This window comes from Brachybacterium sp. B718/18, from assembly GCF_055454375.1.
This window is the reverse complement of record NZ_JBVDDO010000004.1, coordinates 166990-222875: the sequence shown is the minus strand read 5'-3', so window position 1 is coordinate 222875 and position 55886 is coordinate 166990. Positions and strand designations below refer to the sequence as shown.

The 55886-nt window shown below is 72.8% G+C and carries 50 protein-coding genes (1 of these 50 running past the window's edge); 18 read left to right on the top strand and 32 right to left on the bottom strand.

Annotated features, from left to right (window positions below):
- The 4 genes from ACZCAH_RS08825 to ACZCAH_RS08810 form a co-directional block, all read right to left on the bottom strand.
- Positions 1 to 1693: the 5' portion of a PhoX family protein gene (locus ACZCAH_RS08825; RefSeq protein ID WP_464340709.1), read on the bottom strand. 371 nt of this gene lie to the left of the window's left edge; 1693 of the gene's 2064 nt are visible here — the first part of the coding sequence; the start codon lies at positions 1691 to 1693; its stop codon lies beyond the left edge, outside the window.
- Positions 1694 to 1933: 240 nt separating this feature from the next.
- Positions 1934 to 2347, bottom strand: coding sequence for a universal stress protein (locus ACZCAH_RS08820; RefSeq protein ID WP_464340708.1), 414 nt, complete (start codon positions 2345 to 2347; stop codon positions 1934 to 1936).
- 32 nt (positions 2348 to 2379) lie between these two features.
- Positions 2380 to 3834 carry an APC family permease gene (locus tag ACZCAH_RS08815; RefSeq protein ID WP_464340707.1) on the bottom strand — a complete coding sequence of 485 codons (1455 nt, stop codon included), beginning with the start codon at positions 3832 to 3834 and terminating at the stop codon, positions 2380 to 2382.
- A 106-nt stretch (positions 3835 to 3940) separates the two neighbouring features.
- On the bottom strand, positions 3941 to 5515 hold the full coding sequence (locus ACZCAH_RS08810; RefSeq protein WP_464340706.1) for an LssY C-terminal domain-containing protein: 1575 nt from the start codon (positions 5513 to 5515) through the stop codon (positions 3941 to 3943).
- Positions 5516 to 5752: 237 nt separating this feature from the next.
- Between ACZCAH_RS08810 and ACZCAH_RS08805 the strand changes: the two genes are divergently transcribed.
- On the top strand, positions 5753 to 6586 hold the full coding sequence (locus tag ACZCAH_RS08805) for an aldo/keto reductase (protein ID WP_464340705.1): 834 nt from the start codon (positions 5753 to 5755) through the stop codon (positions 6584 to 6586).
- 80 nt (positions 6587 to 6666) lie between these two features.
- Here the strand turns inward: ACZCAH_RS08805 and ACZCAH_RS08800 are convergent, their stop codons facing one another.
- The 4 genes from ACZCAH_RS08800 to ACZCAH_RS08785 form a co-directional block, all read right to left on the bottom strand.
- Positions 6667 to 7422: an iron ABC transporter ATP-binding protein gene (locus ACZCAH_RS08800; protein WP_464340704.1), complete on the bottom strand. Its 756-nt coding sequence runs from the start codon at positions 7420 to 7422 to the stop codon at positions 6667 to 6669.
- Positions 7419 to 8531, bottom strand: coding sequence for an iron chelate uptake ABC transporter family permease subunit (locus tag ACZCAH_RS08795; RefSeq protein ID WP_464340703.1), 1113 nt, complete (start codon positions 8529 to 8531; stop codon positions 7419 to 7421). Before ACZCAH_RS08795 ends, ACZCAH_RS08800 begins: the two co-directional genes overlap by 4 nt.
- Entirely contained in the window at positions 8524 to 9564 is a 1041-nt protein-coding gene (locus ACZCAH_RS08790; RefSeq protein WP_464340702.1) for an ABC transporter permease, read from the bottom strand. Before ACZCAH_RS08790 ends, ACZCAH_RS08795 begins: the two co-directional genes overlap by 8 nt.
- Positions 9565 to 9663: 99 nt before the next feature.
- The gene (locus tag ACZCAH_RS08785; protein ID WP_464340701.1) at positions 9664 to 10683 is read right to left on the bottom strand and encodes a siderophore ABC transporter substrate-binding protein; all 1020 of its coding nucleotides are present in this window, start codon (positions 10681 to 10683) and stop codon (positions 9664 to 9666) included.
- Positions 10684 to 10954: 271 nt separating this feature from the next.
- Between ACZCAH_RS08785 and ACZCAH_RS08780 the strand changes: the two genes are divergently transcribed.
- A complete protein-coding gene (locus ACZCAH_RS08780) occupies positions 10955 to 11953 on the top strand; it encodes a hypothetical protein (protein ID WP_464340700.1) in 999 nt (332 codons plus the stop codon).
- 66 nt (positions 11954 to 12019) lie between these two features.
- Here ACZCAH_RS08780 and ACZCAH_RS08775 read toward each other — a convergent pair whose 3' ends face one another.
- From ACZCAH_RS08775 to ACZCAH_RS08765, 3 genes are all read right to left on the bottom strand, one after another.
- Complete coding sequence (locus tag ACZCAH_RS08775) at positions 12020 to 12460, bottom strand: hypothetical protein (RefSeq protein ID WP_464340699.1); 441 nt, start codon at positions 12458 to 12460, stop codon at positions 12020 to 12022.
- Positions 12461 to 12544: 84 nt separating this feature from the next.
- A complete protein-coding gene (locus tag ACZCAH_RS08770; protein WP_464340698.1) occupies positions 12545 to 13357 on the bottom strand; it encodes a methyltransferase domain-containing protein in 813 nt (270 codons plus the stop codon).
- 147 nt (positions 13358 to 13504) lie between these two features.
- A complete protein-coding gene (locus tag ACZCAH_RS08765) occupies positions 13505 to 14545 on the bottom strand; it encodes an FUSC family protein (RefSeq protein ID WP_464340697.1) in 1041 nt (346 codons plus the stop codon).
- A gap of 239 nt (positions 14546 to 14784) precedes the next feature.
- Between ACZCAH_RS08765 and ACZCAH_RS08760 the strand changes: the two genes are divergently transcribed.
- From ACZCAH_RS08760 to ACZCAH_RS08745, 4 genes are all read left to right on the top strand, one after another.
- Positions 14785 to 16320: a purine-cytosine permease family protein gene (locus ACZCAH_RS08760; protein WP_464340696.1), complete on the top strand. Its 1536-nt coding sequence runs from the start codon at positions 14785 to 14787 to the stop codon at positions 16318 to 16320.
- Positions 16317 to 16892, top strand: a complete 576-nt coding sequence (locus tag ACZCAH_RS08755; protein ID WP_464340695.1) for a cysteine hydrolase family protein — start codon at positions 16317 to 16319, stop codon at positions 16890 to 16892. Before ACZCAH_RS08760 ends, ACZCAH_RS08755 begins: the two co-directional genes overlap by 4 nt.
- A gap of 88 nt (positions 16893 to 16980) precedes the next feature.
- Positions 16981 to 17544, top strand: a complete 564-nt coding sequence (locus ACZCAH_RS08750) for a DUF488 domain-containing protein (protein WP_464340694.1) — start codon at positions 16981 to 16983, stop codon at positions 17542 to 17544.
- Positions 17545 to 17611: 67 nt separating this feature from the next.
- Positions 17612 to 18421, top strand: coding sequence for an SDR family oxidoreductase (locus ACZCAH_RS08745; protein WP_464340784.1), 810 nt, complete (start codon positions 17612 to 17614; stop codon positions 18419 to 18421).
- 103 nt (positions 18422 to 18524) lie between these two features.
- On the opposite strand, the gene ACZCAH_RS08740 is transcribed toward ACZCAH_RS08745, so the two are convergent.
- Both ACZCAH_RS08740 and hutH read right to left on the bottom strand, forming a co-directional pair.
- Positions 18525 to 19508, bottom strand: coding sequence for a TerC family protein (locus ACZCAH_RS08740; RefSeq protein WP_464340693.1), 984 nt, complete (start codon positions 19506 to 19508; stop codon positions 18525 to 18527).
- 173 nt (positions 19509 to 19681) lie between these two features.
- Complete coding sequence (hutH, locus tag ACZCAH_RS08735; RefSeq protein WP_464340692.1) at positions 19682 to 21223, bottom strand: histidine ammonia-lyase; 1542 nt, start codon at positions 21221 to 21223, stop codon at positions 19682 to 19684.
- Between the two features lie 189 nt (positions 21224 to 21412).
- On the opposite strand from hutH, the gene ACZCAH_RS08730 reads away from it, so the two are divergent.
- On the top strand, positions 21413 to 21865 hold the full coding sequence (locus ACZCAH_RS08730) for a hypothetical protein (protein WP_464340691.1): 453 nt from the start codon (positions 21413 to 21415) through the stop codon (positions 21863 to 21865).
- Between the two features lie 58 nt (positions 21866 to 21923).
- On the opposite strand, the gene ACZCAH_RS08725 is transcribed toward ACZCAH_RS08730, so the two are convergent.
- From ACZCAH_RS08725 to ACZCAH_RS08705, 5 genes are all read right to left on the bottom strand, one after another.
- Positions 21924 to 23330 carry a YjiH family protein gene (locus ACZCAH_RS08725; protein ID WP_464340690.1) on the bottom strand — a complete coding sequence of 469 codons (1407 nt, stop codon included), beginning with the start codon at positions 23328 to 23330 and terminating at the stop codon, positions 21924 to 21926.
- A 149-nt stretch (positions 23331 to 23479) separates the two neighbouring features.
- Complete coding sequence (locus ACZCAH_RS08720; RefSeq protein WP_464340689.1) at positions 23480 to 24778, bottom strand: amidohydrolase family protein; 1299 nt, start codon at positions 24776 to 24778, stop codon at positions 23480 to 23482.
- Positions 24779 to 24789: 11 nt separating this feature from the next.
- The gene (gene hutU / locus ACZCAH_RS08715; RefSeq protein WP_464340688.1) at positions 24790 to 26472 is read right to left on the bottom strand and encodes a urocanate hydratase; all 1683 of its coding nucleotides are present in this window, start codon (positions 26470 to 26472) and stop codon (positions 24790 to 24792) included.
- Positions 26473 to 26777: 305 nt separating this feature from the next.
- The gene (locus ACZCAH_RS08710; protein WP_464340687.1) at positions 26778 to 27563 is read right to left on the bottom strand and encodes an IclR family transcriptional regulator; all 786 of its coding nucleotides are present in this window, start codon (positions 27561 to 27563) and stop codon (positions 26778 to 26780) included.
- A gap of 11 nt (positions 27564 to 27574) precedes the next feature.
- Positions 27575 to 28579 carry a formate/nitrite transporter family protein gene (locus ACZCAH_RS08705; protein ID WP_464340686.1) on the bottom strand — a complete coding sequence of 335 codons (1005 nt, stop codon included), beginning with the start codon at positions 28577 to 28579 and terminating at the stop codon, positions 27575 to 27577.
- A 231-nt stretch (positions 28580 to 28810) separates the two neighbouring features.
- Between ACZCAH_RS08705 and hutG the strand changes: the two genes are divergently transcribed.
- Complete coding sequence (hutG, locus tag ACZCAH_RS08700) at positions 28811 to 29914, top strand: formimidoylglutamase (protein WP_464340685.1); 1104 nt, start codon at positions 28811 to 28813, stop codon at positions 29912 to 29914.
- Positions 29915 to 29929: 15 nt separating this feature from the next.
- Here hutG and ACZCAH_RS08695 read toward each other — a convergent pair whose 3' ends face one another.
- From ACZCAH_RS08695 to ACZCAH_RS08685, 3 genes are read right to left on the bottom strand one after another with little or no spacing between them, the layout of a single operon-like run.
- Positions 29930 to 30361: a GNAT family N-acetyltransferase gene (locus tag ACZCAH_RS08695; protein WP_464340684.1), complete on the bottom strand. Its 432-nt coding sequence runs from the start codon at positions 30359 to 30361 to the stop codon at positions 29930 to 29932.
- Positions 30358 to 31296 (bottom strand): GNAT family N-acetyltransferase, encoded by a 939-nt coding sequence (locus tag ACZCAH_RS08690; RefSeq protein ID WP_464340783.1) that lies wholly within the window; start codon positions 31294 to 31296, stop codon positions 30358 to 30360. The genes ACZCAH_RS08695 and ACZCAH_RS08690 overlap by 4 nt, the downstream gene beginning before the upstream one ends.
- Before the next feature lie 14 nt (positions 31297 to 31310).
- Positions 31311 to 31571: a hypothetical protein gene (locus tag ACZCAH_RS08685; RefSeq protein ID WP_464340683.1), complete on the bottom strand. Its 261-nt coding sequence runs from the start codon at positions 31569 to 31571 to the stop codon at positions 31311 to 31313.
- Positions 31572 to 31666: 95 nt separating this feature from the next.
- Between ACZCAH_RS08685 and ACZCAH_RS08680 the strand changes: the two genes are divergently transcribed.
- Positions 31667 to 32821 (top strand): phosphotransferase family protein, encoded by a 1155-nt coding sequence (locus ACZCAH_RS08680; RefSeq protein WP_464340682.1) that lies wholly within the window; start codon positions 31667 to 31669, stop codon positions 32819 to 32821.
- Between the two features lie 84 nt (positions 32822 to 32905).
- On the top strand, positions 32906 to 33694 hold the full coding sequence (locus ACZCAH_RS08675) for a fructosamine kinase family protein (protein ID WP_464340681.1): 789 nt from the start codon (positions 32906 to 32908) through the stop codon (positions 33692 to 33694).
- Between the two features lie 157 nt (positions 33695 to 33851).
- Here the strand turns inward: ACZCAH_RS08675 and ACZCAH_RS08670 are convergent, their stop codons facing one another.
- The 10 genes from ACZCAH_RS08670 to ACZCAH_RS08625 all read right to left on the bottom strand — a co-directional run bounded on the left by ACZCAH_RS08670 (position 33852) and on the right by ACZCAH_RS08625 (position 43754).
- Entirely contained in the window at positions 33852 to 35297 is a 1446-nt protein-coding gene (locus ACZCAH_RS08670) for a hypothetical protein (RefSeq protein ID WP_464340680.1), read from the bottom strand.
- Between the two features lie 214 nt (positions 35298 to 35511).
- The gene (gene gdhA / locus ACZCAH_RS08665; protein WP_464340679.1) at positions 35512 to 36855 is read right to left on the bottom strand and encodes an NADP-specific glutamate dehydrogenase; all 1344 of its coding nucleotides are present in this window, start codon (positions 36853 to 36855) and stop codon (positions 35512 to 35514) included.
- Between the two features lie 141 nt (positions 36856 to 36996).
- Positions 36997 to 37206, bottom strand: a complete 210-nt coding sequence (locus ACZCAH_RS08660; RefSeq protein ID WP_464340678.1) for a helix-turn-helix transcriptional regulator — start codon at positions 37204 to 37206, stop codon at positions 36997 to 36999.
- A 10-nt stretch (positions 37207 to 37216) separates the two neighbouring features.
- Positions 37217 to 37606, bottom strand: coding sequence for a hypothetical protein (locus ACZCAH_RS08655; protein ID WP_464340677.1), 390 nt, complete (start codon positions 37604 to 37606; stop codon positions 37217 to 37219).
- Positions 37607 to 37742: 136 nt separating this feature from the next.
- Positions 37743 to 38534 (bottom strand): CPBP family intramembrane glutamic endopeptidase, encoded by a 792-nt coding sequence (locus ACZCAH_RS08650; protein ID WP_464340676.1) that lies wholly within the window; start codon positions 38532 to 38534, stop codon positions 37743 to 37745.
- Positions 38535 to 38832: 298 nt separating this feature from the next.
- Complete coding sequence (locus ACZCAH_RS08645; protein WP_464340675.1) at positions 38833 to 39552, bottom strand: glycerophosphodiester phosphodiesterase; 720 nt, start codon at positions 39550 to 39552, stop codon at positions 38833 to 38835.
- The gene (locus ACZCAH_RS08640; protein ID WP_464340674.1) at positions 39549 to 40370 is read right to left on the bottom strand and encodes a glycerophosphodiester phosphodiesterase; all 822 of its coding nucleotides are present in this window, start codon (positions 40368 to 40370) and stop codon (positions 39549 to 39551) included. Before ACZCAH_RS08640 ends, ACZCAH_RS08645 begins: the two co-directional genes overlap by 4 nt.
- Positions 40361 to 41764: an ABC transporter substrate-binding protein gene (locus ACZCAH_RS08635; protein WP_464340673.1), complete on the bottom strand. Its 1404-nt coding sequence runs from the start codon at positions 41762 to 41764 to the stop codon at positions 40361 to 40363. The genes ACZCAH_RS08640 and ACZCAH_RS08635 overlap by 10 nt, the downstream gene beginning before the upstream one ends.
- Before the next feature lie 32 nt (positions 41765 to 41796).
- Positions 41797 to 42744, bottom strand: coding sequence for a carbohydrate ABC transporter permease (locus tag ACZCAH_RS08630; RefSeq protein WP_464340672.1), 948 nt, complete (start codon positions 42742 to 42744; stop codon positions 41797 to 41799).
- Positions 42741 to 43754, bottom strand: coding sequence for a carbohydrate ABC transporter permease (locus tag ACZCAH_RS08625; RefSeq protein ID WP_464340671.1), 1014 nt, complete (start codon positions 43752 to 43754; stop codon positions 42741 to 42743). Before ACZCAH_RS08625 ends, ACZCAH_RS08630 begins: the two co-directional genes overlap by 4 nt.
- A gap of 606 nt (positions 43755 to 44360) precedes the next feature.
- Here ACZCAH_RS08625 and ACZCAH_RS08620 point away from each other — a divergent pair.
- Positions 44361 to 45410, top strand: a complete 1050-nt coding sequence (locus tag ACZCAH_RS08620) for a LacI family DNA-binding transcriptional regulator (RefSeq protein WP_464340670.1) — start codon at positions 44361 to 44363, stop codon at positions 45408 to 45410.
- A gap of 111 nt (positions 45411 to 45521) precedes the next feature.
- Entirely contained in the window at positions 45522 to 45980 is a 459-nt protein-coding gene (locus tag ACZCAH_RS08615; RefSeq protein ID WP_464340669.1) for a ferritin, read from the top strand.
- A 187-nt stretch (positions 45981 to 46167) separates the two neighbouring features.
- On the opposite strand, the gene ACZCAH_RS08610 is transcribed toward ACZCAH_RS08615, so the two are convergent.
- Complete coding sequence (locus ACZCAH_RS08610; protein WP_464340668.1) at positions 46168 to 47082, bottom strand: endonuclease domain-containing protein; 915 nt, start codon at positions 47080 to 47082, stop codon at positions 46168 to 46170.
- Between the two features lie 319 nt (positions 47083 to 47401).
- Between ACZCAH_RS08610 and ACZCAH_RS08605 the strand changes: the two genes are divergently transcribed.
- From ACZCAH_RS08605 to ACZCAH_RS08580, 6 genes are all read left to right on the top strand, one after another.
- A complete protein-coding gene (locus ACZCAH_RS08605) occupies positions 47402 to 47848 on the top strand; it encodes a VOC family protein (protein ID WP_464340667.1) in 447 nt (148 codons plus the stop codon).
- Positions 47849 to 47951: 103 nt separating this feature from the next.
- Positions 47952 to 49022, top strand: coding sequence for an LLM class flavin-dependent oxidoreductase (locus ACZCAH_RS08600; RefSeq protein ID WP_464340666.1), 1071 nt, complete (start codon positions 47952 to 47954; stop codon positions 49020 to 49022).
- Positions 49023 to 49144: 122 nt separating this feature from the next.
- Positions 49145 to 50062: an exodeoxyribonuclease III gene (locus ACZCAH_RS08595; protein ID WP_464340665.1), complete on the top strand. Its 918-nt coding sequence runs from the start codon at positions 49145 to 49147 to the stop codon at positions 50060 to 50062.
- Positions 50063 to 50271: 209 nt separating this feature from the next.
- Positions 50272 to 51264, top strand: coding sequence for a hypothetical protein (locus ACZCAH_RS08590; RefSeq protein ID WP_464340664.1), 993 nt, complete (start codon positions 50272 to 50274; stop codon positions 51262 to 51264).
- Complete coding sequence (locus ACZCAH_RS08585) at positions 51261 to 52106, top strand: hypothetical protein (protein WP_464340663.1); 846 nt, start codon at positions 51261 to 51263, stop codon at positions 52104 to 52106. Before ACZCAH_RS08590 ends, ACZCAH_RS08585 begins: the two co-directional genes overlap by 4 nt.
- Positions 52107 to 52176: 70 nt before the next feature.
- Positions 52177 to 55713, top strand: coding sequence for a S41 family peptidase (locus tag ACZCAH_RS08580; protein ID WP_464340662.1), 3537 nt, complete (start codon positions 52177 to 52179; stop codon positions 55711 to 55713).
- Positions 55714 to 55886: the final 173 nt, after the last annotated feature.

Genomic DNA, 55886 nt, shown 5'->3' with positions numbered 1-55886 from the left:
AGAAGTAGGTCTGATCGCCCTGCGCGGGGTCACCGGCCACCAGCAGCAGGTTCCATGCGAAGGCGGTGGAGGTCTGGTCGCCCTGCTCGTCGATCTCCACGATGTGGCCGTCGCGGTTCTGGGAGCGGGGGTTGGCCTCGTCGGGGGCGACCTTGCCGTCGGTGCCGCGATCGGAGTTGTTGGTGCAGGCCACGTACACGCGACGGCTGTGCAGCGAGGGCTCGACGTCCTCGCAGCGGTCCATCTTGGTGGGGCCGACTGCGTCCGCCGCGAGGCGGGTGTGCACGAGGACCTCCTCGACGGTGAAGCCGGGGACCTGGGACTCGCCGTCGACCACGAGCGGCAGCCACTCGCCGGTGCCGTCGAAGGCGCCGTCGGCGGGGACCTCGCCGGAGCCGTCGATCTCGGCGGCGGGCGAGTTGCCGGTGAACCTCGCGACGTAGAGGTCGCCGTTCTCCAGCAGGGTCAGGTTGTGCTCGCGGTCGCCCTCGACGTAGCGGTCGCGGGAGACGAACTTGTACAGGTAGTCGAACTTCTCGTCGTCGCCGGAGTAGGCGACCGCGCGGCCGTCCTCGGCGATGATGATGTTCGCGCCCTCGTGCTTGAAGCGGCCCAGCGAGGTGTGCTTCCGCGGGGTGGAGGTCGGGTCGAAGGGGTCGACCTCGACGATGTAGCCGAAGCGGTTGACCTCGTTCTCGTAGCCCTCGTTGCGGGCGTCGTAGCGGTCGTGCGCGTTCTCCCATCCGCGGGCGGTGGCGGCATCGCGCAGGCCGTAGCGCTTCTCGGCCTCGGAGGTGCCGGCGGAGCGGAAGTAGCCGTGGAAGTTCTCCTCGCCCGAGAGCAGGGTGCCCCAGGGGGTGAGCCCGCCGGCGCAGTTGCCGAGGGTGCCCAGGACCGTGCGGCCCTCGGGATCCTCGACGGTCTTGACCAGGTCGTCGCCCGCGGCGGGGCCGGTCAGCGCGAACTCGTCGTCCAGCAGCATGCGACGGTTCAGCTTCGCGCCCTGCACGTACCGGTAGGGGAAGTTCTTGTTCTTGCGCTCGAGCTCCACGACGGTGAGGCCGTGGGCGGCGCGGCCGATCTCGATCGCCTCTTCGGCGTCGGTGTCGGCCGGCAGCATGATGTTCTCGTTGGTGTACTCGTGGTTCACGAACATCACCGCGCGCTTGCCGGCGCTGCCCGGGATCTCCTGGATCTCGGTGTAGTCGTTGTTGTAGCCGAACTGGCGCTTCTGCGCCTCGGCGCTCTGGGCGTTCCAGTCGAAATCGGGCGCGTCGTCGAACAGGGGGTCGCCCCAGCGGATGATCGGGTGCCAGGCGAAGCCCCGGGGCACGGTGAACTCGTCGACGGCCGCGTCGACCGGCTCGATCGGCGTGAAGGTGAGCTTGGTGCCGTTCGGGGGACGGTGGCCCGCGCCGCCCTTGCCGTTGCCCTGCCCCTTGCCCTTCCCGTTCCCGGGATCGGCGAGCGCGCCCTGCGTACCGGCCAGGCCGATCGCGAGCGCAGCGGTGGAGCCGCCCAGCATGGTCCGACGGGACAGCGCGCGGGAGGCGATGTCGCGGAAGGTGGGGTTGTCGGAGTGGTTGCACTCGCCGAAGGCGCACTGGCTGGCGCACTTGAGCTGGCAGGTCACGGCGGAGCGCTTGCCGCGCACCGCGTCCTTCATGAGGAGGGGCAGATCGATCAGGGCCATGGGGGGAGTCCTTTGCTGGTGATCTCGTTCCTCGCGCGCCGAGGGAGCGCGAGACGATCTGACGATGCGCCAGCAAAGTGAGGTGCGCCCCTCCCTCAGGGGACGCGGAGGTGAACAGCGCAGGACCGCACGGCAACGGCGGGCGATCCGGGGCTCGCCCGCCGTCGGCGGATATCGGGGGGTCGTGCCTGGTGGGGCGGACGGAGCGGTCGACTGATGGGCCGTCGACCCCCGTCGGCGTCAGACCCGGGTGGGCGGCACGAAGGTGTCGGGCTTGACCAGCACGACCGGCACCGCGGACTCGATCGCGACCCGCTGCGAGGTGGAGCCGAGCAGGATCTTGCCGATCGGGGTGCGCTTGCGGATGCCGAGCACCACGAGATCGACCGGATCGTGCTCGATCGCGTCGAGGATGTCGTCGGCCGGGTCGTCGCGGCGCGGCACCGTGCGCAGCTCGTGCTCGAGGCCGGTCTCGGCCAGGCGCTCGGCGAGCGGACGCTGGTCGGTGACCCCGCGGGCCTTACGGGGGTCTGGGGCGCGCTCGGACGCGAGCACGAGCAGCGAGGCGTCGCGGCGCTCGCACTCGGCGACGGCGAAGGCCAGCGCGGCCTCGCTCGTGGCGCTGGGGACGTAGGCCAGCAGGACGGTGGACATGGCGGCTCCTGGGGGCTCGGGAGGGGACGGGGTCAGTCGCGACCGAGGTCGTCGGGGTGGCGGAAGCGGGTGCGGCGGGCCTTCACCGCGCTGTTGTAGAACCAGGTGATCACATACAGGATCAGCCCGACCACGAGCAGCCCGCCTGCGATCACGTAGTTCTGCACCGGCTGCGCGATCGGCGAGACCAGCGCGAAGGATGTGATCGCGCCGATCACCGGCAGCACCGTCGGGGTGCGGAAGTGGGGCACGTCGACCGTGTCCTTGCGCAGCACCAGCACCGAGATGTTCACCAGGCCGAAGACGGTCAGCAGCAGCAGCGCGGTGGTGCCGCCGAGCGCCCCGATCGTCTCCTCGGCGAGCACGTAGCGGACCGAGATCACCAGGGCGATGGCGAGGGCGGTCGAGAAGACGATGCCCGCCCACGGCGTGCGCTGCTTCTTCAGGACGCCGCGGAGGAAGCCCGGCAGGACGTCCTGCTTGGCCATGCCGTAGAGCAGGCGGGAGGCCATCATCATGTTGATCAGCACGGTGTTGGCGACGGCGAAGATCGAGATGAACGCGAAGATCGTGTCGATCGGGATACCGGGGGCGCCCTCCTTGACCACCTCGAGCAGCGGGGTGGTGGACCCGGTCAGCTGCCCGATCGGAACCACGGCGACCGCGAGGACGGAGATCAGCACGTAGATCACGCCGGTGACCGACAGGCCCGCGATGAGCGCGCGGGGGAAGTTCTTCACCGGGTCGACGGTCTCCTCGGCCATGTTCACCGAGTCCTCGAAGCCGACCATGGAGAAGAACGCGAGCGCGGTCGCGCCGATCACGGCCATGAAGATGCTCTTGTCGTCCTGGGTCTCGAAGAGCACCACGCGCGAGAAGTCCGCCTGGCCCTTGCCGACGGCGAAGAAGCCCACGATGATCACGAGCGCCAGACCGGTCATCTCGATGCAGGTCAGGACCACGTTCGCCTTGACCGACTCGGAGACGCCGCGCAAGTTGATCAGCGCCACGAGCCCGAGGAACACGAGCGCGATCGTCGTGGCGACGGCGCCCGCGGAGTCACCGAGCGACTCCTCGAGCCGGAACGCCTTCAGCACGTTCTCGGAGAGGAAGATCGCGCTGGTCGACGCCGACGTGATTCCCGAGGAGAGCACGGCGAAGGTGACCATGAAGGTGAGGAAGTGGATGCCGAAGGCCTTGTGCACGTAGAGCGCCGCCCCCGCGGCCTGCGGGTACTTGGTCACCATCTCCACATAGGAGAGGGCCGAGACCATGGCGACGGCGAAGGCGATGAGGATCGGCAGCCATCCGGCGCCGCCCACCTCGCCGGCGACCCGGCCGGTCAGCGAGTAGACGCCGGTGCCGAGGATGTCGCCGACGATGAACAGCAGCAGGAGCTTCGGGGTGATGGCCTTCTTGAGCTCGGGGTGGCCGTCCTGCCCGGCGGCGGGGCCGGGCGCCGCGGCGGTGTCTGGGGACGAGGTCATGGGAGTCCTCCCGGGATGCGAGGTCGATGCGAGTCCCCCGGGGGAGCGCGGAACCCCGAGACGAGGCGCCATCGCCCAGGGGACCCGGGAAGACCTGGCGCGAACTCTACTCCGTCGGCCCCGCGCCCCCGGTATCCCGGGCACCGGAGCCGCCCTGGTCGGCCCCCGGCTCGCGGCTGGGGAGCCGCAGGGTCTGCACCCACTGGCGCGAGGCGTCGGAGCTGATCGCGAGCACCCCGAGGGCGGAGGCGCCCGCGCCCACCAGCAGCGAATGGGCCACGTCGCCGAGGGTCGCGGAGGCGAGCAGCAGCCGGCCGACGGCGTCGGCCGTGAACAGGCTCATCAGCGCGATCCGCGCCCAACGGCTGCGGCGCAGCACCCCCACCATGAGCACGACCTGCACCACCGCGACGACGCTGAGCAGTATCAGGCCCTCCGGGGAGGGCAGAAGCAGCGAGACGTCCGGGATCCGGGCCAGCAGGTCCACGCCCGCGAGGCGGTCCACCCACTCGGCGGTGAGGATCCCCAGCTGCAGCAGCACCAGCATCCCGGTGAAGACCACGGTCGGCGGCGGGAGGTGGTGGTCGGCGGCGCGGGCGAGGACCTCGTGCACGTCGTCGACCGTGCCGTGCCACTGCGCGCTCAGCTCGTCGCCGATCTCCTGGGGGCCGCGACGTCGCGCCGCCGCGAGCGCGGACTGCGTCGCCGCCCGGGCGCGGGCCTTCATCACCGTGGTGCCCGTGGGCCGATGCCGCGGCAGCATCATCGCCGTCGCCCCGTCGGACCGCGCGGCGGCGCCCTCGACGTCGATCACCGGGAGGTGTCCGTCGGTGCGGAAGCGGTCGCCCTGCCCGTTGCGGTCGTGGTACGCAGTGGAGAACTCCTCGATGACCTCCACCTCGATCCGCGGGTCGGCGAAGCGGACGGTGTCGATGAGATAGTCGCGCTCCACGTCGATGTTCTCGTCGATGCGATGCGTGATCTGCAGGGTGAAGAAGGAGAAGCCGACGGCGCGGTCGTAGGTGCCGGCCGCGAGCCAGTCCGTGCGGTACCCGCCCGGCAGCACGAAGTCGGGCGGCATCCGCCAGAAGCGCACGTGGTGCCGCTTCTCGGTGGTGCCGCCCACCTCCTGCTGGTAGGTGAAGTCGTGGCGCCGACCCATCAGGTACAGGTCCGAGACGGGGGCCGACGGATAGGAGCGGCGCAGCAGCGTCGAGCGCACCATCTGCCAGGCCGAGGACAGGGTGCGCTCCTCCGCGAGCACCCAGCCGGCCCGCCGCATCGCGACGTGCACGTCCCGCTCCGCCCCGTCGAGCGCGATGTTGATCGGGTCCGAGAGCACACCCTCGGTGGTGCGGGTGCGGCCGAAGAAGTAGTCCGGCAGGTAGATCCAGGTCATCAGCTGGTGCAGCCGGGGCAGCGTGATGTAGGTGAGCAGCAGCCAGAAGAGCACCAGGTACAGCAGCCGCACCGGGGTGAGCGAGAAGCCCTCGATCAGGTAGAGCAGCGCGAGCCAGATGGAGACGACCACACCCGCGACGATGAACAGGGTGTCGAGCAGCCCGTAGAGCTCGAAGCGGCGGCGCTCCGCGGTGTGGCCGAGCGCGTGGTCGTACTCGGGCGGGGCGTCGGGCACCGGGCGGTCCAGGGGTGCGAGCCGCGCCGTCCGCGCCGGCGTCATCCGGCGCTCCGCTCGGGCTGGATGCGCATGGGGTCATCGTACGGTCGGGACCTGGCGGGCCTCCCAGGAGCCCGCTCCCACCGAGTGCTGCATCTAGACGGTCATGGCGGCACGGTGACGGTTCAAAAGCAGCACTCGATGCGCACGGCGGGCTGAAGGCGGCGGGCTGGGGGCGACAGGCGACGAGGCGCGTACGCTCGGGGGCGACCCTCACGCACCCCACCCCGGAAGGACCCCATGTCCCCCGTGACCTCCGTCCCCCTGAACGACGGCCGCTCCATCCCCCAGATCGGCTACGGCGTCTTCAAGGTCGACGCCGCGGTGACCGCCGACGTCACCGGCCAGGCGCTCGCCGCCGGCTATCGCCACATCGACACCGCGAAGATCTACGGCAACGAGGAGGGCGTGGGCCAGGCCCTGCGCGACTCCGGCGTGGCCCGCGACGAGGTCTTCGTGACCACCAAGCTGTGGGACGACGCCCATGCGCACGACGACGCGATCGCCGCGTGCGAGGCCTCCCTCGAGCGGCTCGGCCTCGAGCAGATCGACCTCTACCTGATCCACTGGGCCACCCCGTCCCAGGGCCAGTACGTCGAGGCGTGGAAGGCCCTGATCGAGCTGCGCGAGCGCGGCCTGGTCCGCTCGATCGGCGTCTCCAACTTCCCGCTCCCCCAGCTGGAGGAGATCATCGAGGCCACGGGCGTGGTCCCGGCCGTGCACCAGATCGAGCTGCACCCCTACTTCCCGCAGCTCGAGCTGCGCGAGGCCCATGCCCGCCACGGCATCGTCACCGAGTCCTGGGGCCCGCTCGGCCAGGGCAAGTCGGACCTGCTCGAGAACGCTGTGATCACTGAGATCGCTTCGGCGCACGAGGCGACCCCCGCCCAGGTGGTGCTCGCCTGGCACCTCTCCCACGGCATCGTGGCGCTGCCGAAGTCCGTCACGCCGAGCCGGATCGTGGAGAACCTCGCCGCGGCGGAGCTCGTGCTGAGCGCTGAAGAGGTCGCAGCGATCGACGCCCTCGACCGCGGCGAGGCCGGCCGCGGCGGCACGGATCCCGCCACCAAGTGACCCGCTGAGGGCCGGGGCGCCACACAGGGGGCTCCCCGGCCTCGCCCGGCCCTGGCCCGGCCCGGGCGCGGTGCCCGCCGTCAGTAGTAGACGGCGAGCGGGCCCGTCGGCCCCTCGATCACCTGCACCGGGGTGTCGAACACCCGCGAGAGCACCGCGCCGTCCATGATCTGCGCGACCGGGCCCGACTCGACGACGCCGCCGTCCTTCATCGCGACGATGTGGTCCGCGTAGTGGGCGGCGAAGTTGATGTCGTGCAGCACCACCACGATCGTGCGCCCCAGCTCGCGGGCGGCGTCGCGCAGGCGGCCCATCATCTGCACGCTGTGCTGCATGTCGAGGTTGTTCAGCGGCTCGTCGAGGAGCACGTACTCCGTGTCCTGAGCGAGCACCATCGCCACGTAGGCCCGCTGGCGCTGCCCGCCGGAGAGCTGGTCGAGGTAGCGGCCCTCGAGGTCGTGCAGGCCCAGGAAGTCGATCGCCTCGGAGATCTTCTGCTCGTCGAGGGCGGTCAGGCGCCCTTTGGAGTAGGGGAAGCGGCCGAAGCCCACGAGCTGGCGTACCGTGAGCCGGGTGATGAAGTGGTTCTCCTGGCGCAGCACGGAGAGGATCCGGGCGAGGTCTTTCGAAGCGGTCGAGGAGACGTCGTAGCCGGCGACCTCGATCGCGCCCTCGTCGATGCCGAGCAGGCGCCCCACCATGGTCAGCAGGGTCGACTTCCCGGCGCCGTTCGGGCCCACGAGCGCGGTCACGCCGCCCGCGGGGATCTCGAGGGTGACCGGGCCGATGACGACCGACTCCGAGTACTGCTTGCGCACGCTGTCGAGGGTGATCACAGGCGTCCCTTCCGCAGGACGACGGCGAGGAACACGGACCCGCCGACGAGCTCGATGATGATGGAGACCACGCCCTGGGCGTAGAACACGTGGTCCATGAGGAAGTAGGCGCCGGCCAGGATCACGAAGCCCAGCAGCACGCCGACGGGCAGCAGCCGACGGTGGTCGTGCGTGCCGGCCAGCTGGTAGGTGAGGGTCGCGACGAGGAAGCCGAAGAAGGTCATCGGGCCGACCAGCGCGGTCGAGACGGCCATCAGCAAGGAGACCAGCACGAGGGTGTAGATGGTCTGGCGGCCGTGGTCGACGCCGACGTTCAGGCACACGTCCCGGCCCAGCGCGATGACGTTCAGCCGCGGGGAGTTCAGCCAGATCAGCACGCCCGCGACGAGGCAGAGCGGGATCGCGTAGGGCAGGTACTCGACGCTGGCGTTGCTCACCGAGCCGAACAGCCGGGCGGAGAGGACGTCGAACTCGCTCGGGGTGAGCAGGCGCTGCATGAAGCTCGAGACCGAGCCGAGCCCGCCCCCGAGCACGATCCCGATCAGCAGCATCACCTGCATGTTCGCGTACTTCCCGCGGAGCAGCCAGCCGTAGAGCAGCAGGGACAGGACGACCATCGCGGCGACCTGGCCGAGGAACTGGCCGGTGCCCTGCAGCGCGACGACCCCGGCGACGCCGAGGAAGTACACGGCCGCGGTCTGGATCGCGGTGTACAGCGACTCGAAGCCCATGATCGACGGGGTGATGATGCGGTTGCCGGTCACGGTCTGGAAGGCGATCGTGGCGATGGCCTGGCAGAACGCGGCGATCGCCATGACCACGAGGGAGGTCGCGCGCATCTCGGCGATGAGCCAGAAGCCGCGGGAGCCGACGGGCATGGGGTTGTCCAGCGCGAGCAGGCCGAAGCCGGCGCCCGCCGCGGCCAGGGCGAGGGCGAGCACCACGAGCCGGTAGCGGCGCGCGGCCCGGCGGTCCGCGAAGGGCCCCGAGCTGCTGCGCGGTCGGGGCACGGGGGCGCCGAGGGGGCCGAGGTCCGCGGCGGTGTCGGTGGGCGCGGTCGAGACGACATCGGCCGCGACGGAGCTCGGGGCGAGGAGCCGCTCAGCCATGTCGGCGCTGCTTCAGCAGGAGGGCGATGAACACGGCCGCGCCGAGCACCCCGAGGATCAGGGACACGGGCACCTCGAACGGCATGATGATCGTGCGTCCCAGCAGGTCGCACACGGTGACGACGGCGATGCCGAGCAGGCACACCCAGGGCAGGTTCGAGCGCAGGTCGTCGCCGCGCATCATCGAGATGATGTTCGGCACGATCAGCCCGAGGAAGGGCAGGTTGCCGACGACGACCGTGACCACGCCGGTGGCGATCGCGACGAGGCCGGTGCCCAGGAGCATGACCCGCTGGTAGTTCACGCCCACGTTCGTGGCGATGTCCTCGCCGAGCCCGGCGACGGTGAGTCGGTCGGCGACGACGAACACGGCCACGCCCACAGCGGCGACGATCCACAGCACCTCGTACTGGCCGCGCAGCACCGAGGTGAAGGAGCCCGCGAACCACACGCCGAGGTTCTGCAGGGCGTCGAACTGGAGCGCGACGAAGGTGGAGATCGACCCGACGACCGCGCCGAGCATGATGCCGATGATCGGCACGATGAGCGAGGAGCGCAGGGTCACGCGGCGCAGGAAGAGGAAGAACACCATGGTGCCGACGAAGGCGAAGCAGATCGCCACGACCATCTTGGTGAGGATGCTGGCCTGCGGGTCGATGACCAGCACCAGGATCAGCCCCAGGCCCGCCCATTCGGTGGTGCCGGTGGTGGTCGGCTCGACGAAGCGGTTCTGCGTCATCAGCTGCATGATCAGGCCCGACATCGCCATCGCGGCTCCCGCGAGGACCAGCGCGAGGGTGCGGGGGATGCGGGTGATGGCGAACATCTGGCCGCCGTCCTCGGCGCCGAAGATGTCGTACACCCCGGTGAACAGGGAGGCGACGAGCAGCAGCGCGACCACGGCGATACCAATCAGGAGCTTGCCGTCGACGAGCCGCTCGCGCCCGCGGCGCACCGGCGGGGGGTCGGCCGACGGGGCGGGCGGGCGCGCCGGGGCGCCGGGGAGCGCGCCGGTCTGGTCAGATCTGGTCATGGGGCATCCGGGGCGTGCGGTCGGGGCGGGACGCCGCGACGGCGGCCGGGACCTTCGAGGTCCTGGCCGCCGTCTCGGCGTCGAGGTGCTCGTGCAGGATCAGGCCTTCTGCTCGAGCGCGTCGGCGAGGGCGTTGAAGTACTCGGTGTAGGTCTGGATCGACTCGTTGGTGTACGTGTCGGCCGGCATGTACACGATGTTGCCCTCGGTCACGGCGGTCACGGCGGCGAGCGCCTCGGAGGCCTCGAGGATCTCGGCGGCCGGCTCGTACGCGGGGTCGTCGGCGGAGATGGCGGCGTCGCGGTCCATGACCAGGATCCACGCGGGGTTCGCATCGGCGATGGCCTCGACGGAGATGTCGTCGCCCTGGTGGTCGTCACTGCTGCCCTCGACTTCGAGCGCCGGGGTGAGGCCGAGCGCGTCGAAGGCCCAGCCGAGCGTGCGGCCGCCGCCGGGGGCGATGAAGCCGATCTCGCCGCCGGAGACGTTCACGGCCATGACGGTGTCGGCGCTGTCGTAGGCCGCGGTGACGCGGGCCATCGCGGCGTCGAGGTCCGCGCCGAGCTGCTCGGCCTCCGCCTCCTTGCCGAAGACGGTGCCGAGCACGGAGACCTGGCGCTTGAGCTCGTCGGCGAAGGGCTGATCGTCGCGCGGGTCGAGCTCGAGGATCGTGGCGTCGGGGGCGAGGCGCACGAAGTCGTCGTGATAGTCGGCGAAGCGCTGGCCGTTGATGATCAGGGTCGGCTCGGCGGCGACCACGGCCTCGAGGTCGGGCTCGCGGTGGTTGCCGAGGTCGATGATCGACTCGTCGTCCTTGTAGCCGATGGTGGTGGGCATGAGCGCGCGGGCGGCGGCGGTGAGGGTGACGCCCCAGGCCTCGAGCGTCTCGAAGGTGCGGTTGTCGGTCGCGACCACGGAGGCGGGAGGGGTCTGCACGGTCTGTGCGCCGTTGTTGTCCTCCACCTCGACGGAGCCGGCCGTGGCGCCGCCCGCGTCGCTCGCGCCGGAGCCGTCGGCGGCCTGGGTGGAGTCGCCGCAGGCGGTGAGGAGCAGGCCGAAGGCGCCGGCCAGGGAGGCGGCACCGAGGGTGCGTCGGCTGAGCGGGGCAAGCGGGGACATGGAGACCTCTGTCGTCGTCGGGAAGGGGTGCTCCCCGGCGGCGGGGACGAGCTGAGGCTAGCCTCACCTGCCATCTTTTCGCCACTTCGGACTTGCCTTATTCCACGGAGTGGACGGTGACGCTCGTCTCACGGGGACCGGGCGGGTCCGGCCGACGGGGGTGCCGGGCGGCTCCGGCCCCCTCCTCCCCGCCGATCCCCGACGCGCCGCTAGGGTGGTCTCGCCACCCGGGGACCAGGGGCGGGTGTGCGCACGGCACCGAGGGGGACACATGACCGACGGCAATGGACCGCAGCTGCCCGACTTCTCCGGCGGTGGGGGCGACGGCGCCCCGAAGCTGCCGGACTTCTCCGGCGGCGCCGGGGACGGCCGGGGCGGAACCTCCGCAGGACCCGTCGGCGGCCACGGCGCCGGATCCGGCGGCACGGACCCGAGCCTGACCGGCCCTCGCGACCCCGGCTCCGGCCGCGGGAAGGGACCGCTGATCGCGGTGCTCGTCGGCGGCGGCGCCTTCCTCATGATCGTCCTGGCCGTCGGCGCGCTGATCCTCTCCCAGACCGTCCTCTCCCCCGATCCCGAGGAGACCCCCGTCGCCTCGGAGCCCGCAACCACCGAACCGGACCCGTCGGAGGACGCGAGCCCGTCGGAGGTCGTCCCCACCACGGAGTCCGAGCCGAGCGAGGACCCGTCGCTGACCACCATCGAGGTGCCCACCGTGGAGTGCACCTCCCCCGGGAACCGGCAGACCACCGAGCAGGTCGACGGGTCCGTGCGCGGCGGCGGCCTCGAGTTCGCGGTGCAGCCCGAGTGGAACACCGGCTCGAACTGGGGCCGCAGCGCGATGTACATGACCGACGTCCACTCGGCCGATCAGCCGGTCGAATCGGGCTGGTACTCCGTCGTCTCCGTCGGCGCCGTCTCCTGGCCCGAGGAGGAGGGCGGCTACCCCGGCGCGGAGGAGACAGCGCGGGCCATCTTCCAGTGCTCCAGCACCCGCGACGACGCGAAGGAGCTGTACGGCGAGCCGGTGCAGGCCGCGAACTACGTCGAGGAGTCCTTCGAGGTCGACGGCCACCCGGCCTTCATGGTCTCCGGGGACCTGCAGGTCTCGGAGCTCGCGCTGATGCGCACCACCGACGCCTGGCGGAACGTGGTCATCGTGGTCGACGCCCCGGGCGGCCCCGCGGTCTTCGAGGGCGGTGCCGCTCTCGGGCACGAGCAGCAGGTCGCGGATCTCGAGGCGATGATCGCGAGCCTCGCGGTCTCCTGAGCGGCGCGGGCGCCGACCGGGACCGACGGGCGATCCCGTCGGCCCCGGCGGTTCGGCGACGTCTGGTCAGTCCTCGGCGGCGGTCTTCGTGGACTTCGTGCCCTTCGCGCCGCCCTGGGAGACCAGGAGCGCCGCGGCGATCGCGAGCAGCCAGGTGTCCTTGGCGACGGCGGTGCCCTGCTGGGTGGGGCGCACGCCGTCGGACTCGGTCATGCCCGGGGTGCGCAGGTACATCGAGACCAGCGAGCCGGAGAAGCCGGCGAGCGCGAGGCCCGCGACCTTGCTGGGCACGAAGGGCAGCAGCAGCGAGGCGCCCACGGCGATCTCGCCGTAGCTGATGAACTTCGCGAACTGCTCGGGGGTGAGCTTGCCGAGGGCGGGGACGCCGTGGGCGGCCATGCCGCGGAGGTGCTCGGCGGTGCCGGCGTCCATGCCGAGCTTGCCGATGCCGGAGTTGAGGATGAAGGCGCCGGGGACGGCGCGGAGGATCGCGGTGCTGAGAGCCATGGGAGTCTCCTCGATATAGGTTGTTTCAGATTCAATCAGATTCTAGGGCTGGCAGCGGGGGCCTGTCGAGACCCCGCGCGGCGGTCAGACCCGGGCGAGGATCTCGCCGTGCAGGAGGCTGAACCAGGCGTCGGGATCCTCCGCCCACTCATGGGAAGCGGCGGCGATCTCCTCCCGCTCGGCGGGGTCCGCCCAGCCCTCGCGCTCGAGCTGCGCGGCGAGCGGCGCGCTGACGATCCGACCGGCCACGGTGCCGGCCCAGCTGCGCCGGTCCTCGGGGGTCGCGTACAACTGGGCGGAGGCGCTCGCGGTGACCGCGTCCACCGCGAAGCCGGCCTCGCGGGCCCAGGCCAGCAGGCGTCGGCCGGCGTCGGGCGTGCCGCCGTTGGCACGGGCGGCCCGCAGGTAGAGCGCGAGCCAGCGGTCGATCCGCGGCTCCTCAGGCCACCAGCGGAAGCCCTCGTAGTCGCTGTCGCGCGCGGCGACGAGTCCGCCCGGCCGGGTCACCCGGCGCGCCTCGCGCAGCGCGTCGACCGGGCGCGGGAGGTGCTGGAGCACCTGATGGGCGTGGACCACGTCGAAGGAGTCGTCGGCGAGATCCATCGCCTGGGCGTCGCCGACGAGGACCGTCACCTCGTCCAGCCCCTGCGCCGCGAGCTCGGTGCGGGTCAGCGCGGCCGCCTCCTCGCTCACCTCGAGCGCGGTGACCTGCCCGGGACCGACGATCCGGGCGAGTCCCGCGGTGATCGTGCCCGCGCCGCTGCCCACGTCTAGCAGGCGCATCCCCGCGCGGAGATGCGGCACCAGGTGGGCGGCGGAGTTCTCGGCGGTGCGGGCGCGATGGCTGGTGAGCACGGCCTCGCCGTAGCCGTGGGTGTAGCCGGGTGCGGCAGTCATGCCGCCGACGCTACGCCCCCGGCGGCCCCCGGTCGCCGCCGGTCCACGGCGCCCGGCCCCCGCAGTCGGCTCCACGGCACCCGAGGGAGCATGTTCGCGCCAACATGCTTCCTGTATCGCCGCTACCGTCCGGTCACCGGCCGGGGGTCACCGTCGCTCGCGGGCGTAGCGGCCGAGGACCAGCGCGAGGCCGACGACCACGCCGATCGCGGTCTCGAGCACCCGTGCCTGGAGCATGGGTCCGGCGGGCTGCGGGTGGCCCAGCTGCACCATCAGCAGCGCGAGCGGCGTGACGAACAGCAGCGCGATCGAGTAGTTGCGCAGGATGAACATCTCGGCGAGGAACTGCAGCAGCACCACCCACACCACGAGCTGCCACGGCTCGGCCGGGAAGGAGAGCAGGAAGGCGGTGACCACCACGCCGAGCATCGTGCCGATGAGGCGGTGCACGCCCTTCTCGACCCGCGCGCCGTGGCCGGGCGGGGCCAGGGGCGCGACGGCCGCGACCTGCGCCCAATAGGGGAACGGCAGGCCCGAGAGGAGGCCGATCGCGCCGGCCACCAGGGCGGCGACCACGTAGCGGGTGAACTCGGCGCCGAGCTCCCGCGCGGTCACGTCCTCGTGGTCACGATCCAGCACCACGTCCGGGTGCCGCTCCCCCGCCCAGTGCCCGAGCAGCCCCAGCAGCACGCACAGCGCGGCGGCGGACGCGGCGATCAGCCCCGCGAGCCAGAACGGGGCGGCGGACGGCGCGGCGGCGACCGCGGCGGTCGCGAAGACGGGGAAGACCGCCCCGCCCGGCGCCAGCCTGCGCGAGGCCACGAAGACCGCCGACCCGCCGGCGACCAGGGCGCCGACGAGGATCACGACCCAGGAGGAGAGCGCCTCGGGCAGGCTCGGCGCGAGCTGCGCGACGGCGGCACCGATCGTCACGCACCCGGTGAGCAGAGCGCCCGCGAGCAGCTGCCGGCGGAAGCGGTCCCGGGTCGGCTCGTACCGGGAGTAGATGCCGGTGAACGCCCCGAAGCCCGCGTACATCGCCCAGTCGACCCGGCCGGCGGCGAGCAGGATCGCGAGGGGGATCGCGAGACCCACGGCGATCCGGAAGGCGGGGATGTGGTCCACCCGGGCGGGGGCGATGCGGAGCAGGCCGCGGGCCCTCCCAACGAGGTCGGTCCGCGAGCTCATCGGGCTCCTTCCGGGCAGGTCCGGACCGGCCGGGAGGTCGTCCCGGCGGTCGGCGTCGAGGACCTGCCCGGCGGGACGCGCTCGCACGGGGCGTCGACCGGGGGCAGGGCCCTGCCAGCGTAGACCCGCGCCGACCCGCCCCGCCGCGAGCGAGCGGACACCCGAAGGCATCTGTGACATGGGAGACTGCCGCCAGCGCCCCCTCGCGGGCGGTCCTCTGCCCACCCCCGGAGCCTCGTATGTCGCCTTCTCCCGACTCTTCCTCCGCCTCTTCCGCGTCCGCCGGAGCGTCCGGCCCGACGGCCCCGTCGGCCCCCGGCCTCGTCGAGACCACCGGCATCGAGATCATCGAGGAGTCAGCGCGCACCGCCCGCCCGCGCGACCTCTTCTGGCCGTGGTTCGCCGCGAACGTGTCCGTGTTCGGGATGAGCTACGGCTCCTACCTGCTGGGCTTCGGGATCAGCTTCTGGCAGGCGACGATCGTGGCGATCCTCGGCATCATCATCAGCTTCGCGCTGTGCGGGCTGGTGGCGATCGCCGGCAAGCGCGGCTCCGCACCGACGATGGTGCTCTCCCGCGCGGCCTTCGGCGTGCACGGGCAGAAGGTGCCGGGCATCGTCTCGTGGCTGACCTCGATCGGCTGGGAGACCTCGCTCGCGATCTCCGCCGTGCTCGCTACCGCCACGGTCTTCGAGATCCTCGGGATCGGTGCCGGCGGCGCCGTCACGGTGATCGCCGCGCTCGCGATCGCGGCGCTGATCGTCGGCGCCTCCGTGCTCGGCTATCACACGATCATGAAGCTGCAGTCGATCCTGACCTGGGCGACCGGGGCGATGACCATCCTCTTCATGATCCTCACCATCCCCCACATCGACCTCGCGGCGGTGCTCTCGGCCCCGTCGGGCCCGCCGCAGGCGATGATCGGCGCGCTGGTGATGGTGATGACCGGCTTCGGCCTGGGCTGGATCAACATCTCGGCGGACTGGTCGCGGTACCAGAAGCGCACGGCGTCCGACGGCTCGATCGTCCTGTGGAACACCGTCGGCGGGGCGGCCGCCCCGGTGGTGCTGGTGATCTTCGGGCTGTTGCTCGCGGGTTCCGACGAGGACCTGAACGGCGCGATCGCGGGCGACCCGATCGGCGCGCTGATCTCGATCCTGCCGCTGTGGGCGCTGGTGCCCTTCTGGATCGTCGCCGTGCTGACCCTGGTCTCCGGCGCGGTGCTCGGCATCTACTCCTCGGGCCTGACCCTGATCAGCCTCGGCATCGACATCCCGCGCCCCGCCGCGGCCGCCGTGGACGGCGTGATCCTCACGGCGGGCACCATCTGGGTCGCCTTCTTCGCGCAGAACTTCATCGGCCCCTTCCAGAGCTTCCTCATCACCCTCGGCGTGCCGATCGCCGCCTGGGCCGGGATCCTCATCGCCGACGTGCTCTCCCGCCGTGCCGACTACGACGAGCAGGCGCTGTTCGATCCGACGGGCCGCTACGGCTCCGTCGACTGGATCTCGGTGGGCACCCTCGTGGTCGCCTCGGTGGTCGGCTGGGGCCTGGTGGTGAACTCCTTCGCGGACGACGCGCCGTGGAACAACTGGCAGGGCTACCTGCTCGAGCCGCTGGGCCTCGGCACCTTCGTCGAGGATCCGGCCGGCTCCTACTGGGACGGGAACTGGGCATACGCGAACGTGGGCGTGCTGCTCGCGCTCGTGCTCGGTTTCCTGGTGACGCTCGTGGCGCGGCGCGGCCGGATCCGCCGGCAGGAGGCGACCGCATGAGCGCCGCGGAGCCCGCGACCGACCGGGAGGCGTGGCTGCTGGTCGTGGACGCGCAGCGGATCTTCGCCGACCCCGCCTCGGACTGGGCGTCCCCCTTCTGGGAGGGGGCGTGGGAGCGGATCCGCGAGCTCGCCGCCGCGGTGGGGCCGGAGCGGACCCTGCTCACCCGCTGGCTGCCCACCGCGGACCGCTCGACCGCCTGGGGCGACTACTTCGCGGCCTGGCCCTTCGCCGACGTCCCCGCGACCGATCCGCTCTACGCGCTGGTGGACGGCGCCGCGGAGCTCTCCGCGCACCCCACGATCGACGAGCCGAGCTTCGGCAAGTGGGGGCCGCAGCTCGCCGGCGTGGTCGGCCACGCCCCGCAGCTGCTGGTCACCGGGGTCTCCACGGACTGCTGCGTCATCACGACGGTGCTCGCCGCGGCCGACGCCGGGGCGCACGTCACCGTGGTCGCCGATGCCTGTGCGGCCTCCGCCGCGGAGAACGCCACGGCCGCCCTCCACACCATGAGCCTGTTCCCGCCGCAGGTGGATCTGCGCAGCACCGCCGAGGTGCTCGCGGGTCCCTGAGCGCCGCGGGCCCTTCTCCCCGACTGAGAGGAACGACGATGACGAAGCACGAACCGGTCCAGGCGGTCGCTCTGGACGGCCCGCGGGCGTGACCGCGGAGGTGCCCTCTCCCGCGCTGCTCACCGTCGGTCATGGTCGACTGGAGCCGGAGGAGCTCGCCGATCTGCTGACGGGCGCGGGCATCCGGCAGCTGGTGGACGTGCGCCGGTTCCCGGGGTCCCGGACGAACGACGCCGCCGCCCGCGGCAAGGTCGAGGAGATCTGCCGCGGCGCCGGTATCGACTACCGCTGGGACGAGCGCCTGGGCGGGCGGCGACGGCTCACGGCGGAGGAGGACGCCGCCACCCGGGACCCCTGGTGGCGGGTCGCCCAGTTCCGCGCCTACGCCGCCTGGACCCGCAGCGAGGAGTTCCGGGCCGGGATCACGGAGCTGCGGGCCGACGTGGCGCGCGAGCGCACCGCGGTGATGTGCTCGGAGGCGGTCTGGTGGCGCTGCCATCGTCGCCTCATCGCCGACGTGATGCTGCTCGAGCACGGGGTCGAGGTGCTGGACCTGATGCACTCGGGGCAGCAGCGGCCGCACGAGCCGGGCGCCGGCGCCCGGCTGGACGAGGACGGCCACGTGGTCTGGGACCGGACCGACGAGGGCTGACCCGGCGCGGCCTGCCCGGGAAAAGACCTGGCCACGGGCCGCTGCCGGGATCTACCGTCGGCCCATGATGTCCCCCGCCGGCTTCGCCGTCTCCCCCGCCCCGCCCCGCGCCGCCCTGCTCACGGGAGTCGGCCGACGCCGCGGGATCGGCGCCGCGATCGCCCGCGGCCTCGCCGAGGACGGCTTCGACCTCGCCCTCTCCTTCCACGCCGACTACGACCGCCGCGTGCTCGGCGAGGATGCCGACGTGCAGCTGCTCGCCGATGAGCTGCGCGCCACCGGCCGACGCATCGAGCTGCTGCCCGGGGACCTCGCCGATCCCGCCGTGCCGGAGCACCTGGTCACGGCGGCCCGGGACGCCCTCGGCCCGCTCGGCGCGCTCGTGATGAGCCACTGCGAGTCGGTGGACTCCTCGATCCTGGACACGACGGTGGAGAGCTTCGACCGGCACTACGCGGTCAACGTGCGCGCGAGCTGGCTGCTGCTGAAGGCCTTCGCCGAGCAGGTCGCCGTCGAGTCCGAGGCCGGCGGCGCAGCCCCTGCCGGCGGCGCTGTGATTGCCCTGACCAGCGACCACACCGCCCACAACCTCCCCTACGGCGCGACCAAGGGCGCCCTGGACCGACTCGTGCTCGCCGGCACCCACGAGCTTGCGGACCGCGGGATCCGCACCAACGTCATCAATCCCGGCCCGATCGACACCGGCTGGATGGACGACCAGGTCCGCGCTGCCTGCGCCGCGCAGACCCCGGGCGGCGAGCTCGGCGAGCCCGGGACGGTCGCGGACCTGGTGCGCTTCCTCGTCTCCGAGCGGGGCGCCTGGATCCGCGGCCAGCTGCTGCTGTCCAACGGCGGCTTCGCGACACCGGCGGTCTGATCCGCGGTCCCGCGCTCTGACCCCGGCCCCTGCGCTCCCGCCCCGGACGCGGAACGGCCGACGGGCCCGCTCAGCGGGTCCCGTCGGCCGTTCGTGCGGTGGATCAGGCGGCGGTCTCGGCGCTGTCCTTCCGGTTCGACGCCACGAGCGAGGCGATGATCGCGACGCCCATCGCGACCACGATGAAGGTCAGCGAGAGCCAGATCGGCACCTCGGGGATCTTCTGCAGGGTGGAGAAGCCGGGGATGAAGCCGAGCGGCGCCTCGTGGATCGCGTGGATCAGCAGCTTCACGCCGATGAAGCCCAGGATCGCGGCGATGCCGTAATGCAGGTAGGCGAGGCGGTCGAGCATCCCGCCGAGCAGGAAGTACAGCTGGCGCAGACCCATGAGCGCGAAGATGTTCGCGGTGAAGACCAGGAACGGGTTGCGGGTGACGCCGAAGATCGCGGGGATCGAGTCGAGCGCGAACATGACGTCGGTGATGCCGAGGGTGATGAACACCAGCAGCATGGGGGTGAACATGGTGCGGCCGTTCACGACGGTGCGGAGCTTGTTGCCGTCGTAGTGGTCGGCCACCGGGATCACCTTGCGGACTATGCGCATGATCCACGAGTCCGACTCGTCGTCCTCGTCGGCGAAGGCCTGCTTCCATGCGGTGTAGAGCAGGAACAGGCCGAAGAGGTAGAAGATCCCGACGAAGTGCTCGATGATCACCGAGCCCGCGAGGATGAACAGTCCGCGCGCGACCAGCGCGATGATTATGCCCACCATCAGCGCTTCCTGCTGGTACCTCCGCGGCACCCCGAACTTCGCCATGATGATGATGAAGACGAAGAGGTTGTCGACGCTCAGCGAGTACTCGAGCAGCCAGCCGGTGAGGAACTCGGAGGACGGCTTCGCACCGCCCACGAAGAACAGCACCGCCGCGAAGACGAGCGCGAGGCCGACGTAGAAGCCGATCCACGCCGCGCACTCCTTCATGGACGGCACGTGGGGGCGCTTGAGGACGAGCAGGAGATCGGCGAGCAGGATCACGCAGAGCACGACCAGCGCGGCGATCTCGAAGCCGAGATGCAGTTCTCCCATGGGGACTTCTTTCAGAGGGCTCCGGGGCGGAGGGGGGACGGGACGGCCCCCGTGCGGACCATTGCCCCGGGGAACGACGTCTCAGGCTAACCCCGGGCCGCCCCTGCGCACCCGGCGAACGGCGGTGACCTCACGCTCATCGCCCCGGTCCGGCACGGGGCGGGAATCCCTCGTCAGGCGAGGGGCCCGGTGACCTCCTCGACGGCGGTGAGCACCGAGCCGTCGCGCAGTCGCGCCTCCGCCTCGGCGATGTCCGGGGCGAGGAAGCGGTCCGGACCGGGGCCGTCGACGGTGCGCCGCAGCACCGCGATCGCGGCGGCACCCGCGGCCGACGGGGTCAGCGGGGCGCGCAGGTCGATCGCGCGGGCGGCGGTCAGCAGCTCGATCGCGAGGACCCGGCGGAGATTCTCCACGCTGGTGCGGAGCTTGCGGGCGGCGTGCCAGCCCATCGAGACGTGGTCCTCCTGCATCGCGGAGGACGGGATCGAGTCCACGCTCGCGGGCACCGCGAGGCGCTTCATCTCCGAGACCAGGGCGGCCTGCGTGTACTGGGCGATCATGAAGCCGGAGTCCACGCCGGGGTCGTCGGCGAGGAAGGGCGGCAGGCCGTGGGAGCGGGCCTTGTCGAGCATCCGGTCGGTGCGACGCTCGGCGATCGAGGCGAGATCCGCGCTCGCGATCGCGAGGAAGTCCAGCACGTACGCGACGGGCGCCCCGTGGAAGTTGCCGTTGGAGGTGACCGTTCCGTCCTCGAGCACGACGGGGTTGTCGATCGCGCTCGCGAGCTCCCGGCCGGCGACGGTGCGGGCGTGCTCGATGGTGTCCCGCACGGCCCCGGCGACCTGCGGGGCGCAGCGCAGCGAGTAGGCGTCCTGGACGCGGGAGCCCTCGGCGGCGACGTCGGCGATGATCCCCGAACCCGCGAGCAGGGCGAGGATGTTCGCGGCCGAGGCCTCCTGGCCCGGATGGGGGCGCAGCGGGCCGTGCAGCTCCGAGCGGAACACCGTGTCCCGGCCGCGCAGGCCCTGCACCGACAGGGAGGTGGTGAGATCGCTGATCCGCACCAGCTCGTCGAGGTCGGCGAGCGCCATGAGCAGCATGCCGAGCATGCCGTCGGTCCCGTTGATGAGCGCGAGGCCCTCCTTCTCCTCGAGGAGCACCGGCTCGATCCCGGCCTCGGCGAGCAGCTCGGGCACCGGACGCTCGGTGCCGTCGCGGTCGCGGGCGCGCCCCTCCCCCATGAGCACGAGCGCGCAGTGGGAAAGCGGGGCGAGGTCCCCCGAGCAGCCGAGCGAGCCGTACTCGTGGACGATCGGGGTGATGCCGGCATCGAGCAGAGCGAGCATCGTCTCGACGACGACGGGGCGCACGCCGGTGCGCCCGGAAGCGAGGGTGCGGGCGCGTAGCAGCATCAGGGCGCGCACCACCTCCGTCTCGACCTCGGGCCCCGCCCCGGCGGCGTGGGAGCGGATCAGCGAGCGCTGCAGGGCGTGGCGCATCGACGGCGGGATCGACGTGTCGGCGAGCGCACCGAAGCCGGTGGAGACGCCGTAGACGGGGGTGTCCCCCGCGGCGAGGGCGTCGATGTGGGCGCGGACCGCGGCGACCTGCTTCCGCGCGGCGGGGTCGAGCTCGACGCGCGCCCCGCGACGGGCGACGGCGAGCACGTCCGCGGCGGTGATCCCGGCGGTGGAGAGCGTGACGGTGTGGGTCATGGCTCCGAGGCTAGGTCGCCCCGGCCGCCGCCCGCAGGGCAGGCGGCGGGGCGGTGTCCGGTATCCCGGGCAGGAACGCGCGGGCGGCAGGACGGGGAGTTCTCCCCATGCCGAGGGCGTACACGACCGGCCGGCGGCGGCGAGACTGGCGGGACCGTGATCCGTCGTCGGACGCCCAGGGGGCCTGCCATGTCACCATCGCTGCGATCGCTCGAGCGTCTGCCCGCCCGGCGCGCCGTCCTGCTCGGCGCCGCGCTGGTGCTCGCCGGCTGCGCACGCCGCGGCACCCTGCTCGACGAGGGTACGACGGAGGTCGAGCTCGAGGTGGGGCAGACCCTGCAGGTCGATCTCGGCTGGTGGTCGCCCGGCGTCGGCGACGACTGGGGCGTCGTCTCCCAGACCGCGCCGGAGGTCGCGGACGCCGAGGTCGTCATGGGCAGCGACGTCGTCGGGGAACGTCCGCGCCGGGACGGCCCCGGCTCCGGGGGCGAATCCCACTACGCCGTGGAGATCACCGCCCTCGCTCCGGGCACCACGACGATCCGCTCGCTGCTCTGCTGGCGCGACGGGATCGCGGAGGGCTGCGAGCAGGCGCCGCACCGGCCCATCGACCCGGTCGAGATCACCGTGACGGTGCGCTGAGCCCGGGTCGCGGGCCGGCCCGGTGGAGCTCCGGCCCGACCGCGCCACGGGTCGGTGACTAGAGCAGCAGGTGCGCGAGCGGGGCGGTGATCAGGATCGTGAGCACGACGCGCACGAACCACAGCACCACCAGCTGTCCCACGTGCACCGGGATCCGCGTGGCGAGAACCGAGGGCACCAGCGCGGAGAAGAACACGATCTGCGAGACCGCGGTGACGCCCACGGTGAAGCGCAGCACCTCCGACTCGTGCCCGGCGACCACGGTGGCCGGCAGGAACATCTCGGCGATGCCCACGGCGACCGCCTTGCCGGCGAGCGCCGGATCGGGCAGCTGCACCAGCCAGGCGAAGGGCACGAACAGCCAGCCGATCAGGTCGAACACCGGAGTGTAGGTGGCCAGGAGGAGCCCGGCGAGGCCCACCGAGAGGATCGAGGGGACGATCGCGGCGGCCATCAGCACGCCGTCCTTGAAGGTGTCCCAGCTGCCGCGCACCACGCCGGGGGCGCCCGACAGGGCGCGCATCGCCTCGTCCCAGGCCTGCCGGATCCGGTTGCCGCTCGAGTCGGGCTCGGGCTGGTGCTCAGCGTCCTCGAAGGGCGCGTCGGAGATGCGGCTGAGCGGGGGGATCCGCACCGTGATCGCGGTGACCGCGAAGGTGATCGCGAAGGTCAGGAAGAAGTACAGCGTCCAGTGCTGCATCAGGTCCAGGGTGCTGGCGACGATCACCATGAAGGTCGCCGAGACCGTGGAGAAGCCGGTCGCGATAATCGCGGCCTCCTTGCCGGTGTAACGGCCCTCGCGGTAGACCCGGTCGGTGATCAGCAGCGCGAGGGAGTAGGAGCCGACGAAGGAGGCGACGGCGTCGACCGCGGCCCGGCCCGGCACCTTCCACACGGGGCGCATGATCGGCTGCACCAGCACGCCGATGAACTCCATCAGCCCGTAGTTGATCAGCAGCGCGAGGAAGACCGCGCCGACGGGCACGATCAGGCCGACGGGGATCCCCAGCTTCTCCCACAGGAAGGGCCCGATGTCGGGGTTGCCGAGCGGGCCCGGGTAGTAGCCGAGCGCCGCGCACACCGCCACGACCAGGCCGATGACGTTCGCGAACGCGAAGACGGTGCGCAGCGCGCCGCGGCGCCAGGACCCGGTGACGAAGGGCCGCACGGTGCCCAGGAGCACGAGGGCGACCACCACCCAGGGCACGGCGGGGCCGAGCACCCAGCGCACGAAGGTCAGCGCATGGTCGACGAGGATCGTGGACTTCCCGCCGATCTCGACGCTGACGAAGAACATGAGCAGGCCGATGAGGCTGTACACGACGAAGCGCCAGCGGTGCGGGGGCACGGCGCGCTCGGTACCGTCGGCCGCGATCACGGAGCGGGCGCGGGCGGCGGCGGAGGTGTCGAAGGGCTGGTGATCGGCGCCGCGGGGGTCGCCCGTGGCGGCGGACGTCGTCATCATCGAGATCGTCCTTTCGAGAGGGGAGGGTGAGGGTGGCGGGGGCGGGTGGTGCCGGCGCGGAGGGATCGGGCGGGGAGGGGTCGGGAGGGGAGGGGTCGGGAGGGGAGGGGTCGGGCGGGAGTGGTCCGTCGAGGCAGGCTCCGGCGAGGTCAGGCGATCCGCTCCCCGCGACGCCGCACCTGGTGGGTGAGCGGCATGCCGGGGCGGTAGGCGAGGTGGATCGCCGCGGGGGCGTCCAGCACGTGGAGGTCGGCGCGGGCGCCGATCCCGAGATGGCCGACGTCGCTGCGGCGCAGCGCGAGCGCCCCGCCCCGGGTCGCGGCGCGGAGAGCCTCGTCGAGGCTGAGGTGCATCTGCAGCACGGCGGTCGCGACGCAGAAGCCCATGGCGCTGGTGTAGCTGGTGCCGGGGTTGCAGTTGGAGGCGATCGCGAGAGCGGCACCGGCGTCGAGGAGCGCGCGGGCCGGCGCGAGCGGGGCCCGGGTGGAGAGGTCGCAGGCGGGCAGCACGGTCGCGACCGTCGGCCCCGCATCGACCGCGAGCGGGCCGGGCTCTTCACCCTCCTCCGTGGCCGGCGCGGTGGGCCGGGAGGCGGTCGCGGCGAGCGCCTCGACGTCCTCCGCGGAGAGGTGGTTGAGGTGGTCGACGCTCGCGGCACCGAGCTCGGCGGCGAGCGCGACCCCGCCGCTGCGCCCCAGCTGGTGGCCGTGGACGCGCAGCCCGAGACCGGCCGCGGACCCGGCGCGCAGCACCCGTTCGGACTGCTCGGGGGTGAAGGCGCCCTCTTCGCAGAAGACGTCGATCCAGCGGACGTGCTCCGCGACCGCCGCGAGCATCTCCCCGGCGACGAGGTCGACGTAGGCCTCCGCCCCGGGGCGGCCGTCCGCGCCGTCGAACTCCCGCGGGACGAGATGGGCGCCGAGGAAGGTGACCTCGTCGATCTCCCCGTCGGCCGCGAGAGCGGCGAGCAGGCGCGCGGCCCGGGCCTCGTCGGCGACGGTGAGGCCGTAGCCGGTCTTGGTCTCCATCGTCGTCGTGCCGCCCGCGGCGGCCTCGGCGAGCCGGGCGCGCACGAGTCCGCGCAGACGCTCGTCGGAGGCCTCCCGCGTCGCCGAGGTGGTCACGCCGATGCCGCCCGCGGCATAGGCCTGCCCCGCCATCCGGGCCTCGAACTCGGCGGCGCGGTCCCCGTCGAAGACGAGGTGGGAGTGGGAGTCCACCCAACCGGGCAGCACGGCGCGGCCGCCGAGATCCTCGGCCGCATCCGCCGCGGGGGCGTCGGCGGCGGGGCCGGACCAGGCGATCCGCCCGTCCTCGATCACGAGCGCCGCATCGCGCAGCACTTGCTCCTCGGTGACCCGCCCGGGGCGCGCGGGATCGTCGAGAGCGGGATCGAGGGTCCACAGCTCGGAGATGCCGGTGAGCAGCATCGAGGTCGGGACGGCCATCGGCGTGCTCCTCAGTCCCGAAGGGTGGGGGTCATCGGGATGCGCACGCCGCGCTCGTGGGCGACCTGGTCGGCCCGCGAGTAGCCGGCGTCGACGTGGCGGATGACGCCCATCGCCGGATCGTTGGTGAGCAGGCGCTCGAGCTTGCGGCGGGCGAGGTCGGTGCCGTCGGCGAGGCCCACCTGGCCGGCGTGGATCGAGCGGCCGATGCCAACGCCGCCGCCGTGGTGGATCGAGACCCAGGTCGCGCCGGAACTGGTGGCGGTCAGGGCGTTCAGCAGCGGCCAGTCGGCGATCGCGTCGGAGCCGTCGAGCATCGACTCGGTCTCCCGGTAAGGGGAGGCGACGGAGCCGGAGTCGAGATGGTCGCGGCCGATGACGATGGGGGCCTTGACCTTCCCCTCGCGGACGAGGTCGTTGAAGAGCATCCCTGCCTGGTGGCGCTCACCGTAACCGAGCCAGCAGATGCGGGCGGGCAGGCCCTCGAACTCGACGTGCTCGCCGGCCGCGTCGAGCCAGCGGTGCAGGTGCTCGTTCTCGGGGAAGAGCTCCTTCAGGGCGGCGTCGGTGACGGCGATGTCCTCGGGGTCGCCGGAGAGCGCGACCCAGCGGAACGGGCCGAGGCCCTCGCAGAACAGGGGCCGGATGTAGGCGGGCACGAAGCCGGGGAACGCGAATGCGCGGTCGTAGCCGGCGTGGCGGGCCTCGTCGCGGATCGAGTTGCCGTAGTCGAACACCTCGGCGCCGGCGTCCTGGAACTCGACCATGGCCTGGACCTGGCGGGCCATCGCCTCGCGGGACTTCTTGGTGAAGCCCTCGGCGTCGGCCTCGGCCTCGCGCTGCCAGTCCTCGACGGAGATCTCGGAGGGGAGGTAGCTCAGCGGGTCGTGGGCGGAGGTCTGGTCGGTGACCACGTCGATGTGCAGGTCACCGGCGCGGTGGCGCTCGAGCAGGGCGGGGAAGACGTCCGCCGCATTGCCGACGATGCCGATCGAGACCCCGCGCTTCTCGGCCTTGGCGGCGTTGGCGCGGGCGATGGCGTCCTCGAGGTCGTCGGCGATCTCGGTGAGATAACGCTTGGCGATACGGCGCTCGAGGCGGGAGCGGTCCACGTCCACGATCAGGCACACGCCGTCGTTGAGGGTGACGGCGAGCGGCTGCGCGCCGCCCATGCCGCCGCAGCCGCCGGTGAGGGTGATGGTGCCGGCGAGGGTGCCGCCGAAGCGCTTCTGCGCCACGGCCGCGAAGGTCTCGAAGGTGCCCTGGAGGATGCCCTGCGTGGCGATGTAGATCCAGGAACCCGCGGTCATCTGGCCGTACATCATGAGGCCCTCGGCCTCCAGCTTGCGGAACTCCGGCCAGGTCGCCCAGTCGCCGACGAGGTTGGAGTTCGCGAGCAGCACGCGGGGCGCCCACTCGTTCGTGCGCAGCACGCCGACGGGCTTGCCGGACTGGACCAGCAGGGTCTCGTCGTCCTCGAGGTCCTTGAGGGTGTCGACGATGGCGTCGAAGGCCTCCCAGGAGCGGGCGGCACGGCCGGTCCCGCCGTAGACCACCAGGTCATCGGGGCGCTCGGCGACCTCGGGGTCGAGGTTGTTCATGAGCATGCGCAGCGGCGCCTCGGTCTGCCAGGACTTGGCGCTGAGGACGGTGCCGCGGTCGGCGCGAACGGGACGGGCTCCGGGGAGGGACATCGTCGGCTCCTTCGTCGAGAGGGGTCTCGGGGTTCCCCACAGGACACCACCGCCCAGGGACCGGGTCGAGGGGCCGGATCGCAGTGATGTCCGGGATACCGGACTGATGCCGATGCCGACATTACTCGCGAGTCATGTGCATCTCTGTTCCGTGGAGGGAACACAGGCGCACATGACCGATCGGTCACCGGCGGGAATGGGCGAGGCGGGAGGGTGGGGGCTGGGCGAGGTGGGCGGGGCGGGAGGGTGGAGGCTGGGCGAGGTGGGCGGGGCGGGAGGGTGGGGGCCGGGCGAGCGGCGTGGGGTCAGCGCGGGGGCGCTCCGGCCCGCCCACCGAGGCGCCGCGTGATCTCCTCCGCAGCGCGACGCACCGAGGCGGCGAGACGCTCGCGCTCGGCCGGGCCGACGCGGGCCTCGACGAAGGTCAGCGCGACGGCGGCGGCGGGCCAACCAGCATGGTCCCGCACGACGGCGGCGACCGAGCCCATCTCGTCGCTGACCTCCCCGGACTCCCTCGCGACCCCGTCGGCCCGCACGGCCGTCAGCACCTCCCGCAGCGCCTTGGGGGTGGAGGGGCCGGGAGCGTCAGTGCGGGCGGCGAAGTCGGCCGCGGTGCCGTAGAGGGCGCGCAGCTGCGCGGCGGGCAGGTGGGCGAGGATCGCGCGGCCGCTCGCCGTGAGATGCGCGGGGATCCGCACGCCGACGTCGGTGACGAGGCTCGGCCGATTCCGGGCGCGCTCCTCGACGACGTAGAGCACGTCCCGGCCGTGCAGCACCGCGAGGTGCCCGCTCTCCCCCACCTCGTCGACCATCGCCTCGACGACCCGTCGGCCGATCCGGGCCAGCGGCTCCTGGCGCAGATAGGCGCCGGAGAGCTCGTGCGCGGCCGGTCCCAGCCCGTACAGCCGCTCCTGCTCGAGGTGCAGGACGTACCCGTGCTCGACGAGGGTCGCGAGCAGGTCGTAGGTCCGGGAACGGGGCAGGTCCAACTGCTGCGCGATCCGCGCGGCGGGCACCGGGGCGCGCCGCGAGGCGAGGAACGTCAGCAGGCGCAGCGTCGCGTCGGCCGCGGGCACTTTCGGGGAGGTCATGGTGGGCGCCACTATGACACCCCGGCGCTCCGGGATCGGCCCCTGCCCGCGCCCTCCTGCTCCCGCTCCCGCCGCTGGGCCTGCCTCTCCGCCGTGGACAGCTCCCAGGTGCGCACCAGGCGCGGGAGAGTGAGGATGACGAGCCCGCCGACCATGTTCAGCGGGATCACCCAGCTGAACCAGACCAGCCACTCGAGATAGGTGGTCGGATCGCCCGCGTGCATCGACGCGAAGACCACGACCGAGCCGAGGGCGCCGTGCAGCATCCCGAGGCCCACCACCAGCAGCCCGGAGATGAGCGCGTTCGCTAGCGTCGCGATGCCCTCGTTCGAGCCCTGGCTCATCCGGGTCACGAGGGTGATCGTGAAGCCGGCGAGCACGGCGAGCGCCCCGGTCTCGAGGGTCAGACCGGGGTCGAGATAGCTCGCGGTGGTCTCGCGCAGCACGTCCTCGAAGCGGGGGAACGCCGCGATCACCACCCAGGTGAAGGCCCATCCGCCCACCAGGTTCGTGACGAGGGTGACCGCCCACAGCCGCAGCAGCTGCGACCAGGTGCCGTGCCCGGCCATGATCGCGTTGATGGGGACGAGGAACTCCTCGGTGAACAGCTCCGAGTGCGCGAGCCGCAGCGCGTAGAGACCGATACCGAAGGCGAGCCCGCCGAGCAGCTTGGAGCCGGTCGCGTCGACCACCGCGAGCATCGCCAGCAGGCCCAGGCCCACGTCGATCCCGCCGAAGAGCCCGGTGACCACGAGTGCCCGCCAGGTGCGGTTCAGCCGGTTCGCGCCCTCGGTGACGGTGTTCTCGAACTCCTCGGCGAGGGCGTCCTCGACGGCATGGTCGCGCTCGCCCAGGCGTCGGCGCTCTGCCGCCTCGTCGTCGTCGGCCGGTTGCTCGGCGGCCTCAGGCTGCTCGTCCGCTCCCGACTTCTCGGCGGCCTCCGACGGCTCGGTCGCCTCCGGCTGCCCGGACTCCGCCGGCCCCTTGTTCTCCGGCGTCTCCGCGGTCCCTGCCATGGTGCCTCCTCGTCGTCACGTGGTCGCGGCCCGGATCGGACGACGCCGGGCACCGACGGCCGGCGCCGGCACCTCCGCCGGGCCCGTGCTCGTGCCCGGTCCGTCCGGGCGAGACCGTGCCCGGTCCGTCCGGAGGGCCGGACGCTGGACGCCGACCGGCGGATCCGCGCCCCGCTCCCGGTGCCATGATGGGCTGAACCTACCCCCTGCCGACGTGATCAGGAGGCATCGATGACGAGCTCCCCCGCCCCTACGACCGAGTGGACCGGACGACACGACGGCGACGGCCCCGAGCACGCCCGCTGGCACCAGGCGGTGCGGATCGTCGGAGCCGGGACGGGCAGCACGACGACGGACGCCGCGACCACGGACGGCGCGCCGGCCGCCGCGAGCTCCGGTGCCGCAGCCGTCGATGCCGAGACGCCCGGAGCCACGGCTCCCGTCACGGCACCGGATCCCGCCGCCGATCACGTGGCGCTGCTGGGCTTCCGCTCCGAGGAGGGGGTGCGCCGCAACCGCGGCCGGGTCGGGGCGGCCGACGGTCCCGCGGCTCTGCGCCGGGCGCTCGCCCCGATGGCGCTGCACGGCCCGCTCGCCCGCGGCGAGGTGGAGCTGCACGACCTCGGCGACGCCGCGACCGTCGGCGAGGACCTCGAGGCCGGGCAGACCGCGGCCGCCGCGCTGACCGCGCACGGCCTGGACCGGGTCGGGTCCCGCCTGACCGTGGTGCTCGGCGGCGGGCACGAGACCGCGTGGTCCTCGTACCGGGGGCTGATGGCCTCGGGCATCGGCCCGCGCGCCGGCCGGAGCTGGGGCGTGCTGAACCTCGATGCGCACTTCGACCTGCGCGAGGAGCCGCGCCCCACCTCCGGCACGCCCTTCGCGCAGATGGCCGCCGCCGAGCAGGCCGCGGGCCGGGACCTGCACTACGCGGTCCTGGGGATCGCCGAGCCCTCGAACACGGGCACCCTGTTCGCGCGGGCCCGTGAGCTGGGCGTCCGCTGGTGGACCGATGAGCGGTGTCTCGCCGCGGGCGCCGAGGGGATCACCCGGTTCGTCGAGGACTTCGCCGCGGAGCTGGACGTCCTCTACCTGACCATCGACCTCGACGTGCTGCCCGCCGCGGTCGCCCCGGGGGTCTCGGCCCCCGCGGGCCTCGGGGTGCCGCTGCCGCTGATCGCCGCGGCCGTGCGTGCCGCGGCCGGCTCCGGGAAGCTCGCCCTGCTGGACGTGGTCGAGCTGAACCCGTCCCTCGACGTCGACTCCCGCACCGCCCGCACCGCCGCCCGGCTGATCGACGAGGCGGTGCGCACGGTCACCGGCTCCCGCGCCTGACCTCGACCATCCTGCTCAGCGAAGTCGCACGAAGGAGCGCAGTCCGGGCTCGTGGTCGTGGGCCTCGACGAAGCCGAGCGCCTCGTAGAAAGCACGCTGCCCGGGCTCCGCATCGGTGAGCAGCACGTGCTGGCGCACATCGCCGAACGGGGCCAGCGCCGCCTCGACGAGACGTCGGCCGATACCCTGCCCCTGGGACTCGGGCCGGACCAGCACGTCCTGCAGGTACGCCACGACGGCGCCGTCCCCGACCGTCCGCGCGAGGCCGATGAGGACCTCGTCGCGCCGTGCGGTGACCACCGATCCGCTCCCGGAGAGGGCGCGCTCGAGGGTTGCGGGGTCCTCGGTGTACGCGCTCCACCCGACCGCGTCGTAGAGGTCGAGCGCCTCGCCGAGCGCGGGCACCTCGGCGCGGACGACGACCCCGCCGCCTGCCGCGTCGCTCACTCGCCCGTCCTCCCGTCGATCGCCTCGCGCAGCAGGTCGAGGTGCCCCACGTGGCGGGCGTACTCCTCGATGAGGTGTGTGAGGATCCAGCGCAGGTTCAGCGGCTCGCCGGCGCGGCCGCCGCGCACGGGGGCGTCGAGGTCCGACCAGCTCGCCTGAGCGGCGCGGGCGTCCCGGACCCGCTCCCGATAGAGGGCGAGGTCCGTTGCGGCCGTGGCGGGAGTGCCGTCGAGGTGATCGCCATCGGGGTTCTCCGGCGTGCAGTACGGGTCGGGCCGCTCCTCGCCGAGCAGCACCTCGCGCAGCCAGTACTCCTCGACGCCGCCCAGATGGCGCACGAGACCGAGCGGGCTGAGGTCCGAGGGCGGCACAGCACGCCGGCACAGCTGCTCCGCGTCGAGCCCGTCGACCTTCTCCAGCACGGTCGCGCGATGGAACTCGAGCCAGGCGTCGAGGGACTCCCGCTCGGCGGCGAGGAAGGGCGGATCGACGCGCGCCGCGTCGCGCGGGGTGGGGTCGTGGCTCATGACGTGCACTCTTCCACGCCGCATCGACCCGAGGCGAGGAGATTGCAGCTCGCGGGGCGCCCCGGGCCGAATCACCGTGCTCGCCGCGGGACCTGCCTGGCCTCCCGCACCCTCGCCGCCCGCAGGCTCCCACCCGGCGTGGACCAGCTGGAAGAGGCGGCAGTCCGACCACTCCCCACCGAGGCGGAGATAGTCCCTGGCCAGGCCGTACTCGGCAAAGCCGCACTTCTCGAGCACCCGCACGGAGGCGTCGTTGCCCACCTGCACCTCCGCCTGCAGCCGATGCAGGCCGAGACCACCGAAGGCCACGGCGAGCGCGGCGCGCACCGCATGGGTGGCGATGCCGCGGCCGGCCTCCTCGTGGTCGACCCAGTAGCCGAGCGAGGCGGACTCGAAGGCGCCGCGGATGATCCCGGAGAGGGTCAGGCGGCCGACCAGCCGTGAGGATCCCCCTCGAGCACCCGTATCCCCAGCGGCAGCCCGAGCCCGGCGTCGGCGGCGGCGAGAGCCTGGGCGATCGCCTCCCGCTGTCCCGCCTCGGTGAACCATTCCGCGTGCCGCACCGGCGCGCCGACAAGCAGCCGCTCCCGATTCCGGGTCTCCAGAGCGAGCAGCGCGGGGGCGTCGGACGAGGCGAGGAGCGCGAGGTCGACGTGAGACCGACGGAACGGCGTGTGCGGCATGACCAGCACTCTCGCACAGGTCGACGGTCGGCGAGCCCCCTGCCCGCGAGCACCCGTCGGCGTAGACTCGACCCTCCCGCGCCCGAGGAGCCGCCATGTCCGCCGCGTCCCCCGACCACCACCACTCCGCGCTGCTGGACCCCGCCTCCCCGGCAATGGGCGAGCGGCTGGTGGAGGCCTGGCGCACCGGCACGCTGGTGATGCCGCTGCGGGACGACTCCTCCCCCGTGCGCCTGCCCGGGCTGCACAAGTCGGTGCTGCCGCCGACGCTCTCGGGCCCCGCGCGGGTGGCGCTCGCGGGGGTCGGCGAGCGCTTCGCGGCCTGGCGGGTCTCGCCGCAGGAGAACGCCCCGGTCATCGTGCGGATCCCCCATGTGGCGCCCGTCGAGCTGCACCAGGATCTCGCGCATGAGATCGCCGCGCTGACCCTGATCCCGCCTGAGGTGGGGCCGGACCCGATCGCCTTCCACGACGATCCCGCGACCAGCCCCATCGGGCACCCCTACGTCGTCACCACGGACGTGCCCGGCACCGCCGCAGCCCCCGAGGCGTGGACCGCGGCCCATCTCGCCGCCCATGCTGAGCTCCTCGCCCGGCTGCACTCGGTGCCCGCCCCGGGCCGCGGACCCGTCACCCTGGGCGCGGACCCGTGGGTCGCCGTGCCGTCGGGTCCGCCCTCGCTGCTGACCGAGGTGGAGGAGGAGATCGCCGCATGGCGGGCGCTGCACGGCCAGGTCATCGCCATGAACGGCCTTGACCGGTTCCTCGACGCGGCGCACGAGCGGGTCGCTGCGATCGAGCCGCAGATCGCGGGGCTCGACGGCTTCGTCCTCGCGCACGGCGACCTGTGCGCGACGAACGTCCTGTGGGAGCCGGCCGAGGACGAGACCGGCGGATGGCGCGTGCGCTGCATCGACCTCGAGTGGGCGCAGGGCGACGATCCCGCCCGCGACCTGGCGATCATCGGCGGCGCCGTGCACGGAGGGCCCTGGTACGTCCCGCTCGAGGAGGAGGCGGTGGACGCCTTCGTCGGCGCCTATGTGCGCGCCCGCGCCGAGCACGGCGAGGTGCCGGGATCCGCGGCCGACGTCGGCGCGCTGCGCGAGCGGATGCGCGCCTGGACCGCCTACGAGCGCACGGCGATGCTGGTGCACGTCGCCTCCCGCGCGACCACCCGCGCCTCGCACCGCCGGGTGCTGCCGATCCTGCGGGCCACGCTCGCGGCGGAGCTGGGCATCGCGGACGGTTGAGCCGTCGTCGCCCGTCGACCGCGCTGCCCCCACCGCGGCCTGCACGGCTGGCCCTCCCCCTCTCCCCGATGCCACGGTGGCCCCATGGACGACTTCGTCAAGAGATCACCGAGCGCCCCCGCCGGATACGCCGCCGCCGAGGCCGCAGGGCTGCGCTGGCTGGCCGAGCCGGGCGCCGTGCCCGTCGTCGAAGTGCTCGAGGAGGGGAAGGACGAGCTGCGGCTGGTGCGGCTCGAGTCCGTCGAGCCCACGGCCGACGCCGCCCGGGCGCTGGGCCGGGGACTCGCCCGGCTGCACGATGCGGGAGCGCCCGGCTTCGGCTGGGTCCCGGCAGAGCCGGCGTTCTTCGGGCCGCTCGAGAAGCCCTTCCCCGTCTCGACCGAAGTCGAGGACGACTTCCCCGACTTCTGGGCCGAGGGTCGGCTGCGCCCGCTCGCCGACAAAGTGGGGCGCGTGCTCGGCGCCGACGGGCACGACACCGTCGACGAGGCGATCGACGTGATAGCCGACGGCGCCTTCGACGGGATCAGCGGCCAGGGCGCCGAGCAGCCCGCACGCGTGCACGGCGACCTGTGGTCGGGGAACGTGCTGTGGACGGCGGACGGCGCGACCCTCATCGACCCCGCCGCGCACGGTGGCCACCGTCTCGAGGACCTCGCCCTGCTGTCGCTCTTCGGCGCGCCCTTCCTCGAGGAGATCTTCGCGGGCTACACCGCCGTGCATCCGCTGCCGGGCGACTGGGAGCAGGACCTCCCCGCGCACCTCTTCTTCGCCCTACTCGCCCACGTGCACCTCTTCGGCGAGGCCTATGCGGACCAGACCGTCGGCACCGCCGAGGCGATCATCGCCCGGGCCAACGCCCTGGGGCTCTGAACCCGGGGTCCCGACGGCACCGACCCGAGCGCCGGCCCTGCCCCGCCCCGGGCTCCGCCCCGCCCATCCCTCAGACGTTTGCGCGCTGTGCTTCCACGGATGGAAGCACAGCACGCAGAACTCCGGGGCGCGCCGCCTCAGGACCGGTGACCCGAGGTCAGTGCCCGTGGCCCTCGTGGTCCTCGTCGCCGCCGGCGTCGGAGGCACCGTGGTCGTGGCCCTCGTCCTCGGCGTGGTCGTGGCCCTCGTGGTCCTCGTCGGACTCGCCCTCGGACGAGCCGCCCACCTCGTACTCGCCCGAGGCGGTGCCGGTGGTCACCTGGATCTCGTGGGGCACGACGGGCAGATCGAGAGTCCGGTAGACCTCGCCGCTCGCGACGTCGACCATGCTGAGCGTCTGCGTGGCGGGGTCGACCACGAAGGCGGTGCCGTCGGCGACGGCGAGCATCGGGCCGGCCTCCTGCCACTCCGCGGGCTCCTCCCACGGCTCGACCACGGGCACCTCGTGGAGCATCTCGCCGGTCTCGGGGTCGAGGATGTTCAGCTCGCCGTCGTAGGTGAGCACGAGCGCTTCGCCGTCCGGGCCGCGGTCGAGGCTGCGGAACCAGTAGGACGAGCCCAGGTCGACGATCTGCTGGGTCGCGTCGCGGGTGTCGATGAGCGCGATCGAGGTGGGGTGCTCGGTGCCGCCCGCGGGCTCGGCCTCGACCTTGTTGTCGGCGAGGACGATCGGGGAGTCCTCGTGGCCCTTCTGATTGCCGGAGCGCTGGTAGTCGGTGTCGACGGCGACCTTGTGGAACTCTCCGTCGCGATAGATCACGGAGCCGTTCTCGCAGCCCAGGGAGATGACGTCCCCGGAGTCGGTGGGCTGGGCGGCGGCCTCGCCGTGGACCCCCGGGCAGTCGTCGGTCTGCGCGGTGACGTTCCCGTCGGCGTCGAGGACCTGCACGGTGCTGCGGGCGTCCTCGGTGCCCTGGGTGGTGAGCAGTCCGCCGCCCGTGAGGGGGACCGCGACGCCGTGGTGCGGGGCGTCGGTCGAGAGCTCCTCGAGGATGCCGAGCTCGCCGTCGGCGAGGGAGGCGGGATCGATCAGGGTGATCGCGCCGGTGCCGTCGGCGAAGATCGCGGTGCGGTCGCCGTGGGGGACGACGTGGCCGGGGTGCGGGGCGTCGACGGCCATCTCGGTGAGGGCGGGCGACTGCGTGTAGTAGTGGTTGTGATCGCCGTGGGGCTGGACCAGGAGACCGGTGTCGTACATGGTCACGGCGTCGGAGGCGCTGACGGCGACGTGGCGGCCGTCGCCGGTGGGGTTCAGGCGCACGTAGCCCTCGAGCGGGGTCTCGTTCAGGACCGTCCCGTCGGTCGAGTCGAGGGTGAGGACGCCGCCGTCATAGGCGAGGACGATGCGCGGGCTCAGGGCGCCGACCTCGGTGCGGTCCGAGGTGGAGCCGGATTCAGCGGCGGTGCCGGAGCCGGAGCCGGCGTCGGACGCGCCGGAACCCGTGTTCGTCCCGGCGCCCGCGCAGGCGGAGAGGGCGAGCACGCCCGCGCCGAGGAGGGCGACTGTTCGCCGCTTGGTGATAATGTTTCTCATCAGGTGCATGCCAGGAAGCTACCAGCTGATGAGAATGTTTCCCATTTAGGAGGCTGTGGGCTGGGTCACTCATGGGGCCGGGCGGCCGACCGCCCCGGAGCGCGGCTCGACGCGCCACTACGCGCCCCTCAACACACCGAGTGCTGCATCCGGGCCGCTACGACAGTGTCATAGCGGTCCAGATGCAGCACTCGATGGAGAGCGACCTCGGCGCGGCGTCGGCTCAGATGACGCCGAAGGCGATCATCGCGTCGGCCACCTTGCGGAAGCCGGCCACGTTCGCACCCACCACGTAGTCGCCCGGGCGGCCGAGCTCCTCGGCGGTCTCGAGGCAGGTGGTGTGGATGTTCTTCATGATCTGCGTGAGGCGCTCCTCGGTGTGCTCGAAGCTCCACGCATCGCGGCTCGCGTTCTGCTGCATCTCGAGCGCAGAGGTCGCCACGCCGCCCGCGTTCGCGGCCTTGCCGGGGCCGAAGGCGGTGCCGGCCTCGCGGAACACGGTCACGGCCTCCGGGGTGCAGGGCATGTTCGCACCCTCCGAGACCGCCTCGACGCCGTTCTTCACCAGGGTCCGCGCATCGGCCTCGGAGAGCTCGTTCTGGGTGGCGCTGGGGAGGGCGATCGCCGCCGGGACGTCCCACACGCTGCCGCCCTTCACGAAGCGCGCACCGTTGCCGCGACGGTCCGCGTACTCGTGGATGCGGCCGCGCTCGACCTCCTTGATCTGCTGGAGGAGCTGCAGGTCGATGCCGTTCTCGTCGACCACGTAGCCGGAGGAGTCCGACGCCGTGATCGGCACGCCGCCGAGCTGCTGCGCCTTCTCGATCGCGTAGAGGGCCACGTTGCCGGAGCCGGAGACCGCGACGCGCTTGCCCTCGAAGGAGGAGCCGCGGGCCTTCAGCATCTCGTCGGCGAAGATCGCCGCGCCGTAGCCCGTGGCCTCCTTGCGCACGAGCGAGCCGCCCCAGTCCAGGCCCTTGCCGGTGAGGACGCCCGCCTCGTAGCGGTTGGTGAGGCGCTTGTACTGGCCGAAGAGGAAGCCGATCTCACGGGCGCCCACGCCGATGTCACCGGCGGGGACGTCGGTGTACTCGCCCATGTGGCGATGCAGCTCGGTCATGAAGGACTGGCAGAAGCGCATGACCTCGCCGTCGCTGCGGCCGTGCGGGTCGAAGTCGGAGCCGCCCTTGCCTCCGCCGATGGGCAGGCCGGTGAGCGAGTTCTTGAAGATCTGCTCGAAGCCGAGGAACTTCACGATGCCGAGGTTCACGCTCGGGTGGAAGCGCAGGCCGCCCTTGTACGGGCCGAGGGCCGAGTTGTACTCGACGCGGAAGCCGCGATTGACCTGGGTGACGCCCTGGTCGTCGACCCACGGGACGCGGAAGATGATCTGCCGCTCGGGCTCGCACATCCGCATCAGGATGCCGTGCTCCTGGTACTCGGGGTGACGGTCCTGGATGAGCTCGAGAGACTCGAACACCTCCCGGACTGCCTGGTGGAACTCCGGCTCGCCGGCGTTGCGGCGGAGGACCTGGTCGTAGGTGCCCTGGAGCGTCGAGTCGAGCATCGCAGTCCTTTCAGGGGCCTGGGGGGCCCGAAGTCGCGGGGCCCTCGGGGTTCGGAGGGCGGAGCGGGGCCAGAGTACGCGCCGACGGCGGCGGGGGCATCGGGTGTTCGGGGGGCGGTCGCTCCCCACCTGGGGCGCCCGTCACCCCTCGGGCGCCGCGTCCTGCGGGTCGAAGACGTCCTCGATGCGCACCTCGAAGAGCCGCGCGATGGCGAAGGCGAGTGGGAGGGAAGGGTCGTACTTGTCGTTCTCGATGGCGATGATCGTCTGGCGGGAGACGCCGAGCTCCCTGCCCAGCTCGGCCTGCGACCAGCGGCGCTCGGCGCGGCGGGCCCTGATGTCGTTGCGCATGACGGGCTCCTCAGCGGTAGCGGACGGCGCAGAGGACGGTGCCGACCATCCAGCCGAGCATGAGGATCGAGAAGGCGAAGATCCAGTTGATCTCCGGCAGACCGAAGAACTGCAGCGCGCCGACGATCAGGATCAGCGGCGTCGCGATGACGAACGCGAACAGGACGGCCTCGGCGATCTTGCGCCGCTCGAGCTCGTCGCCGCTGCGATACATCGCGACGTTCGCGATCGCCACCAGCGCGATGCCGGGGACGGAGAGCACGAGGGCGGGCAGCCAGAGCGGCAGGCCGATCCTCACGCCGAACGGGCTGAGCGCGATGCCGACGATGTAGAGCGCGACGCCGGCCAGGAAGCGGGCGACGAACGAACGGTTGGCGGAACGGCGGATGGTGGCGGCCATGGCGGCGGAGTCCTTCGGGGTGGTGGGGTCGGGTTTGCGAGGCGGGCGGCCGACGGGCGGACGGGCGGCCGACGGGCGGACGGGCGGCCGACGGGCGGACGGGCGGCCGACGGGGTTCGTCGGCCCGCGGCCCGTCTCAGAGGAGAGCGAGCGCGAGGGTGGGCAGGCCGAGGAACAGCAGGTCGAGACCCCAGTGGGCGAGCACGAGCGGCATGAGGCGCTTCAGCCAGAGCCACAGCCCGCCGAGGATCAGGCCGGCGAAGAGGGTCGTGAGGACCTTGGCGGCGACGTCGGGGCCGGAGGTGAGGGCGAATCCGAGGTGCTGGAGGCCGAAGACGATCGCGACGACCACGAGGGAGCCGATCCGGCCGAGGGTGCGCTGCAGTCGGGGCTGGGCGTAGCCGCGGTACACGGCCTCCTCGGCCAGGGCGATGGTCAGCGGGGCGACGAGGACGCCGACGAGGCCCACCCACAGCGGGATCGACGGGGCGGCGCCGGTCGCGGCGGGCGGGGCGCCGCCGTAGACGATCAGGTTCGCCGCGAAGTTCGAGGCGAGGAAGCCGATCACGACGATGACCAGCATCAGCGCGCCCCAGAGGAGGTCCATCCAGCGCCACGGACCGAACAGGTCGCGGAGACGGGATCCCTCGGCGCGCAGCGCAAGGCCGACGGCGGCGAGGGCGAGCACGTCCACGATCACCACGAGGGCGTTGGAGTAGACGAGGGAGAGGTTCAGCGCCAGCAGCGCGGCGCCGAGGGCGAGGATCAGGGCGGGGCGGAGGGCGAGGACGCCGGCGACGCGGAGCATCGGGACGGCGGGGGCCGCGCCGGAAGCGGTGTCGGCGGTGACGGTGGCGTTGACGGTGACAGGAGCGGTATCGGCGCTGGTAGCGGTGCCGGAGACCGGGGCGGAAGCGGTGGTGTTCACGCTTACGAAGGTAAGGAGTCCTTGACATCCCTGTCAAGCGATGTTGACAGATTCAGTCAAGATTCCTTGACTCCGCAGGTCAAGGGGCCTTGACCTGCAGCTGGGCCGGCGCCCCGTCGGCGCCGCGTCCACGCCGAGTGCTTCATGTGGACCGCCAAACGCGGCCCGAAGCGGTCCAGATGCAGCACTCGGTGAGATCGGCCCGGATGGACAGGCCCCGACACGGTCCAGATGCAGCACTCGGTGAGATCGGCCGCGTCGGCCCGGCTCACCGCCCCCGTCGACCGGACCCGGCCCGTCAGCCGGCGAGCACCCCGCGGACCCGGGCCGGGTCGTCGGTGGTGATCGTGTCGGCCCCGCAGGCCAGTGCGACGGCCAGCTGCTCGGGCGTGTCGATCGTCCACGGGTTCAGCCGCAGCCCCGCCTCGTGCACCGCGCGGGCGGCCGCGAGGGAGAGGCCGTCGATCGCGGGGCCGAGGCCGGACGCGCCGATCTCCCGGGCGGTCGCGACCGCCGCCTCGTCGACGACGCCCACCAGGTAGCTCACCGGCACCCCGGCGGTGCGGCGGATCTCGGCGAGTGCCTCGGGGTGGAAGGAGATCACGGTCGAGGCGGCCGCGGGCGAGCCCGCGGGCAGCGCGCGCAGCAGAGCGGCCACGGCCGACGCCGCCGCAACGGCCTTGACCTCGATGAACACCGGCACCGTGGTGAGCGCGAGCAGCTCCTCGAGGCTCGGAACCTTCTCCCCGGCCTCGAGCAGGACCTCGTCGAGCTCGGCGCGGGTGAGCTCGCCGATCGCCCCGGTGCGGCGCGGGGAGTCCGCGGCGGCGGTGCGGTCGATCGTCTCGTCGTGCATCACCACGACGTGCCCGTCGGCACTCAGGTGCACGTCGCACTCGAGCAGCTCGGCGCCGTCGGCGAGGGCGCGTCGGAAGGCGGCGAGGGTGTTCTCGGGGGCGTGGGCGGGCGCTCCGCGATGGCCGACGACGAGCGGTGCCGGGGCGGCGGGGACGGTCACGGTGCCTCCTGGGGTGCGAGGGGATCGGGGCCGACGATAGCGCGGGCCCACACCGGGTCGTCGACGGTGAGGGTGTCGCAGCCCAGCTCGAGGGCGCGCTCGAGCTCGACTTCCGAGCGGGCCGTCCACAGGTTCAGCAGCACCCCGTGCTCGAGGCACCAGGCGACGTCCGCGGCGCGGGCGTCGGCAATCCGCACCCCGATCTGGGCCACCGCGAGGTCCTCCGCCGCCGCGAGGAACTCCGGGGAGGTGGCGGTGGTGGTGAGCAGGCGGGGGATCTCCGGGGCCAGCTCGCGCGCGGTCCGGAGTGCCTCGGCGTGGAAGGAGATGATCCAGGCCGGGGCGGTCCCCGGGTCCGCGAAGGCCGCGGCGCCGAAGCGTTCGCGGAGGATGCGGACCACGAGTCCGGCCGCGGCCGGGGCCTTGACCTCGACCAACAGCGGCACGACGGTGCCGTCCTCCCGTCGGGCCGCGTCGAGCACCGCGGCGAGGTCGGGTACGCCCTCCCCCTCCCCCACGAGCACCCGGTCGATCTGGGCGCGGGTGAGCTCGGCGACGGCGCCGGTGCGGAGCGGGGAGTCCGGCTGCGCGGTGCGATCGAGGGTCGCGTCGTGGAGGACCACGTCGTGGCCGTCGGCGCTGAGGTGGACGTCGCACTCGAGCAGCGCCACGCCCTCCGCCACGCCGCGCCGGAAGGAGCGCACCGTGTTCTCCGGGTCCAGGGCCGCCGCGCCGCGGTGGCCCACCAGGGCGGGCCGTGCAGGCATCGCGGTCCGGGGCTCGCCGCGCAGGCCGGGCTCGGGGACGGTCACTTCCATCCCTCGAAGGCGATCGCCTGGATGTCCTCGCGGTTCTCGTCGAGGATGTCCTGGAGCTTCGTGGCGGCGGCGCCAAGCGCGTCCTCCGCGGAGGTGCCGTCGCCGTAGACCTTGGTCTGGGCGGAGGAGATCTCGGTGACGGCCGCCTGGAACCAGTTGGTGTAGTCGGCGGTGCGGGCGTTCTCGAGCTGTGCGAGGGCGACGCCGTAGTTGGGGTTCTGCGCGACGAGGTCCTTCACGGTCGACGTCTCCGCCGCGGCCTGGACGATCGGAACGTAGCCCGTCGCGGCGTGCCAGGCGGCGGACTGCTCCGGCAGGGCGAGGAAGCGGAAGAACTGGGCGGCGGCGTCCTGGCGGTCCTTCGAGTCGCCGCGCACCACCGACAGGCCCGAGCCGCCTGTGGGCACGGCCTTCTCCTGGCCCTCCTTGGCGAGCATGAACGCGGTGCCCACCTCGAAGACCCCTTCGGTCGCGGCGGTCGTGCCGGTGAGGCTCGCGGTCGAGCCACGCACGCCCGCGGAGATCCCCGAGGTGAAGTCGGTGCCGGCGGCCTGCGCGAGGTAGCCGAACTTGTCCTCGTGGATGAACTTCCGCTGCCACTCGAGCCACTCCAGGCCCGGGTCGTCGGCGATGGTGACGGCGAAGTCCTGGTTCGCGTTCGCACCGCCGAAGCCCCAGATGTCGGCCTGGCCGTGCCACGCGTCGTCGGCGGTGAAGGCGAGGGCGGCGAGCGGACGGCCGTCGACCTGGATCTTCGCGAGCTCGGGGCCGAAGGCCGCGAGGTCCTCCCAGGTGGAGGGGCCCTCCTCAGGCAGGCCCGCCTCGAGGTAGCGGGTCTTGTTGAAGTAGAACAGCGGCGTGGAGCGGGCGAAGGGCACGACGTAGGTCTTCCCGTCGGCCTTGCCCTCCGCGACGTAGTTCTGCAGGTAGACGTCGAGGCTCCACTCGTCGTCGAAGTAGTCGTCGAGCGGCGCGAGGGCGCCGGAGAAGTAGAACTGGAGCCACTGCATCTCGGGGAAGCAGACGATGTCCGGGACGGCGCGGGCCTGCAGGGCGGCGGTGAACTTCTGGTTCAGCTCCGCGTAGCCGCCGACGGACTCGGCGACGACGACCACGTCTTCCTGCGACTCGTTGAACTCGGTGATCATGCCGGAGAGCGCCTCGAAGGCGCCGCCGGTCCACGGCGCCCAGAACAGCACCGCGGTGCGGTCCTCGTAGCCGGCGGGGATCTTGAGGTCGGCCTGGGCGAAGCCGTCGCGGACGGGTCCGTCGGAGGCGTCGCCGCCGCCGTTGGGGGCACCGCAGGCGGCGAGGCCGGTGCCGGCGGCGCCCAGGGCGAGGGCGGCGAGCATCCGGCGGCGGGACAGGGGGCTGAGGTGGCTGAACGAGGACATGGTGGTCTCCTGGGATGGGGTGGGGTGAGAGGTCACTTGAGGGCGCCGGCGGCGAGGCCGCCGATGATGCGCTTCTGGGCGAGGAAGAACAGGAGGAGCATCGGCAGGGACACGAACAGCGCGCCGGCCATGATCGAGCCCCAGTTGGAGTAGCCCTCCTGGGTGCGCAGGAACAGCAGGCCGATGGGCAGCGTGCGCATGTCCGCGGTGCTGGTGACGATCAGCGGCCACACGTACTCGTTCCATTTGCCGACCATCACGATGAGCGTGCAGGTGAGGATCATCGGGGCGGAGAGCGGGACGACGATCGTGAGCATGCGGCGAAGGTGGCCGGCCCCGTCGATCTCCGCTGCTTGGAGGATGTCGCGGTCGATCCCGCGCATCGACTGGTACAGCAGGAACATGGCGAAGGCGCTCGCGATGCCGGGCAGGATGAGGCCCTGGTAGGAGTTCAGCCAGCCCAGGTTCGCCACGGTGATGTAGTTGACGATGAGGGTCACGTGCCCGGGCAGCATGAGCGAGGCGATGATCAGGCCGAACAGCACCTTTTTGAACCGGAAGTCGACGAACACGAAGGCGTAGGCGCACAGGATCGCGAGGGTCACCTCGAGCGCGGTGCCGACCCCCGTGGTGATGATCGAGTTGAGGAAGAAGCGGTCGAAGGGCGCCGAGGTCCACGCCTCCACCACGTTGTCGAGCGTGAGGCGGGAGGGGATCCAGCGCAGCGGCCAGGAGTAGATGTCCGGGCGGGGCTTGAACGCCGAGGAGAACAGCCAGTACAGCGGCACCAGGAACACGGCGATGGTGGCGAGCACGCCCGCCATCAGCAGGGCCGTCTGCCAGAGCGGCCGACGGGGGCCGCGTGCGCGGCGGCGGTCGCGGCTGGTGCCGGAGCGGTCGGCGCGGCTGACGGCATCGGTGGCACGGCCGGTGGCGTCGGCGGCGAGGGCCGCCCCGGGACCGAGGAGGTCGGCGCTCATGCGGCATCTCCCTGCTTCTGGCTGTAGCGGACCTGGACCCAGGTGATCGCGAGCAGGATCACCAGCAGCACCGTCGCGGCGGCGCTCGCCCGGCCGATGTCGAAGTTCTTGAAGGCTTCCTCGTAGACCATCCAGCTCAGCGTCGTGGAGGAGATCCCCGGGCCGCCGCTGGTCATGATCGAGATGAAGTCGAAGCTCTGCGCCGCCGAGATGATCCCGGTGACGGAGAGGAAGAAGGTGATCGGGCGCAGCAGCGGCAGCGTCATGTGGCGGAACAGCGACCAGCCGGCGGCGCCGTCGAGCGCCGCCGCCTCGTACACGTCCCGGGGCAGGTCGAGGATCGCGGTGTAGCAGATGACCGTGACGAAGCCGAGGCGCTGCCAGGTGTACGCGATCGTGATCGCCCACAGGGACCAGTCCGAGGTGGTGGTCCAGTCCGGCGAGGCGAGGCCCACCTGCGAGAACAGCCAGCGGGACAGGCCGTAGTTGGGATCGAACATGAACAGCCAGAGGATGCCGACGGCGGCCCCCGGGAGCATGTGCGGAGCGAAGGCCATGGTCTGCGCGAAGCCGGTGAGCGGCACCTTGGTGGCCAGCAGACTGCCCAGCGCCAGGCCGCCGGCGATCGAGCCGAGCACGCTCAGCGTCGTGAACAGCAGCGTGTTCAGCAGGATCTGCGCGAACTCGCCGTCCGTGGCGAGGTCGGCGTAGTTCTCGAGGCCCACGAATTCCGGGTTCGGGTCCACGAAATCCCAGTCCATGAAGCTCAGTCCGATGTTGTAGAGCGCCGGGTAGTAGGAGAAGACGAGGATCGCCAGCAGGTTCGGGGCGATGAGGGCGAGGAAGAGCAGCGCCGAGCGGCGGGTGCGGCGGCGACGCTGCGGGGAACGGCGGCGGGCGGCGGCTCGGGCGGTGAGGGCCTCTCGACGGTGATCGTCGGTCGGCTCCGGTGCGTCCTGCGGCCCGGTCCGTCCCCCGGCCGACACCGATCCCGGCGCGTCCGAGTCCACGACAGGGCTCCCAGCGGCAACTGCTCTGTCCGCTGCAGGGCTGGTGCCGCGCGCGGCGGGTGTGCGCCCCTCCGCGGCGGCGCGGGATCCGACGTCCATCGACATGGCTCTCCCGGGTGGATCGGGCGGCCGCTCGGAGCGGTCCGCGGGACGTGGCCGCGAGGAGCGACCGAAGCAGGTGCGCGCATCTCCTCAGCGGTGATGCGCTCGGTCACCGTAGGAGCGCTCCCACCGTCCTGGCCAGCAACGACGTTCGGGATGACGGGGGAGTGAACGCGGGCTGTCCCTGCAGGTGGGAGCGCTCCCACACCTCGCGGTCGCGCCGCATCGCTCCCGATTCGGCGCCGCGCTCCACCTCGGCGTCGGCCGATGTTCATCCCGCTGCCGCCGAGAGTTCGCCCCCGCGGCGCGCCCAGCGGAGGTCGGGGACGACCCCCGCACCGAGGCTTCACCCGGACGTCACCCCGCTCCCCCGGTCGGCACGCCCCGGCCGGGTTACCCTGCCTCACCGGGCTCACCGTCGTGCCCGGCCCCGCGCACCGCCCGTCGGCCCCGTCGACGTTGCCGTCACCGCCGCCGCGCCCACCCCGACCCGAGAGGCCGCCCATGACCCGCCCGCCGACGATGCTCGACGTGGCGCGCGCCGCCGGCGTCTCCCGTTCCACCGTCTCCCGGGTCTTCCAGAACGACGGCGAGCGTGTCTCCGCCGACACCCTCGTCGCGGTGCACGAGGCCGCCACCCGCCTCGGCTATGTGCACAACCTCGTCGCGAGCGGCCTCGCGCAGCGTCACGGGCGGCAGCTCGGACTGCTGGTCCGCGACGCCACCAACCCCGCCTACGGGCACTTGCTCGCCGAGACGAACCAGGCGGTCGAGCGCGTCGGGCGCACCCTCATCTCCGTCACCGCCTCCCGCCACGACTACGGCACCGCCGAGGTGACGGGGCTGCGGCGCCTGCTCGGACAGCGCGTCGCCGGAGTCTTCGTCGGCACCGGGGTGACCGCCGCCGAGGACCTCGTGGAGACCGTGACGACGGTGCCGATGATGATCCTCGGCCGGCCCAATGACCATCCGCAGATCGAGTCCGTGAGCTACGACGAGCGCGCCCACGGCCGCAGGATGGCCGAGGAGGTCGCCGCCCGCGGACATCGGCGGATCATCGCGCTCTCCGCACCGCTGCTCTACTCGCGCGTCTTCGACCTGCGGATCCGCAGCCTCGTCGAACGGTGCGGGGAACTCGGCATCGCCACGATCCCGGTCGACCTGCTGCCGGTGGAACAGGGTGTGGTGCGCGCCCTCCACACCGCCCGGGAGCAGGGAGCGAGCTGCATCGCCTGCCCCGTCGACTACGTCGCCCTGGACCTGCTGCGGGCCGCCGCCGAGCGCGGCGTGCGCATCCCCGAGGACGTCAGCACCCTCGGCTTCGACGGCCTCGGCGACGGCCTGGACCTCGTGGGCCTCGCGACCCTGCGCCTGCCGATGGAAGAGGTCGTCGCCCGCGCCGTCGAGCGGATGGAGGAGCTGCTCGTGCTGGCGCAGGAGGACCGCGAGGGCCCCCCGGCCGAGGCCCCGACGCCGGCGCGGCACAGCCTGGTCGAGGGGACGTTCCTGCCCGGCCGCACCCTGGGCTCCGCTCCCGCACACCTCCGGGCCTGATCCGGACCGGGTCGCGAGCCGACCGGAGGCGCGGGTCGCCGACGGGGACTTTCCGCCGCCTCCGCGGTCGCCCGCGGCACGGGCCCGCTCCGGGCCGGGGAAGCCTGCCCGATGCGTGTCGTCGCAGGTCAGGAAAGGCTCAGCAAGGATGACAGCCACCCGTCGACGGACTACCGTCGTCCCCCTGACGCCGACGAGGAGATCGTCCACGCCAACAAGTTCATCCAGCACGTCTCGGACCGCGGGAACCACGCCGCGATCGGCACCATCGCGGCACCCGGCGTGACGCTTGAACTGTCCGTGCTGGAGATCTTCGAGGCCGCCCTCGCGCACGAGCAGAAGGTCTCCGAGGCGATCCGCGAGCTGTACCGCAGCGCCGACAAGGAGGGCGATTACGACCCCCGCCCGCTGTTGAACGGGTTCGTCGACGAGCAGATCGAGGAGGAGGCCACCGCCTCCGAGATCATCGGGCGCCTCAAGCTGATCGGCGAGGACGGCTCCGGCCTCCTCCGCCTCGACGCCGAGCTCGGCTCCCGGCCCACCGCCTCCACGGAGGCCGACGAGGACTGAGTTCCCCGGCCCGGTTCCGGTTCGGTTCGGTTCGGTTACGTCCGGCCTGGCCCGGTCCGGTCCGGCCTGATCTGATTCCGATCCGGTTCCCGCCCGGGCTGGCCCGGCCCACAGGGGCTTGTCCACCGAAGGGACGTGAGCGGCACGAGGCCTGCTATATGCACGTCCCGTGCCGCTCACGTCCCTTTCATGGACACGGCCGACCCGGACCGCTGAGCAGACTCCGCCCGTCGGTCCCGGTCGTGCGCCGGGACCGCGGTATCCGGTGGTCGCCTCGACGGAGCATGACCAGCAGGTCCGCGAGTGTCGCGTCCCAGGCGAGCATGACGTCCTCATAGGTCAGCCGGACGACCGTGTAGCCGAGGCGCCGAGCGGCTCGATCCCTCCGCCTGTCGTTCGTGTACTTGGCCTGCTCCGCGTGATGAGCGACGCTGTCGCACTCGATGACGAGCCGCTCCCCCACCAGCAGATCGACCCGCCCCACCTCCGGGATCGCAACCTGGGGTCTCACCACGAACCCGCGTCGCGTGAGGGCGCGACGCACGATCGTCTCCGTGCCGGACTCCGCGACCCTGCTCAGCGGAAAGATCTCCCGTCGACGCTTTCGCGACAGCGACCGGCACACCGCAATCGCGTCATCCCCACTGATCAGGCCTCGGTTCAGCCCGGATTCGAGGACCACGGCGGCGAGTCTCGGCTCGAGGCAGTGGACGGCGTGCTCGAGAGCGGTCAGGAGCGGGAGCACCGGGTGTTCGTCCGGCCAGGTGCGCAAAATCGGCGCATGCAGGACCACCCCCTCGCCGATCTCCGGAGCCGTGCGGCCCGTCCCAGGACCGACACGGCGGCGGGCCTCATGGACGCACCCCACCCGCGGCACCCGGAAGCCGTAGAGCTCGAGGGCATCCACACAGGTCAAGCGGTTCCCTCGGAGCAGCGCGGCTCGGACCTTCGGTGGAGTCCCCGGGGTCCCGTAGAACCCGCCGCCAAGCCGCACCACCGCACCGCTCTCCAGCAGAGCCTCGATCGACCGCCGGCCGTGACCGCCCTCCTCGAGCTGGCGTCGGGTGCGGACATGGACCTCGGGGCGATGAGCGCTGACCATTGCCCCAGCCTGGATCGACGGCTGCCGCGACGGGAGGAGACGGGGACGGCTGTGGATGACGGGGTGCTGGGGAGGAGAGGTGCGGGACCGGCGGCTGCTGAGCTGTCCACCAAGGGGACGTGAGCGGCACGAGGCCTGTTATATGCACGTCTCGTGCCGCTGGCATCCCTTTCGTGGACAGGCCGCCGGAGGAACAGGGCAGGGCGGGCAGGCCGGAGCGGGGGCAGACCGGTCCGGACCGGCGCGGGACGCGGCGCGGCCCGGCGTGGAAGACTGGGCGCCAGCCTCTCCACCAGTCACCGCAGACAGAGGAATCACCATGGCAGCACCGCAGTTCAGCCCGTACATCAGCTTCCCCGGCACCGCGCAGGCCGCCTTCGAGCACTACCACGAGCTGTTCGGCGGGGAGCTCGAGATCATGCTCTACGAGCAGCTCCCGGACCTCTCGGGCTTCCCCTTCACCCCGCCTCCGGGCTCGGTCGCGCACGCCCAGCTGCATGGCGGGCTCGTCACGCTCGCGGGCGGCGACGGCATCGCCCCGCCCGGAGAGGAGCTGCCGCCGCTCAGCTCCGAGGTCTACTCCTTCTTGATCGGCCTGGACGAGGTCGCGGACGCCCGGGCGCTGATCGAGCGGATCGTCGCCGCGGACGGCAGCGTGGCGATGCCTTTCGAGTTCGCCCCCTGGGGCGACCACTACGGCCAGGTCGTGGATCGCTTCGGCGTGATGTGGGCGCTGGTGGTGGAGGGACCGCGACAGGAGGGCTGAACAGGACCCGCGAAACCCTCCCCGCCCCGACAGCCGCGACGGCCCGGACCCGCACCCACCCACCCTTTTGATTTTATTTTCAACCATCAGCTAGGGTGGCCCCATGCGTGCTTTCGGATTCCTCAGCTTCGGTCACTACGGCGGCAGCCCCGCCCAGGGTGGGATCACCGCCCGTCAGATGCTCCACGACGCGATCGACATCGCCGTCGGGGCCGATGAGCTGGGCGTCAACAACGCGTCCTTCCGCGTGCACCACTACGCGCGGCAGTCGGCCTCCCCCATGCCGTTGCTCTCGGCGGTCGCCGCCCGCACCCAGCGGATCGAGGTGGGCACGGGCGTGATCGACATGCGGTACGAGAACCCCCTCTACCTCGCCGAGGAAGCCGCGGCCCTCGACCTGATCGCCGACGGCCGCGTGGCGCTCGGCATCTCCCGCGGCGCCCCCGAGGCGGCCGATCGCGGCTGGGAGTCCTTCGGCTACACCGGCTCCACCGACCCGCGCGGCGCCGACATCGCCCGCTCCAAGTTCGACGTCTTCCTCCAGGCCATCCAGGGCGCGCCGATGACCCGCGCCGCCGCCCAGCCCTACATGTCCGACGCCGCCCCGCACGCCCCGCTCGCGATCGAGCCGCAGTCCCCGGACCTGATCCGTCACATCTGGTGGGGCGCCGGATCCCGGGCGACCGCCGAGTGGACCGGCGAGCTGGGCCTGAACATGATGAGCTCGACCCTGCTCACCGAGGCCACCGGCGCCTCCTTCGGCGACCTGCAGGCCGAGCAGATCGACGCCTTCCGCACCGCCTTCGCCGCCGCAGGCCACAGCCACACCCCGCGGGTCTCGGTCTCCCGCAGCGTCTTCCCGATCGTGACCGAGCAGGACCGTCGGCTGTTCGGCATCCGCTCCGGCCAGGACGCGGACCAGATCGGCATCATCGACGGGACCCGCTCCACCTTCGGCCGCACCTACACCGGCGAGCCCGATCAGCTGATCGAGCAGCTCACGGCCGACGCCGCCGTGCAGTCCGCCGACACCCTCATGCTCACGATCCCCAGCCAGGCCGGGGTCGAGCTGAACCTGCACATCCTGCAGAGCTTCGCGGAGCACGTCGCTCCGGCGCTCGGCTGGAAGCCCAACACCGAGGGCCCCGTCGTCGGCGATTCGGTCGCGAGCTGAGGCAGGGCTCGCCGCCGGCGACCCTACGTCGTGCCGGGCCACCCTGCCCTGGGGCCGGCCCCCTCGCTGGGCCCGCCGCAGCCCGACACCCGCACGTCGGCCTTACCGCGTAGCCTGCAGGAATGCTCCGCATCGCGACCGCCAACGTCAACGGGATCCGCGCCGCGCATCGTCGGGGCCTGGGCGATTGGCTCGCCTCCCGCGGGGCCGACCTTATCGCGCTGCAGGAGGTCCGCGCGCAGGCCGCCGCGCTGCCCGAGCGGGCATTCGGCGACTTCCACGTCGCGCTGGACACCGGTACGCTCCCGGGTCGGAACGGGGTCGCGGTGCTCACCCGCCGGCCGCCTGCGGCGGTGCGCACCTGGGGCGGGGCGGCGCTGCTCGGCGCCGCCGACGGCCTCCTCGTGCCCGTCGCCGCGCCGGACCGGGTGCCGCTCGCCCGGGGCCTCGAGCGGTTCGTCGCCGAGGGCCGCTACCTCGAGGTCGATCTCGCCGACGTGCCGCTCACCATCGCCTCGCTCTACCTGCCCAAGGGCGGCCTGCCCGCGCATCTGCAGCGACCCGAGCGGATGCGGGAGGCGCCCGACGGCGGGGCGCGCTACGCGCGGAAGATGCAGTTCCTCGACGGCTTCGCCCGGCAGCTCACCCGCGCGCGCCGCGCGGCGCAGGCCGACGGGCGGGAGTACCTGCTGATGGGCGACCTGAACATCGCGCACACTCCGCAGGACCTCGCCGCGTGGCGTCGCAACCAGCAGACCGACGGGTTCCTGCCCGAGGAGCGGGCGTGGTTCGGACAGCAGCTCTCCCCGCGCACGCTCGTGGACGTGGTCCGCTCCCTGCACCCCGAGGAGGACGGCCCCTACTCGTGGTGGTCGTGGCTGGGGCGGGCCTTCGCCGAGGATCGCGGCTGGCGGATCGACTACCACCTGGCCACGCCGCGTCTCGCCCGCAGCGCGGTGCGGGCGGTCGTCGATCGCGAGGTGGCCGGCGAGCGGCTCTCGGACCACTCTCCTGTGGTCGTCGACTACGCATGGCAATGAGCCAGAGCGCCGGTGCACGAGTCCGGAACGGTCTGCGGTGACGTCGGCGCGGGGCCGACGGGAGAGCTCGCGCGGGCCCCTCCGCGACCACCCGGCAGGGCCGCAGTGATGTCGGCAGACGGCCCTTACCCCCGCCCCTCCGCTCCCGTAAGGTAGGGCCTCGTGGGTGCCGGTGGGGCATCCCGTCCGCACCGCCCCGGAGGATCGCGATGCCCGCGCCGCAGACCGCCGCCCTGGCCGCGCCTGCCGCTCCCCTCCTCGCCCCCGCGGCACCCCTCCCGGCCCCCGCCGCCCCCGTGCACACCGCGTCGACCGGCACCGATGCCTCCCGCGCCCTGCTCTCGCCGACCACCACGCCCCGCCCCCTCACCCTGTGGGGCTCCTCGTCGATGAGCTCGCAGGGCGGCGCCGAGGCGACCCCGCTCGAGATCCGCATCCACGACCATCTCTCCCTCGCCGCCGCGCCCGCCGTCGTGCACGCCTTCGGCGTCGGCGCCACCCGCTCGGCGCACACCCTGCTGATGCGCGGACTCGACACCCCGACGCTGCAGGTCACCGGTCCCGCCGACGCGACGTCGGGCGCGGTCCCCGTCACGCTCGAGCCCGCCCTGAACCCGGCCGGCCCGCTGCAGATCCCGGGAACCTGCGGCGACGTCGTCGGCACGCTCGACGGATCCACCGGCACCTGGTCCTTCCGCCCCGACGATCCTGTCGCCGCGGTCGCGGGCGGGGTCTTCGCGTCCTCCCTCGCGGCCATCGCCCAGGGCTCGCGGCAGATCCTGTGGATGGGGAAGAACAACATCACGGACACCGCCGGGGTCCTCCACGACACCCAGCGCATGTGGGACGCGGCCGAGGACCCGGCGCACGACACGCTCGTGCTCGGGCAGTGGCCGACGGGCCAGGATCCGACGGGCTCCGCCACCGGGACCGCCCTCGCGCTGGTCAACACCGAGCAGCAGCGGCGCTACGGGGACCACTTCCTCGACCTCGCCTCGCTGCTGACCACCGTCGAGGGGCTCGCCTGCCCGCCCCTGCAGGGTCTGCGGCTCGGGGAGCAGGCCTCCGCCCGGGACGCGCTCGCGGCGGGCGTGGTCCCCGAGGAACTGCGGGCGCCCGACGGCATCCACCTCAACGGCTGGGGCAACCTGGCGGTGAGCTGGGCGATCGTCGATCGGCTGCGGGAGCTGGGGTGGCTGTGAGACGACCTGCCGCCCCGCGCGCCCGCCGCGGCGACGCCCTCGACCCTGCGCTCCCGCCCGTCCCGGCCGCGACCGCCCCGGCCCCCGCGACACCCCCGTCGGCCGCTCCCGCCGCGCGCCGCGGGCCGGGCCGCCGCACCCTGCTGCTCGCCGGAGCCGCGGCGGCCGTCGTCGCCGTGCCCGTCGGCGTCGGCACCCTGCTGAACCGGTCGGGATCCGCGCTCACCGCCTCCTCCGCCGAGGGCGGCACGGGCGCGGCCCCGACCAGCAGCCCCTTCGCCGACGTCGCCGATGACGCGGAGGACCTCGCGGCGATGCTCTGGGCGCACGAGACCGGCGTCCAGACCGCGCTCGAGGGCGACGCCTACGCGCCGGACCGCACCGTCACCCGCGGCCAGCTCGCCGTGGCCCTGCACCGCTTCGGGGGTTCCCCGGAGGTGCCCGTCGCGAGCACCCCCACCCCGTTCGTCGATCTCGGGGACGATGCCGAGCAGACCGCGGCCCTGCTGTGGCTGCACGGCCGCGGGGCGCTGTGGGGCGATGCCGCGCTGCAGGTGCACCCGGACGGCGACGCGACCCTCGGCTGCGAGGCGTCGATGCTCACCGCGCTGCTGCGTCCGTCGCTCGCGGCCGTGGGCGTGACCTGGTCCCCCGTCGCCGAGCTCGCCGCGAGCGGGGACGCGGCCGAGGCCCCCGATCTCCTCGATCTCGCGTGGCTGGTCGCGGCCGGGATGCTGCCCGCGGGCACGACGCTCGGCACCGGCGACCGCGTGCTGACCCGCCTCGACGTCGCCCGCACCCTGCACCAGGCCGACGCCGCGATCACCGACGCCACCGCCTGAGTGCGGGAGCGGGCCCGGATCGGCTCGCGCAGCGCGCTCCTGTGCCGGCGATCACCCTAGAGTGGTCTCCATGCCCGAGACTCCTGCGCACGCCGCCTATCTCCGTCACCCCGACGTCCACGGGGACGCCATCGTCTTCACCGCCGCGAACGACGTCTGGACCGTCCCGCTCGCCGGCGGCCGCGCCTGGCGCCTCACCGACGAGGGTGCGCCCGTCGCCTACCCGCGCTTCTCCCCGGACGGCGCGCACGTCGCCTACATCTCCCGCGCCTCGGGCGGCCCGGAGGTCTGGGTCACCGCGGCCGACGGGTCGACCGCGCCGCGCCGCCTGACCACCTGGGGCAAGCCGTCCACGAAGGTCGCCGGCTGGCTGCCCGACGGGCGCGTCCTCGCCGCGAGCAGCCATGAGGCGCCGCTCGCCCGCGACATGCAGCTGTGGGCCGTGGACCTCGAGGGCCGCGCCGAGCTGCTGCCGCTCGGCCGCTCGGCCGAGGCCGCGATCCACCCCGACGGCACGACCGTGGTCGCGACCCCGTGGCGCCGTGACCAGGCCTCCTGGAAGCACTACCAGGGCGGCACCGCCGTGAAGCTGTGGATCTCCCGCCAGGAGGTGCCGCTCGACGCCGAGCCCGCCGCGCACGCCGCCCGCCCCTGGGAGCCGCTGCTCGACGAGCTCCTCGCCTCGAAGCTGCGGATCGCCTGGTACGGCGACCGCCTGATCTTCGCCTCCGACACCCCCGGGCCGGGCGCGGCGCGCACCGACCGGGCGAGCGCGAACCTCTGGTCGGTCGCGCAGGACGGCTCTGATCTGCGTCGCCACACCGCGCTGACCTCGGCCGACGGTTACCTGCGGGAGCCCGCCACCGACGGCACCACGATCGTCTTCACCTCCCGCGGCCGGCTCTTCGCGATGGACTCCCTCGACGCGGAGCCGCGCGAGGTGGAGGTGCTCGCGAGCGCGGTCGGCTCCGCCCGTCGGCCGCGGCCCGCGCCGACCAGCCGGAACCTGCTGGCCCTGCGGCCCGTGCACGATGCCCGCTCGAGCGTCGTCGAATGGCGCGGCAGCGCGCACGCGCTCACCCACCGCGGCGGCCCGTCGCGTCTGCTTGCCGGGTCGTGCGGACTCCGCTACCGGGAGGTGCGGCCGCTGGGCCGCAGCCCCTTCGCGCTGATGGTCTCCGACTCCGAAGCCCTCGCCGACCGGGAGAACGGCGGGGTGGGCTCGGACGTCCTCGCGCTCCGGCGCCTCGACGGCGGCGGCGAGCCGATCCGCCTCGACCTCGGCGAGATCGGCCGCATCCTGCACGCGATCCCCTCCCCCGACGGTTCGAAGGTCGCGATCTCCACCCACGACAACGTGGTGCGCCTGGTGACCCTGCGCGGGGTCGAGGACCCGGCAGACACGACGAACGCAGCAGGAACGGGGCACGGCAAGACCGGCACGGCCGACGGCGGCTCGACCGAAGCGGTCCCCTCCGCCCCGCGCCTCGAGCACGTGCGCGAGCTGGGCCGCTCCACGGGCGGCGAGGTGCAGCATCTGACCTGGTCCCCGGACAGCCGCTGGCTGGTGTGGGCCGAGCCGAACTCGTGGCTGCTGGGGCGCCTGATGATCTCGGACACCGCGGACCACGAGCCCACCGGCCGGGCCCTCACCTCCGGGAAGTACCAGGACTCCGAGCCTGCCTTCAGCGCCGACGGCAAGCACCTGGCCCTGCTGTCGCTGCGCACCTTCGAGACGGTGTACGACGACATGGTCTTCGACCTCGGCTTCGTCAACGCCGAGCGCCCCTTCCTGATCCCGCTCGAGTCGACCACCCCCGACCCCTTCGGCCCGCACCCGGACGGCTGGGGCGGCAGCGCCGACGAGAAGGACGGCAAGGACCCGAAGGACGGCACGGGCGCCGCGCCGGCGGTCACGTCGGCGGCCGGCGCGACGCCGACGGGGGCCGCGTCGGCCGGGACGACCGACCCCTCGCAGCGCCCCGCGACGGCGACCAGCCCCGCGGGCACCGAGGACGCCGATGCACCGCCCGCGACCGTCGTCGACCTCGAGGCGATCGAGGCGCGGATCGTGCCCTTCCCGGTGCTCTCGGGCTCGTACTCGCACCTCACCGCCGTGAAGGGCGGTTTCGTCTGGCTGCGTCACCCGCAGCAGGGCGTGCTCGGCTCCTCGCGGGCCGGTGTGGAGGGCGAGGACCCGGCGCCGACCCTCGAGTTCTGGTCCCTCGCGGACCGCAAGCTGACCGTGCTCGCCGAGGGGGTCAGCGATCTCGCCGCCTCCGGTGACGGGGAGACCCTCGTCGTGCTGCAGGGCGAGAACCGGGTGCAGATCCCCGCGACCCGCAAGGCGGAGGAGGACTCCCCCGAGCGCGTGGTCATCGACCTCTCGCGGCTGCAGCTCACGGTCGACCCGGTGCTCGAGCGCCGCGGCATGCTGTGGGACAACTACCGGATCATGGCCCAGCAGTACTGGCGCGCGGACATGGACGGCCAGGACTGGCACGCCATGACCTCGTGGTACGACCCCGTGATCGAGCGGGTCGTCACCGACGACGACTTCCAGGACCTGATGTGGGAGGTCGTCGGCGAGCTCGGCACCTCGCACGCCTACGTGCAGGGCCGGGTCCACCAGGCGTCCCCGCCGATGCTCCCCGCCTATCTCGGGGCGGACCTCGTGCGCCGCGACGAGGGCTGGACCATCGCCCGGATCCTGCCCGGCGACTCCTCGGATCCCGAGGCCCGCTCGCCGCTGCTCGCCCCCGGCGTCGGCGCGCGCGAGGGTGATGCGATCGTGCGGATCGGCGGCCGGGCGGTGGGCGCGGAGGGCGTCGCCCCGCTGCTGATCGGCACCGCGGGGAAGGCCACCGAGCTGGTGCTCCTGCGGGACGGCGTCGAGCGGCGCGTGGCCGTCACGCCCCTCGGCGACGACTCCGAGCTGCGCTACCAGGACTGGGTCGCGTCCCGCCGCGCCCTCGTCGCGGAGCTGTCCGACGGCCGCCTCGGCTACCTCCACATCCCGGACATGGTCTCGTCCGGCTGGGCGCAGATGCACCGCGACCTGCGCGAGGCCACCACCAAGGAGGGACTCGTCGTCGACGTCCGCTACAACAGCGGCGGCCACACCAGCCAGCTGGTCACGGACCGGCTCGCCCGTCGGGTGCTGTCCTGGGACTACCCGCGCCACGAGTCCCCCGGCACGTACCCGCAGTTCGCGCCGCGGGGCGCGGTGGTGCTGGTGACGAACCAGGAGGCGGGGTCCGACGGCGACATCGTCAACGCCGTCGCGCAGGCGATGCGGATCGGGCCCGTGATCGGCACCCGAACCTGGGGCGGCGTGATCGGCATCGACGGCCGCTACGACCTGGTCGACGGCACCGGCGTGACCCAGCCGAAGTACGCGAGCTGGTTCGAGGGCCAGGACTGGGAGATCGAGAACTACGGCGTGGACCCCGACATCGAGGTGCCGCTGCCGCCGAACGCCTGGAGCGCCGGCGAGGACCCGCAACTGGCTCGCGGGGTCACCGAGGCGCTCGCGCTGCTGGCCGAGACCCCCGCCAAGACCGCGCCTCCGCTGCCCGCGCCCCGGTTCGCGCCGCGCGAGGGCTGACCGAGGAACGCCCGTCCCGGCCCCGCCTGCCCCTGGTCAGCACGCCCGCGCCCTCGCCCGCTCGTCCCGCCCCTGGCCAGCCCGCCCACGCCCACCCCGCGCCCACCTGCCCTACCCCGCCCGCGGTGACCGACGGGTAGCGGGGGGGGGGGGGGGGGGGGGGGGGGGGGGGG

Bases quoted from the DNA above. Each gene is read 5' to 3' on its own strand.
- ACZCAH_RS08820 (WP_464340708.1), bottom strand. From the start codon at position 2,347: ATGTCCACCGTCCTGCTGGCCTACGTCCCCAGCGCCACGAGCGAGGCC.
- ACZCAH_RS08815 (WP_464340707.1), bottom strand. From the start codon at position 3,834: ATGACCTCGTCCCCAGACACCGCCGCGGCGCCCGGCCCCGCCGCCGGG.
- ACZCAH_RS08810 (WP_464340706.1), bottom strand. From the start codon at position 5,515: ATGACGCCGGCGCGGACGGCGCGGCTCGCACCCCTGGACCGCCCGGTG.
- ACZCAH_RS08805 (WP_464340705.1), top strand. From the start codon at position 5,753: ATGTCCCCCGTGACCTCCGTCCCCCTGAACGACGGCCGCTCCATCCCC.
- ACZCAH_RS08795 (WP_464340703.1), bottom strand. From the start codon at position 8,531: ATGGCTGAGCGGCTCCTCGCCCCGAGCTCCGTCGCGGCCGATGTCGTC.
- ACZCAH_RS08790 (WP_464340702.1), bottom strand. From the start codon at position 9,564: ATGACCAGATCTGACCAGACCGGCGCGCTCCCCGGCGCCCCGGCGCGC.
- ACZCAH_RS08785 (WP_464340701.1), bottom strand. From the start codon at position 10,683: ATGTCCCCGCTTGCCCCGCTCAGCCGACGCACCCTCGGTGCCGCCTCC.
- ACZCAH_RS08780 (WP_464340700.1), top strand. From the start codon at position 10,955: ATGACCGACGGCAATGGACCGCAGCTGCCCGACTTCTCCGGCGGTGGG.
- ACZCAH_RS08775 (WP_464340699.1), bottom strand. From the start codon at position 12,460: ATGGCTCTCAGCACCGCGATCCTCCGCGCCGTCCCCGGCGCCTTCATC.
- ACZCAH_RS08770 (WP_464340698.1), bottom strand. From the start codon at position 13,357: ATGACTGCCGCACCCGGCTACACCCACGGCTACGGCGAGGCCGTGCTC.
- ACZCAH_RS08765 (WP_464340697.1), bottom strand. From the start codon at position 14,545: ATGAGCTCGCGGACCGACCTCGTTGGGAGGGCCCGCGGCCTGCTCCGC.
- ACZCAH_RS08760 (WP_464340696.1), top strand. From the start codon at position 14,785: ATGTCGCCTTCTCCCGACTCTTCCTCCGCCTCTTCCGCGTCCGCCGGA.
- ACZCAH_RS08755 (WP_464340695.1), top strand. From the start codon at position 16,317: ATGAGCGCCGCGGAGCCCGCGACCGACCGGGAGGCGTGGCTGCTGGTC.
- ACZCAH_RS08745 (WP_464340784.1), top strand. From the start codon at position 17,612: ATGTCCCCCGCCGGCTTCGCCGTCTCCCCCGCCCCGCCCCGCGCCGCC.
- ACZCAH_RS08740 (WP_464340693.1), bottom strand. From the start codon at position 19,508: ATGGGAGAACTGCATCTCGGCTTCGAGATCGCCGCGCTGGTCGTGCTC.
- hutH (WP_464340692.1), bottom strand. From the start codon at position 21,223: ATGACCCACACCGTCACGCTCTCCACCGCCGGGATCACCGCCGCGGAC.
- ACZCAH_RS08730 (WP_464340691.1), top strand. From the start codon at position 21,413: ATGTCACCATCGCTGCGATCGCTCGAGCGTCTGCCCGCCCGGCGCGCC.
- ACZCAH_RS08725 (WP_464340690.1), bottom strand. From the start codon at position 23,330: ATGATGACGACGTCCGCCGCCACGGGCGACCCCCGCGGCGCCGATCAC.
- ACZCAH_RS08720 (WP_464340689.1), bottom strand. From the start codon at position 24,778: ATGGCCGTCCCGACCTCGATGCTGCTCACCGGCATCTCCGAGCTGTGG.
- hutU (WP_464340688.1), bottom strand. From the start codon at position 26,472: ATGTCCCTCCCCGGAGCCCGTCCCGTTCGCGCCGACCGCGGCACCGTC.
- ACZCAH_RS08710 (WP_464340687.1), bottom strand. From the start codon at position 27,563: ATGACCTCCCCGAAAGTGCCCGCGGCCGACGCGACGCTGCGCCTGCTG.
- ACZCAH_RS08705 (WP_464340686.1), bottom strand. From the start codon at position 28,579: ATGGCAGGGACCGCGGAGACGCCGGAGAACAAGGGGCCGGCGGAGTCC.
- hutG (WP_464340685.1), top strand. From the start codon at position 28,811: ATGACGAGCTCCCCCGCCCCTACGACCGAGTGGACCGGACGACACGAC.
- ACZCAH_RS08685 (WP_464340683.1), bottom strand. From the start codon at position 31,571: ATGCCGCACACGCCGTTCCGTCGGTCTCACGTCGACCTCGCGCTCCTC.
- ACZCAH_RS08680 (WP_464340682.1), top strand. From the start codon at position 31,667: ATGTCCGCCGCGTCCCCCGACCACCACCACTCCGCGCTGCTGGACCCC.
- ACZCAH_RS08675 (WP_464340681.1), top strand. From the start codon at position 32,906: ATGGACGACTTCGTCAAGAGATCACCGAGCGCCCCCGCCGGATACGCC.
- ACZCAH_RS08670 (WP_464340680.1), bottom strand. From the start codon at position 35,297: ATGCACCTGATGAGAAACATTATCACCAAGCGGCGAACAGTCGCCCTC.
- gdhA (WP_464340679.1), bottom strand. From the start codon at position 36,855: ATGCTCGACTCGACGCTCCAGGGCACCTACGACCAGGTCCTCCGCCGC.
- ACZCAH_RS08660 (WP_464340678.1), bottom strand. From the start codon at position 37,206: ATGCGCAACGACATCAGGGCCCGCCGCGCCGAGCGCCGCTGGTCGCAG.
- ACZCAH_RS08655 (WP_464340677.1), bottom strand. From the start codon at position 37,606: ATGGCCGCCACCATCCGCCGTTCCGCCAACCGTTCGTTCGTCGCCCGC.
- ACZCAH_RS08640 (WP_464340674.1), bottom strand. From the start codon at position 40,370: ATGGAAGTGACCGTCCCCGAGCCCGGCCTGCGCGGCGAGCCCCGGACC.
- ACZCAH_RS08635 (WP_464340673.1), bottom strand. From the start codon at position 41,764: ATGTCCTCGTTCAGCCACCTCAGCCCCCTGTCCCGCCGCCGGATGCTC.
- ACZCAH_RS08630 (WP_464340672.1), bottom strand. From the start codon at position 42,744: ATGAGCGCCGACCTCCTCGGTCCCGGGGCGGCCCTCGCCGCCGACGCC.
- ACZCAH_RS08620 (WP_464340670.1), top strand. From the start codon at position 44,361: ATGACCCGCCCGCCGACGATGCTCGACGTGGCGCGCGCCGCCGGCGTC.
- ACZCAH_RS08615 (WP_464340669.1), top strand. From the start codon at position 45,522: ATGCGTGTCGTCGCAGGTCAGGAAAGGCTCAGCAAGGATGACAGCCAC.
- ACZCAH_RS08610 (WP_464340668.1), bottom strand. From the start codon at position 47,082: ATGGTCAGCGCTCATCGCCCCGAGGTCCATGTCCGCACCCGACGCCAG.
- ACZCAH_RS08605 (WP_464340667.1), top strand. From the start codon at position 47,402: ATGGCAGCACCGCAGTTCAGCCCGTACATCAGCTTCCCCGGCACCGCG.
- ACZCAH_RS08600 (WP_464340666.1), top strand. From the start codon at position 47,952: ATGCGTGCTTTCGGATTCCTCAGCTTCGGTCACTACGGCGGCAGCCCC.
- ACZCAH_RS08595 (WP_464340665.1), top strand. From the start codon at position 49,145: ATGCTCCGCATCGCGACCGCCAACGTCAACGGGATCCGCGCCGCGCAT.
- ACZCAH_RS08590 (WP_464340664.1), top strand. From the start codon at position 50,272: ATGCCCGCGCCGCAGACCGCCGCCCTGGCCGCGCCTGCCGCTCCCCTC.
- ACZCAH_RS08580 (WP_464340662.1), top strand. From the start codon at position 52,177: ATGCCCGAGACTCCTGCGCACGCCGCCTATCTCCGTCACCCCGACGTC.